Origin of the sequence: Kitasatospora sp. NPDC051853, from assembly GCF_044452665.1 — a bacterium.
Lineage (GTDB): Bacteria > Actinomycetota > Actinomycetes > Streptomycetales > Streptomycetaceae > Kitasatospora.
The window spans coordinates 49,065-104,160 of the sequence record NZ_JBITBY010000015.1; the positions used below are offsets into that span (position 1 = coordinate 49,065).

At 74.7% G+C, this 55,096-nt stretch carries 54 protein-coding genes (1 of these 54 running past the window's edge); 32 read left to right on the forward strand and 22 right to left on the reverse strand.

The genetic code is table 11. From position 1 onward, the window contains the following. Positions 1-207 precede the first annotated feature (207 nt). On the forward strand, positions 208-696 hold the full coding sequence (locus ACIA8O_RS34165) for an NUDIX domain-containing protein (protein ID WP_396297911.1): 489 nt from the start codon (positions 208-210) through the stop codon (positions 694-696). Between the two features lie 29 nt (positions 697-725). On the opposite strand, the gene ACIA8O_RS34170 is transcribed toward ACIA8O_RS34165, so the two are convergent. Next, the gene (locus tag ACIA8O_RS34170; RefSeq protein WP_396297912.1) at positions 726-1,421 is read right to left on the reverse strand and encodes a class I SAM-dependent DNA methyltransferase; all 696 of its coding nucleotides are present in this window, start codon (positions 1,419-1,421) and stop codon (positions 726-728) included. Between the two features lie 60 nt (positions 1,422-1,481). Between ACIA8O_RS34170 and ACIA8O_RS34175 the strand changes: the two genes are divergently transcribed. Continuing rightward, positions 1,482-2,045 carry a GNAT family N-acetyltransferase gene (locus tag ACIA8O_RS34175; RefSeq protein WP_396297913.1) on the forward strand — a complete coding sequence of 188 codons (564 nt, stop codon included), beginning with the start codon at positions 1,482-1,484 and terminating at the stop codon, positions 2,043-2,045. 22 nt (positions 2,046-2,067) lie between these two features. On the opposite strand, the gene ACIA8O_RS34180 is transcribed toward ACIA8O_RS34175, so the two are convergent. Then, a complete protein-coding gene (locus ACIA8O_RS34180) occupies positions 2,068-2,760 on the reverse strand; it encodes a hypothetical protein (protein ID WP_396297914.1) in 693 nt (230 codons plus the stop codon). A 279-nt stretch (positions 2,761-3,039) separates the two neighbouring features. Here ACIA8O_RS34180 and ACIA8O_RS34185 point away from each other — a divergent pair, with 279 nt between their 5' ends. The 5 genes from ACIA8O_RS34185 to ACIA8O_RS34205 all read left to right on the forward strand — a co-directional run bounded on the left by ACIA8O_RS34185 (position 3,040) and on the right by ACIA8O_RS34205 (position 9,190). After that, positions 3,040-3,846, forward strand: coding sequence for an RNA polymerase sigma factor (locus tag ACIA8O_RS34185; protein ID WP_396297915.1), 807 nt, complete (start codon positions 3,040-3,042; stop codon positions 3,844-3,846). Then, the gene (locus ACIA8O_RS34190) at positions 3,843-4,787 is read left to right on the forward strand and encodes a hypothetical protein (protein ID WP_396297916.1); all 945 of its coding nucleotides are present in this window, start codon (positions 3,843-3,845) and stop codon (positions 4,785-4,787) included. The genes ACIA8O_RS34185 and ACIA8O_RS34190 overlap by 4 nt, the downstream gene beginning before the upstream one ends. Positions 4,788-4,869: 82 nt before the next feature. Beyond that, positions 4,870-5,391 carry a hypothetical protein gene (locus ACIA8O_RS34195; protein ID WP_396297917.1) on the forward strand — a complete coding sequence of 174 codons (522 nt, stop codon included), beginning with the start codon at positions 4,870-4,872 and terminating at the stop codon, positions 5,389-5,391. Beyond that, a complete protein-coding gene (locus tag ACIA8O_RS34200; protein WP_396297918.1) occupies positions 5,388-7,565 on the forward strand; it encodes a bifunctional polysaccharide deacetylase/glycosyltransferase family 2 protein in 2,178 nt (725 codons plus the stop codon). Before ACIA8O_RS34195 ends, ACIA8O_RS34200 begins: the two co-directional genes overlap by 4 nt. Before the next feature lie 86 nt (positions 7,566-7,651). After that, positions 7,652-9,190, forward strand: a complete 1,539-nt coding sequence (locus tag ACIA8O_RS34205) for a protein kinase (protein ID WP_396297919.1) — start codon at positions 7,652-7,654, stop codon at positions 9,188-9,190. A gap of 8 nt (positions 9,191-9,198) precedes the next feature. Here the strand turns inward: ACIA8O_RS34205 and ACIA8O_RS34210 are convergent, their stop codons facing one another. From ACIA8O_RS34210 to ACIA8O_RS34225, 4 genes are all read right to left on the reverse strand, one after another. Then, the gene (locus tag ACIA8O_RS34210; protein WP_396297920.1) at positions 9,199-9,762 is read right to left on the reverse strand and encodes a potassium channel family protein; all 564 of its coding nucleotides are present in this window, start codon (positions 9,760-9,762) and stop codon (positions 9,199-9,201) included. After that, positions 9,759-11,045, reverse strand: a complete 1,287-nt coding sequence (locus ACIA8O_RS34215; protein WP_396297921.1) for a hypothetical protein — start codon at positions 11,043-11,045, stop codon at positions 9,759-9,761. Before ACIA8O_RS34215 ends, ACIA8O_RS34210 begins: the two co-directional genes overlap by 4 nt. Before the next feature lie 158 nt (positions 11,046-11,203). Continuing rightward, positions 11,204-11,497 carry a Sec-independent protein translocase subunit TatA gene (gene tatA, locus ACIA8O_RS34220; RefSeq protein ID WP_396297922.1) on the reverse strand — a complete coding sequence of 98 codons (294 nt, stop codon included), beginning with the start codon at positions 11,495-11,497 and terminating at the stop codon, positions 11,204-11,206. Between the two features lie 160 nt (positions 11,498-11,657). After that, a complete protein-coding gene (locus ACIA8O_RS34225) occupies positions 11,658-13,223 on the reverse strand; it encodes an MFS transporter (RefSeq protein ID WP_396297923.1) in 1,566 nt (521 codons plus the stop codon). Positions 13,224-13,308: 85 nt separating this feature from the next. Here ACIA8O_RS34225 and ACIA8O_RS34230 point away from each other — a divergent pair, with 85 nt between their 5' ends. Both ACIA8O_RS34230 and ACIA8O_RS34235 read left to right on the forward strand, forming a co-directional pair. Beyond that, entirely contained in the window at positions 13,309-13,875 is a 567-nt protein-coding gene (locus tag ACIA8O_RS34230; protein ID WP_396297924.1) for a TetR/AcrR family transcriptional regulator, read from the forward strand. A 326-nt stretch (positions 13,876-14,201) separates the two neighbouring features. Next, positions 14,202-14,480, forward strand: a complete 279-nt coding sequence (locus ACIA8O_RS34235) for a hypothetical protein (protein ID WP_396297925.1) — start codon at positions 14,202-14,204, stop codon at positions 14,478-14,480. A 105-nt stretch (positions 14,481-14,585) separates the two neighbouring features. On the opposite strand, the gene ACIA8O_RS34240 is transcribed toward ACIA8O_RS34235, so the two are convergent. After that, the gene (locus tag ACIA8O_RS34240) at positions 14,586-15,743 is read right to left on the reverse strand and encodes an acyl-CoA dehydrogenase family protein (RefSeq protein ID WP_396297926.1); all 1,158 of its coding nucleotides are present in this window, start codon (positions 15,741-15,743) and stop codon (positions 14,586-14,588) included. A 196-nt stretch (positions 15,744-15,939) separates the two neighbouring features. Here ACIA8O_RS34240 and ACIA8O_RS34245 point away from each other — a divergent pair, with 196 nt between their 5' ends. After that, complete coding sequence (locus ACIA8O_RS34245) at positions 15,940-17,208, forward strand: TetR/AcrR family transcriptional regulator (protein WP_396297927.1); 1,269 nt, start codon at positions 15,940-15,942, stop codon at positions 17,206-17,208. On the opposite strand, the gene ACIA8O_RS34250 is transcribed toward ACIA8O_RS34245, so the two are convergent. Beyond that, the gene (locus tag ACIA8O_RS34250) at positions 17,187-17,504 is read right to left on the reverse strand and encodes a hypothetical protein (protein WP_345290976.1); all 318 of its coding nucleotides are present in this window, start codon (positions 17,502-17,504) and stop codon (positions 17,187-17,189) included. The two genes, ACIA8O_RS34245 and ACIA8O_RS34250, sit on opposite strands and share 22 nt — an antisense overlap. A 318-nt stretch (positions 17,505-17,822) precedes the next feature. Here ACIA8O_RS34250 and ACIA8O_RS34255 point away from each other — a divergent pair, with 318 nt between their 5' ends. Together ACIA8O_RS34255 and ACIA8O_RS34260 are read left to right on the forward strand one after the other, a co-directional pair. After that, complete coding sequence (locus tag ACIA8O_RS34255) at positions 17,823-19,715, forward strand: ATP-binding protein (protein WP_396297928.1); 1,893 nt, start codon at positions 17,823-17,825, stop codon at positions 19,713-19,715. After that, a complete protein-coding gene (locus ACIA8O_RS34260; protein ID WP_396297929.1) occupies positions 19,712-22,030 on the forward strand; it encodes a hypothetical protein in 2,319 nt (772 codons plus the stop codon). Before ACIA8O_RS34255 ends, ACIA8O_RS34260 begins: the two co-directional genes overlap by 4 nt. Before the next feature lie 7 nt (positions 22,031-22,037). Here the strand turns inward: ACIA8O_RS34260 and ACIA8O_RS34265 are convergent, their stop codons facing one another. After that, complete coding sequence (locus tag ACIA8O_RS34265; protein ID WP_396297930.1) at positions 22,038-23,024, reverse strand: cation diffusion facilitator family transporter; 987 nt, start codon at positions 23,022-23,024, stop codon at positions 22,038-22,040. A gap of 122 nt (positions 23,025-23,146) precedes the next feature. Here ACIA8O_RS34265 and ACIA8O_RS34270 point away from each other — a divergent pair, with 122 nt between their 5' ends. The 4 genes from ACIA8O_RS34270 to ACIA8O_RS34285 all read left to right on the forward strand — a co-directional run bounded on the left by ACIA8O_RS34270 (position 23,147) and on the right by ACIA8O_RS34285 (position 28,709). After that, a complete protein-coding gene (locus ACIA8O_RS34270; RefSeq protein WP_396297931.1) occupies positions 23,147-23,785 on the forward strand; it encodes a DedA family protein in 639 nt (212 codons plus the stop codon). A 254-nt stretch (positions 23,786-24,039) separates the two neighbouring features. Further along, complete coding sequence (locus ACIA8O_RS34275) at positions 24,040-25,848, forward strand: threonine/serine exporter ThrE family protein (RefSeq protein ID WP_396297932.1); 1,809 nt, start codon at positions 24,040-24,042, stop codon at positions 25,846-25,848. Between the two features lie 53 nt (positions 25,849-25,901). Beyond that, positions 25,902-26,864, forward strand: coding sequence for a hypothetical protein (locus ACIA8O_RS34280; protein ID WP_396297933.1), 963 nt, complete (start codon positions 25,902-25,904; stop codon positions 26,862-26,864). A gap of 600 nt (positions 26,865-27,464) precedes the next feature. Next, complete coding sequence (locus tag ACIA8O_RS34285) at positions 27,465-28,709, forward strand: C40 family peptidase (protein ID WP_396297934.1); 1,245 nt, start codon at positions 27,465-27,467, stop codon at positions 28,707-28,709. Between the two features lie 15 nt (positions 28,710-28,724). Here the strand turns inward: ACIA8O_RS34285 and ACIA8O_RS34290 are convergent, their stop codons facing one another. Next, positions 28,725-29,552, reverse strand: a complete 828-nt coding sequence (locus ACIA8O_RS34290; RefSeq protein ID WP_396297935.1) for a thioesterase family protein — start codon at positions 29,550-29,552, stop codon at positions 28,725-28,727. A gap of 284 nt (positions 29,553-29,836) precedes the next feature. Between ACIA8O_RS34290 and ACIA8O_RS34295 the strand changes: the two genes are divergently transcribed. Next, positions 29,837-30,466 (forward strand): TetR/AcrR family transcriptional regulator, encoded by a 630-nt coding sequence (locus ACIA8O_RS34295; RefSeq protein ID WP_396297936.1) that lies wholly within the window; start codon positions 29,837-29,839, stop codon positions 30,464-30,466. A gap of 17 nt (positions 30,467-30,483) precedes the next feature. On the opposite strand, the gene ACIA8O_RS34300 is transcribed toward ACIA8O_RS34295, so the two are convergent. Together ACIA8O_RS34300 and ACIA8O_RS34305 are read right to left on the reverse strand one after the other, a co-directional pair. After that, complete coding sequence (locus ACIA8O_RS34300) at positions 30,484-31,038, reverse strand: SMI1/KNR4 family protein (RefSeq protein WP_396297937.1); 555 nt, start codon at positions 31,036-31,038, stop codon at positions 30,484-30,486. 94 nt (positions 31,039-31,132) lie between these two features. Continuing rightward, the gene (locus ACIA8O_RS34305) at positions 31,133-32,662 is read right to left on the reverse strand and encodes a helix-turn-helix domain-containing protein (protein ID WP_396297938.1); all 1,530 of its coding nucleotides are present in this window, start codon (positions 32,660-32,662) and stop codon (positions 31,133-31,135) included. A 132-nt stretch (positions 32,663-32,794) separates the two neighbouring features. Here ACIA8O_RS34305 and ACIA8O_RS34310 point away from each other — a divergent pair, with 132 nt between their 5' ends. Further along, positions 32,795-34,063, forward strand: a complete 1,269-nt coding sequence (locus ACIA8O_RS34310; RefSeq protein WP_396297939.1) for a GNAT family N-acetyltransferase — start codon at positions 32,795-32,797, stop codon at positions 34,061-34,063. 25 nt (positions 34,064-34,088) lie between these two features. Here ACIA8O_RS34310 and ACIA8O_RS34315 read toward each other — a convergent pair whose 3' ends face one another. Genes ACIA8O_RS34315 through ACIA8O_RS34325 form a run of 3 tightly spaced genes read right to left on the reverse strand, consistent with a single transcriptional unit; the run spans position 34,089 to position 35,773 of the window. Next, positions 34,089-34,859 (reverse strand): TetR family transcriptional regulator, encoded by a 771-nt coding sequence (locus ACIA8O_RS34315; RefSeq protein WP_396297940.1) that lies wholly within the window; start codon positions 34,857-34,859, stop codon positions 34,089-34,091. Positions 34,860-34,870: 11 nt separating this feature from the next. Further along, the gene (locus ACIA8O_RS34320; RefSeq protein WP_396297941.1) at positions 34,871-35,353 is read right to left on the reverse strand and encodes a thiol-disulfide oxidoreductase DCC family protein; all 483 of its coding nucleotides are present in this window, start codon (positions 35,351-35,353) and stop codon (positions 34,871-34,873) included. 15 nt (positions 35,354-35,368) lie between these two features. After that, entirely contained in the window at positions 35,369-35,773 is a 405-nt protein-coding gene (locus ACIA8O_RS34325; RefSeq protein ID WP_396297942.1) for a hypothetical protein, read from the reverse strand. A gap of 106 nt (positions 35,774-35,879) precedes the next feature. Here ACIA8O_RS34325 and ACIA8O_RS34330 point away from each other — a divergent pair, with 106 nt between their 5' ends. Further along, a complete protein-coding gene (locus tag ACIA8O_RS34330; protein ID WP_396297943.1) occupies positions 35,880-36,386 on the forward strand; it encodes a GNAT family N-acetyltransferase in 507 nt (168 codons plus the stop codon). Positions 36,387-36,580: 194 nt separating this feature from the next. Here the strand turns inward: ACIA8O_RS34330 and ACIA8O_RS34335 are convergent, their stop codons facing one another. Further along, on the reverse strand, positions 36,581-37,837 hold the full coding sequence (locus tag ACIA8O_RS34335) for an MFS transporter (RefSeq protein ID WP_396297944.1): 1,257 nt from the start codon (positions 37,835-37,837) through the stop codon (positions 36,581-36,583). Between the two features lie 125 nt (positions 37,838-37,962). Between ACIA8O_RS34335 and ACIA8O_RS34340 the strand changes: the two genes are divergently transcribed. Beyond that, on the forward strand, positions 37,963-38,964 hold the full coding sequence (locus ACIA8O_RS34340; RefSeq protein WP_396297945.1) for a LysR family transcriptional regulator: 1,002 nt from the start codon (positions 37,963-37,965) through the stop codon (positions 38,962-38,964). Here the strand turns inward: ACIA8O_RS34340 and ACIA8O_RS34345 are convergent. Beyond that, the gene (locus tag ACIA8O_RS34345; RefSeq protein ID WP_396297946.1) at positions 38,951-39,565 is read right to left on the reverse strand and encodes a YceI family protein; all 615 of its coding nucleotides are present in this window, start codon (positions 39,563-39,565) and stop codon (positions 38,951-38,953) included. The genes ACIA8O_RS34340 and ACIA8O_RS34345 overlap by 14 nt on opposite strands. Positions 39,566-39,864: 299 nt before the next feature. Between ACIA8O_RS34345 and ACIA8O_RS34350 the strand changes: the two genes are divergently transcribed. The 3 genes from ACIA8O_RS34350 to ACIA8O_RS34360 all read left to right on the forward strand — a co-directional run bounded on the left by ACIA8O_RS34350 (position 39,865) and on the right by ACIA8O_RS34360 (position 44,159). Then, a complete protein-coding gene (locus ACIA8O_RS34350) occupies positions 39,865-43,017 on the forward strand; it encodes a DEAD/DEAH box helicase (protein WP_396297947.1) in 3,153 nt (1,050 codons plus the stop codon). After that, the gene (locus ACIA8O_RS34355; protein WP_396297948.1) at positions 43,014-43,241 is read left to right on the forward strand and encodes a hypothetical protein; all 228 of its coding nucleotides are present in this window, start codon (positions 43,014-43,016) and stop codon (positions 43,239-43,241) included. Before ACIA8O_RS34350 ends, ACIA8O_RS34355 begins: the two co-directional genes overlap by 4 nt. Before the next feature lie 153 nt (positions 43,242-43,394). After that, entirely contained in the window at positions 43,395-44,159 is a 765-nt protein-coding gene (locus ACIA8O_RS34360; RefSeq protein ID WP_396297949.1) for a putative protein N(5)-glutamine methyltransferase, read from the forward strand. 221 nt (positions 44,160-44,380) lie between these two features. On the opposite strand, the gene ACIA8O_RS34365 is transcribed toward ACIA8O_RS34360, so the two are convergent. Continuing rightward, positions 44,381-45,193, reverse strand: a complete 813-nt coding sequence (locus ACIA8O_RS34365) for an alpha/beta fold hydrolase (protein WP_396297950.1) — start codon at positions 45,191-45,193, stop codon at positions 44,381-44,383. Positions 45,194-45,309: 116 nt separating this feature from the next. On the opposite strand from ACIA8O_RS34365, the gene ACIA8O_RS34370 reads away from it, so the two are divergent. Beyond that, on the forward strand, positions 45,310-45,756 hold the full coding sequence (locus ACIA8O_RS34370; RefSeq protein ID WP_396297951.1) for a MarR family winged helix-turn-helix transcriptional regulator: 447 nt from the start codon (positions 45,310-45,312) through the stop codon (positions 45,754-45,756). A 62-nt stretch (positions 45,757-45,818) separates the two neighbouring features. Further along, a complete protein-coding gene (locus ACIA8O_RS34375; protein WP_396297952.1) occupies positions 45,819-46,496 on the forward strand; it encodes a hypothetical protein in 678 nt (225 codons plus the stop codon). Positions 46,497-46,528: 32 nt separating this feature from the next. On the opposite strand, the gene ACIA8O_RS34380 is transcribed toward ACIA8O_RS34375, so the two are convergent. Continuing rightward, on the reverse strand, positions 46,529-47,116 hold the full coding sequence (locus tag ACIA8O_RS34380; protein ID WP_396297953.1) for a TetR/AcrR family transcriptional regulator: 588 nt from the start codon (positions 47,114-47,116) through the stop codon (positions 46,529-46,531). 80 nt (positions 47,117-47,196) lie between these two features. On the opposite strand from ACIA8O_RS34380, the gene ACIA8O_RS34385 reads away from it, so the two are divergent. Beyond that, entirely contained in the window at positions 47,197-47,682 is a 486-nt protein-coding gene (locus ACIA8O_RS34385; protein ID WP_396297954.1) for an FBP domain-containing protein, read from the forward strand. On the opposite strand, the gene ACIA8O_RS34390 is transcribed toward ACIA8O_RS34385, so the two are convergent. Continuing rightward, positions 47,660-48,250, reverse strand: a complete 591-nt coding sequence (locus tag ACIA8O_RS34390; RefSeq protein ID WP_396297955.1) for a hypothetical protein — start codon at positions 48,248-48,250, stop codon at positions 47,660-47,662. The two genes, ACIA8O_RS34385 and ACIA8O_RS34390, sit on opposite strands and share 23 nt — an antisense overlap. Positions 48,251-48,326: 76 nt before the next feature. On the opposite strand from ACIA8O_RS34390, the gene ACIA8O_RS34395 reads away from it, so the two are divergent. The 3 genes from ACIA8O_RS34395 (at position 48,327) to ACIA8O_RS34405 (ending at position 49,804) form a co-directional block, all read left to right on the forward strand. After that, complete coding sequence (locus ACIA8O_RS34395) at positions 48,327-48,746, forward strand: helix-turn-helix domain-containing protein (protein WP_396297956.1); 420 nt, start codon at positions 48,327-48,329, stop codon at positions 48,744-48,746. 14 nt (positions 48,747-48,760) lie between these two features. After that, a complete protein-coding gene (locus ACIA8O_RS34400; protein ID WP_396297957.1) occupies positions 48,761-49,324 on the forward strand; it encodes a hypothetical protein in 564 nt (187 codons plus the stop codon). Between the two features lie 150 nt (positions 49,325-49,474). Further along, positions 49,475-49,804: a DUF2516 family protein gene (locus ACIA8O_RS34405; RefSeq protein WP_396298095.1), complete on the forward strand. Its 330-nt coding sequence runs from the start codon at positions 49,475-49,477 to the stop codon at positions 49,802-49,804. 66 nt (positions 49,805-49,870) lie between these two features. Here the strand turns inward: ACIA8O_RS34405 and ACIA8O_RS34410 are convergent, their stop codons facing one another. Then, positions 49,871-51,337, reverse strand: coding sequence for a PP2C family protein-serine/threonine phosphatase (locus tag ACIA8O_RS34410; protein ID WP_396297958.1), 1,467 nt, complete (start codon positions 51,335-51,337; stop codon positions 49,871-49,873). 226 nt (positions 51,338-51,563) lie between these two features. On the opposite strand from ACIA8O_RS34410, the gene ACIA8O_RS34415 reads away from it, so the two are divergent. Next, entirely contained in the window at positions 51,564-52,097 is a 534-nt protein-coding gene (locus ACIA8O_RS34415; RefSeq protein WP_396297959.1) for an O-acetyl-ADP-ribose deacetylase, read from the forward strand. Positions 52,098-52,175: 78 nt separating this feature from the next. Here the strand turns inward: ACIA8O_RS34415 and ACIA8O_RS34420 are convergent, their stop codons facing one another. Further along, a complete protein-coding gene (locus tag ACIA8O_RS34420) occupies positions 52,176-53,006 on the reverse strand; it encodes a class I SAM-dependent methyltransferase (RefSeq protein WP_396297960.1) in 831 nt (276 codons plus the stop codon). Between the two features lie 273 nt (positions 53,007-53,279). On the opposite strand from ACIA8O_RS34420, the gene mshA reads away from it, so the two are divergent. Both mshA and ACIA8O_RS34430 read left to right on the forward strand, forming a co-directional pair. Next, complete coding sequence (mshA, locus tag ACIA8O_RS34425) at positions 53,280-54,650, forward strand: D-inositol-3-phosphate glycosyltransferase (protein WP_396297961.1); 1,371 nt, start codon at positions 53,280-53,282, stop codon at positions 54,648-54,650. Between the two features lie 93 nt (positions 54,651-54,743). Continuing rightward, positions 54,744-55,096, forward strand: partial view of a YbjN domain-containing protein gene (locus ACIA8O_RS34430; RefSeq protein WP_396297962.1) — the 5' portion only. The gene runs 166 nt beyond the window's last position; the window shows 353 of its 519 coding nt (coding positions 1-353); it begins with the start codon at positions 54,744-54,746; the stop codon falls past the right edge of the window.

The following is a 55,096-nucleotide window of genomic DNA, read 5'->3' on the forward strand; positions in this document are numbered from 1 at the left end:
CCCCGCCCCCGGGGCGCGTACACGCACGCGCCCCACTGGGGGGGCCCGGCTTGCGGGCCCGCCGACCGGGCCCCCCCCCCGGGCCCCCCCCCCCGCCCCGGGGGGGCGCCCCCCGCCCCCCGGGGCCCCGCCCCTCGTGCCGTCCCGCCCGCTCCTCGGCGCCCCGGGCGGTAGGGTCCGGACGGACCCAACGACTGAAGGAGCGTCATGCCGGAGGAGCTCAAGTCCCGCGAGGAGTGGCTGGCCTCGCTGCCCCGGGCCTACACGGGGGCGGGCTGCCTGCTCACCGACCCGGACGGGCGGGTGCTGATCGTGAAGGCCGGGTACCGGGAGCACTGGCAGTTCCCCGGCGGCACCATCGACCGCGGCGAGGACGGCGCCCGTTGCGCCGCGCGCGAGTTGGAGGAGGAGACCGGCATCGTCCGGGAGGCCGGCCCACTGCTGGCGGTGGCCTGGACCCATCCGTCCGAGGAACTCGACCACCCGGCCGTGCACTTCCTCTTCGACCTGGGCACCATCGGGGCCGACGTCCCGGTCGTGCTGCCCGAGGGCGAGCTGGACGACTGGAGGTGGGCACCGGTCGAGGAGGCCCTCGACCTGCTCGGCCCCAGCCGCTCGCTGCGGTTGGCCGGTGCCCTGGCGGCCCGCGGTGACGGCCGGACGCGCATCCTCACCAGCCCCAACTCCGGTTTCTGACACGGGAGTCCGCGGGACGGCCCGGCGGACTACTTGCGGAACACGTACGCCGCCGAGACCGGGACGCCGAGGTGCCTGGCCCACTTGGGCTTGAGGGCGGTCCACCGCCCGTCCACCACGGCCTCCCGCATCTCGGCCAGCTGCCAGCCCTCGCCCAGCGCGGCGGTCAGGTGGTCGCTGACCAGGTGCAGGTGGGTGTCGATGGCCAGGTCGGTGCCCTCGGCGGTGGTGAAGTGGGTGGGCATCCCGGCGCTCATGATGAACTGCGGGTGCAGGCCGACCAGGACGCAGAGCCCGCCCGGCGCGGCCAGTCGGTACGCCTCCCGGTAGAGCGGGGCCAGCTCCGGCAGGTGCTCGTCCACCAGGGAGGAGATCACCAGTCCGTACCGGCCCCCGGGCAGTCCGGTGCTCGCCAAGTCCCCCTCCAGCAGCGCCCGGTGGGCACCCCGGGCCTCCGCCCGGGCCAGCATCTCGGGCGTCAGGTCCACCCCGTCCACGGCGCCCACCCCGCGGGCCCGCAGCCAGGCGCCGGTCCGCCCCGTCCCGCAGCCGAGGTCGGCGGCCTGTTCCACTTCCGACCACCGGGGGGCGGAGAGTCCTTCCAGCACCGCGAGGTCCATCAGGTCCTCGACGGTGTCCTCGTAGCTCGTCACCCACTGGCCGTAGCCGGTCCGGACGTCCACGGTCGGGTAGTGACGGGTGTCAAAGTTCGCGAATTCCACCATACTTCGCAGTGTTCACGAACCGGCGGCCGAGCGGCCAGCCATTTTCCCGAAGGGGCCGCGGTGCCACTGCTGAGCTTCCCCGAGGCCGAGGTGCCGGCCGAACTACGCTGCCAAGTATGGCAGTTGCAGGAGGCGGCCTGGCCCAGCGGCGAGCCGGACCCGGGCAGCAGCCACGATCCGGCGCTGGCCCCGGAGAGCCTGCTGCTGGTGGACGGCGGCCGGGTGCTGGCCGCGCTGGACCTGCTCACCAAGGAGATCGGGCACGACGGCGGCCGCTACCTGGCCCGCGGGCTGAGCTGCGTGGTCACCGACCCGGCCGAGCGCGGCCGGGGTCACGGCGGGCGGCTGGTGCGGGCCGCGCTGGAGGCCGTCCGGGCGAGCGGGGCGGACCTCGGGGTCTTCAGCTGCGACCGTCCGCTGCGGGGCTTCTACCGGGCCGCCGGGTGGCGCGAGCTGCCCGGTGCGGTGCTGGTCGGCGGCACCGCGCGGGACCCGTTCCCGACCGACTGGCCGGGCTTCGACAAGGTGGTGATGGCCGACCTGTGCACCGGGCGGGCCCGTGCGGCGGAGTGGGAGCACCGCCGGATCGCGCTCCACCCGGGCACCGTGGACCGCCTCTGGTGAGACGGCGTCAGCCGGCGCGCGGTCAGAAGACCCACAGCTCCCGGCCGAGCGTGTCGGCGCAGCGGACCCGGCCGAAGCGGTCGTCCCCGGCGGCCAGGAAGCCGCCGGCCACCCCGGCCAGCACCTCGTGGGCGACCGGGTCGGAGCGGCTCCAGGCGCCGGTCAGGACCAGGGTCTTGCCGTCCAGCTCGGCGCGCTGGATGCGCGCCACGGCGGCGGTCAGCAGCGCCGCGTTGACCTCGTCCAGCTCGGCGGCGGTGAGGTACGTCTCGCCCGTCCCGGGGCCGCCCTCGGCGACGGCCAGCCGGCGGCGCAGCTCGGGCAGCCCGTAGTGGCGGACGGCGGCGATCGAGTCCTCCACCGCGACCAGCCAGCGCGGCCCGGGGCTGATCTCCCAGCAGATCTCGTCGTCGACCGGCATCAGCTCGCCGATCCGGGCGTGCCAGAGCTCGGAGCCGTCCGGAGCCCCCGGGTCCGGCGGCCCGACCGGCAGCGGGCGGTCCCGGACGGCCTCCGGCTTGGCGCTCAGGGCCAGGTGGACGGTGTAGCGCAGCGCGTGCCCGTCGGTGTCGACCACCCGGATGCCCAGGACGGCCCAGTGCAGCGGGGCCGGGAGGACGAAGACCTGCCGCTGGTCCGTCAGGCCCATCGCCCGCAGGGCCGGCGCCAGGTGGTGGCGCATCCCTTCGGCGAAGAGTTCACGGGCAGCCGTCATCGCAGGTCCTTGCAGGTGGGGGGTGTGGTTCGTGCACTGTCAAAGCTAGGTCCGGGGGCCGCCCCGGGGCTGTGGGCGAACGGCGTGGGCCGACGGGCCTTAGGTCCCGCGGGCGCGGGCCGTTCCTCCCTCCCGCCCTGACACCCCCGTCACGGCGGGCCGGAACGGCGTCACCCCACGGCCGGAGCGGCACCGCCCCACGGCCGGAGCGGCGTCGCACCGGGACCGGAGCGGCCGAACCGGTCCGGTGCGGGTCCCGGATGGCGCATGATGTGGCGGGTGCACAGCTCCCACCCCCGATCCGGCGGCCCTCCGCCCGACCTCGCCGAGGCCGTCCTGGCGGCGCAGAACGGCGACCAGGAGGCGTTCCGGCTGCTCTTCCGGACGGTCCAGCCCGGCCTGCTGCGCTACCTGCGGGTGCTGGTCGGCGGCGGTCCGGAGGACGCGGAGGACATCGCCTCCGAGACCTGGCTCCAGATAGCCCGCGACCTGGGAGGGTTCCGCGGCGACTCGGACGGCTTCCGCGGCTGGGCGGCGACCATCGCCCGGCACCGGGCCATGGACCACCTGCGCAGGGTCCGCAGACGGCCGATCGCCGACCTCCCCGAGGAGTACCTCGCCGAGCTGGCCGCGGCCGAGGACACCGCGGGCAGCGCCGTCTCGGCGGTCTCCACCGCCGACGCGCTGGCGATGATCGCCGAGCTGCCGCCGGACCAGGCGGAGGCGGTGCTGCTCCGGGTGGTGCTCGGCCTGGACGCGCCCGGGGCCGCCGCCGTGCTCGGCAAGCGGGCCGGCACCGTCCGGATGGCCGCCCACCGCGGCCTGCGCCGGCTGGCCAAGCGCCTGGAGGGCGAGGGCCCGGCCGGCGGTCCCGCCGAGGGCTTCCCGGCGCAGCGCCGCACGCCCGCCGAACCACCGCGCAAGCGCCCGGCCGCCACCGAGCAGCCCCCGCCCGGCAAGGGCCGTCCGCTGCGCCGGCTGGGCCGGGCGGGCCGCCCCGGGCCGGAGTCCGGAACCGGATCCGGGAAAACCTTTCCGCCGGGTGTGACACCCGAGCAGGCCGTGACGCTGAAGGACATGAGATGAGCACCAACCGATCCCGACGGATCGACCGCGACACCGCCGAGCAGCTGCTCGCCGGTGCCTCGGGCGCCCGCGCGACCGGTCCGGAGCGCCTCGCCCGCCGCACGGCCCCGCCGGGCCACGCGGAGCTGGCCGGGCTGCTCGCCTCCGCGGCTGCCCCCGAAGCCTGCGGTGGCGAGCAGCCCGGTGAGCAGGCGGCGCTGGCGGCCTTCCGGGCGGTGCACTCCGACCCGTCCGCCGCAGCCCGGAGAACGACCGTGAGCACCACCGTCCGCGTACGGGCCTTCAGCGCGAAGGCCCTGCTGGCCGCCTGCGCGGCCACCGCGCTCGGCGGCGTCGCGGTCGCGGCCGGCACGGGCGCGCTGCCGCACATCCCCGGTCTGCCCGGCGGTGCCGGCGACCAGGTGGCGCACGCCCCCGCGACGGCCACCGACCCCGGCTCGGCCGCGCGGGCCGGCGGCTCCCCGTCCCGGCACGAGCAGCAGGGCTTCGGCGCCTCGCACACCGCCACCGCCCCGCCGTCGCCGTCCGCCGCGGCGTCCTCGCCGTCCTCCGCGGCGTCGGCCGCCGGTCAGTCGGCCGAGCTCTGCCGCCAGCTGGCCGAGGGCCTGGCCGCGGGCGGGAAGCGCGTGCTGCTGCTCGCCGAACCCCGGTTCGCCCCGCTGCTGACGGCGGCCGGGGGCGCCGAGGCGGTGACGGAGTACTGTGCCGCACCCGGCTCCGCCCGGCCGTCCACGTCGGGCGGTGCCGAGGACCAGGGCAAGGGCGGCTCCCACACGCCCTCGGCCCCGGCCCCGTCCGCCACCGCCTCCTCCGGCGGACGCAAGGCGACCGAGAAGCCCAGCGACAAGCCGACCGACCGGCCGACCGAGAAGCCCACCGTCAAGCAGGGCGACAAGCCCGAGGAGCAGCGGACCGGGGGACAGCCGGAGGTCCGCCAGTGACCCGAAGACGCCGCGCCGGCGGTGCGCGGGTCGGTCCTCCCGGCGCCGGACCCCAGACCCCACACCAGGATCGGAACCGCAGGTGACCATCAGCCCCCAGACCCGGGCCGCCGGCCCGGTCGCCCCGCCGGCCGGCGCACGGCCCGACGAGCCGGTCTTCGTGGACGCCTCCGGCCGCCGCCAGCGGCTCGTCCGCCGCGCCGGCCGACTGCTCGTCATACCCGCGGCCGGGTACCTGGCCCTGCTGCTCAGCAGCCTGCTCGGCGGTCCGTCCGTGGACGCGCCGTTCCTGCCGCAGCAGCACGCCGAGCGCCCGCCCACCCCGACCGTCCCCGCCGCCCCGGCGGCCGGCACCACCGCTGACGGTCCGTCGGCCGAGGGCTCGGCCAGACCGGCCGGCTCCGCCGGGCAGACGGCCGCCCCCAGCCGTTCCGCCCGCCCCGCCGGCGCACCGTCCCCGTCGGCCGCCCCGGTGACGGCCCCGCCCGAGCCCACCGCCCCGGTCACCACCGGTCCGACCGCGGGCCCGGGCAACCCCACCAACTCCCCGGGGCACGGCCGCCCCAGCACCGCCCCGAGCCGGAAGCCGAGCAAGAACCCGTGACCACCACCCGGCCCGCCCCCGGCCACCGCTCCCGACGACGCGGCAACGGCAGGGCCCGCGGCCGCCGGGCCGCGGTCCGCCAGGTACCGCTGCGCACCCACTGGCTGCTGCTGACCACCCTGGTGCTCACCCTCACCGCGGCGCTGCTGCTCCAGGGCTGGACCCACCAGCTGTACGGCGGCACCCCCGACGGCGCGGCCACCGCCAAGGGCGACGGCCGCGCGGTGCCCGGCGCGGTCCGGGACGGCGGCCCGGTGATCGACGGCGGCGCGGCGCAGCCCCGCTCGGCCCGCCCGGCCGACCGGACGGTGGCCCTCACCTTCGACGACGGCCCGGACCCGGTCTGGACCCCGAAGATCCTGGACGTGCTCCGCCGCCACCAGGTGGACGCCACCTTCTTCGTGGTCGGCTCCCAGGTGGCCGCGCACCCCGAACTGGCCCGGCGGATCGTCGCGGAGGGCCACGAGCTCGGCGTGCACACCTTCACCCACGCCGATCTGGCGGCCGTCCCCGAGTGGCGGCGCTCGCTGGAGCTGAGCCAGAGTCAGCTGGCGCTGGCCGGAGCGGTCAGCCGGACCAGTTCGCTGCTGCGGCCCCCGTACTCCTCCTCGGCCGCCGCGCTCACCGACGCCGACTGGGAGGCCGTCCGCAAGGCGGGGCAGGACGGCTACCTGACCGTGCTCACCACCCTGGACAGCGGCGACTGGCGCCGACCGGGCGTGGACCGGATCGTGGCCGACGCCACCCCGCGCGGCACGGCGGGCGAGATCGTCCTGATGCACGACGCGGGCGGCGACCGCAGCCAGACGGTGGCCGCGCTGGACCGGCTGATCCCCGAACTCCAGGCCCGCGGCTACCGGTTCGCCCCGGTCGGCGACGCGCTCGGCCTGCCCCGCCCGATGGCCGCGGCCCCCGCCGGGGAGCACTGGCGCGGCCTGGCCCTGCTCGGCGCCCTGGCGGCCAGCGAGTGGGTGCTCCGGGTGCTGGGCTGGCTGCTGTTCGCGGCCGGCGCGGTCAGCGTGCTGCGCGCGGTCGCGGTGGTGGTGGCGGCCCGGCGGCACAAGCGGCTGCGCGACCGCCCGTGGGGCCCGCCGGTGACCGAGCCGGTCACCGTGATCGTCCCCGCCTACAACGAGGTGGCGGGCATCGAGGCGGCCGTCCGCTCGCTGCTGGCCTCCGACCACCCGGTGGAGGTGATCGTGGTGGACGACGGCTCCACCGACGGCACCGCCGACCTGGTCGAGTCGCTGCGGCTGCCGTACGTCCGGGTGATCCGGCAGGAGAACGCGGGGAAGCCGGCCGCCCTCAACGCCGGTATCGCCGCCGCGAGTTGCGAGCTGCTGGTGATGGTGGACGGCGACACCGTGTTCGAGCCGGACGCGGTCCGGATGCTGGTGCAGCCCTTCGCGGACCGCCGGGTCGGCGCCGTCTCCGGCAACGCCAAGGTGGTCAACCGCGGTGGCCTGCTGGGCCGTTGGCAGCACATCGAGTACGTGGTGGGCTTCAACCTGGACCGCCGGCTGTTCGACCTGGCCGAGTGCATGCCGACGGTGCCGGGTGCGGTCGGCGCCTTCCGCCGCTCGGCCCTGCTGCGCCTGGGCGGCGTCGGCGAGTCCACCCTGGCCGAGGACACCGACCTCACCATGGGCCTGTGCCGGGCCGGTTGGCGGGTGGTCTACGAGGAGCGGGCCAAGGCCTGGACGGAGGCCCCGGCTTCGCTCGGCGCGCTCTGGCGCCAGCGCTACCGCTGGTGCTACGGCACCCTGCAGGCGATGTGGAAGCACCGGGGAGCACTGGCCCAGCGCGGCCAGGCCGGCAAGCTCGGCCGCCGCGGCCTCGGCTACCTGCTGCTGTTCCAGGTGCTGCTGCCGCTGCTGGCCCCGGTGGTGGACGTGTTCGCGCTCTACGGCCTGGTCTTCCTCGACCCGGGCCGCATCATCGGCCTCTGGGCCGCCTTCCTGGCACTGCAGTTCGCGATGGGCGCCTACGCCTTCCGGCTGGACGGCGAGAAGCTCGGCCCGCTCTGGACGCTGCCGCTCCAGCAGTTCGTCTACCGGCAGCTGATGTACCTGGTGGTGATCCAGTCCGTCTGCACCGCCCTGGCCGGCTCCCGGCTGCGCTGGCAGCGGATGCAGCGGTACGGCAGCCTCCAGGTGCCCCCGGCGGGCGGCTGACCGCAACCGGACAACCGCTATGGTGCACGGGTGCGCGCGGCCACCGGGCCGACTGGGCCAGGTGCCGCGGAAGGGGAGTGGTCGGGGTGATCGGCCGGATACTGAACGGGCGTTACGAGCTGGGCGAGGTCCTCGGCGTCGGCGGCATGGCCACCGTGCACCGCGGCCACGACCACCAGCTGGGCCGCCCGGTCGCGGTGAAGCTGCTCAACGGCGGCCTGGCCGACGACCCCCGGTTCGCCGAGCGCTTCGCGCAGGAGGCCCAGCACGCCGCCCGCCTGGTGCACCCGAGGATCGTCACGGTCTTCGACTCCGGGGTGGACCAGGGCTCGCCGTACATCGTGATGGAGCTGGTCGACGGCCAGACGCTGGGCCGGCTGATCGCCGACACCACCTGGCTCCCGGTGGAGCGCGCCGTCGGCATCGCCGCGGCGGTCTGCGAGGCGCTGGAGGTCGCGCACGCGGCCGGGCTGGTGCACCGGGACATCAAGCCGGGCAACATCATGATCACCCAGGACGGCGGGGTGAAGGTGGTGGACTTCGGGATCGCCCGGGCCGGCTCCTCCGGCGCCCAGCTCACCCAGGCCGCCCAGGTGCTCGGCACCGCCTCCTACCTCTCCCCGGAGCAGGCCACCGCGAGCCCGCTGGACGGCCGCTCCGACCTCTACTCGGTGGGCTGCGTGCTCACCGAGATGCTCACCGGCGCACCCCCGTTCGGCGGCGACAACTCGGTGGCCATCGCCTACCAGCACGTCGGCGCCCAGCCCGCCCCGCCCTCCTACCGCCGCCCCGGGCTGACTCCCGCGCTGGACGCGGTGGTGCTCCGGCTGCTCGCCAAGAACCCGGCCGAGCGCCCGGCCGACGCCGCCACCGCCCGGGCCGAGCTGCTCGCCGCCGTCCCGCTGCACGGCGCGGCCGACCGGACCAGCGAACTGCTCGCGGCCACCCAGGTGATCCCCCCGGTCCCGGTGACGCACGCCCAGGCCCCGTACGCCGCCCAGCAGGCGACCTCGGTACTGCCCCCGGTCCCGCACCACGCCGCCTTCCCGGCCCAGCCCCACGGCGGAGCCCAGCCCTACGACGCCCGGCCCCACGAGGCGTACGACCCGTACGAGGAGCCGCCCGCCCGGCGGCGGAACCCGCTGCTCTACGCCGGCGCCGGTGCGGCCGCGATCGCCGCGGCGGTGGTGGTCGTGGTGCTGGTGACCGGCGGGGGGAAGGGCACCCCCGGGGCGGCCCCGAGCCCGACCGCGGCGGCCTCCGCCCCGGCGAGCCCCACCCCCTCGCCCACGCCCACCCCCTCGCCCACGCCCTCGGCCAAGGCGAGCCCGAGCGCCAAGCCCTCGCCGAGCACCAAGCCCGGCCCGGGCACCGCGCTGTCCTCGCTGCGCGCGGCCGTGGCCCAGAGCGAGTTCGAACGGGACCGGGACCGCCAGCAGGACCTGCTGGAACGCCTGGACGAGGCCTCGGACGCCCTGAACGACCATCAGTTCGACGACGCCGCACGCTCCCTGAGGGAGGCTCAGAAGATGGTCCGCGACCTGGGCAAGCGCCACGCCATCGACGGCGAGACCAGCCTGCTCTGGCAGACCAAGATCGGTGCCGTCCTCGCCCTGGTCGGCTGACGGTCCCGCTAGGACTCCTCGTTCCGGTGGTGCCGGCGGCGCCTCCGGCCGGGCTCCTCGGCCCGGGAGGTGGCGCGTTCGGCCATCCGCTCGTGCAGGCGGCGGCTGACGGTGGTGGCCCCGGCGGTCAGGAAGACCAGGGTGTAGAGGATCTGGAGCATCACCACCACCCGGGCCGCCTGCCCGGACGGGGTGACGTCCCCGAAGCCGACCGTGGCGAGGGTGACGACGGTGAAGTAGAGCGCGTCGATCCGGGTCGACAGCCCGGTGAACTCGTCGGCCAGCGCGTAGTACGTGGAGGCGAAGACCACCAGGGTCAGTGCGCTCAGCAGCAGGATCGCCATCGCCGGGCGGCCGGGGAGGGCGAGGTACTCCCGGCGGATCTCCCGGAGCAGGAAGCCGGCCAGCACGGTCAGCGCCCCGGCGAAGGTCAGCCAGCTGGGCACCGGGTGGTGCGGCCCGAAGACGCCGAGCGGCACGGTGAAGTAGCCCACCAGCAGCGCCGTCGCCCCGCCCAGGCCGTACAGCCAGCCCACCCGGTCGACCCGGGGGGCGTCGGTGCCGCCGCTCACGGCGCGGCCACCCCGTCCGGCTGCTCCTCCGGCCGCGCGTCCAGCAGCTCCAGCACCGCCAGCCCGCCCAGCAGCGCGAAGCCCGTCCAGAACACCACCATCCCGGTCGGGTAGCTCCACAGGGCCAGGACCAGCGCGGCCGCGGCCACCCCCGTCCACCCCAGCCAGGCCTTGTACCGGTGGACGAATCGCCCGACCGGCCCGAGCCGCAGCCCGGCCCGCGCGGCGGTGGTCCGGACGGCGCCGAAGCCGGCCGCCCAGAGCCGCCGCACCGTCCCGGCCCACCGCCCGGCCCCGGTCAGCCAGGCACCGAGGGCGACCAGCACGCCGAGCGCCACCACCGCCCGCACGGTGGTCCGCAGGTAGTGCACCAGGGCGTCGAAGACGGCCGCGGCGGCGTCCTGGCTCACCCCGGCGGGGAGCCGGTCCAGGTAGAACGCCCGGCCGGCGGTGAGCGCCAGGCCGAGCACCGCCGCCCCGCCCGCCACCAGCAGCGCGGCGGTGACCAGGGCCCGGCGCCGCCGCCCGGCCAGCAGCACGCCGCCCGCCGCGACCAGCACGGTGAGCACCGGCAGCCAGAAGCCGGCCAGGTCGAGCAGCCGGAAGGCGGTGCGGGCCTTGGGGATGGCCTCCGACTCCACCAGGACGTACTCGGTGTGCACCTCGGGGATCTTCGCCGCCACGCCGAGCCCCTGGGCGACCAGACGGTTCTTCACCTGGTCGATCAGCGGAGCCAGGTCCAGCGTCACGGCGTCGCCCCTGAGCTCGACGGCGCCGCCGCCCTCGCCGGTGAGCAACCGGTCCACGGCGGCGTGCGCGTCCCGGTTGACGGTCACCCAGACGGTGGCGAAGGCGTCGCTGTCCACCACCTTCTCCACCTGGCCGTGGACGAAGCCGGTCAGGCCGTTGGTCAGGGTGGAGCCGAGGGCGCCGAGGGCCTTGTCGAGCAGCGGCCGGTCGTCGGGGGCGACCTGCTCCAGCAGGGTGTCGACCGGCAGGTACTTCATCACTTCGGCGGTCACCCGGTCGGTCACGGCGGCCCGGACCGCCGGGTCCTCGGCCAGCGGCGCCATGGTGGCCACGTACCGGTCGGTGTCGCCGACCTCGGCCCTGGTCCAGGCGGCCACCACGCTCAGCGGGGTGAGCACGGCGGCCAGCAGCACCAGCAGGACGGCGAAGGCGGACCTGACGCGGTGCCGGCGGGGCGGTGCCTGCCGCCCCTCCAGCAGGGCGAGCCGCTTGCGCAGCTCCTCGACCTCGGCGGGGCCGGTCGGGTCGGTCATCCGTTCCTCCCGGTGCGTGGATGGGTGCACACCAGGAGATACCAGAACGAATCCGACGGCCAGTCAGACCCCGGCCGGGGACGGAACGGCACCGGGCCGCCGCTCCGTCCCGCGAGGGGTGGAGCGGCGGCCCGGTGCGGACCCGCCGTGACGGCTGGTCAGGCCTTGTTCTGCTGGCCGTTCGGCTCGGTGGCCTTGGTGACGACGGTCGGCTCGACCGCCTGGCGGGGCTGCTCGGTGGCGGTGCTCTGCGCCTTGCCGTCCGCCGGAGCGGCCGGGGTGCCGGCGGCCTGGCCGTCCTCCTCGCGGAGGGCCTTGGTCTCGGCCTTGAGGATGCGCATCGACTTGCCGAGGCCGCGCGCCATCTCGGGCAGCTTCTTCGAACCGAAAAGCAGGATGACGACAGCCAGCACCACGAGGAGGTGCCAGGGCTCCAGACCGTTGCGCAGCATCCCTGACCACCGGTCCCTTCGGAAAACTCGCTGTTTCATGGGCCGCGCGAACGTGCCCGGCCTCGGCCAGTATGCATGGCCCGCACGGCCGACGTATACAGCGGTCCTGAAACATCGGACGAAAACCAGGTGTTCACGTGAGGTTTCTCCACAGCGTGATCTAGACCGATTCCAGCTGGTGACGGACCTGCTCCCCGGCCTTTTCGGCGGGGGCGGGAACGGGCAGGTCACCGAGCAGGCGGTGGGCCAGGAAGGCCCCGAGCAGCATGGTGGCCAGGCCCACCGCGGCGGCCAGGTGCATGCCGTCGGCGAAGGCGTCCCGGGCGGCGGTGAGCAGCTGCCCGCCGAGCTCGCCGGGGAGCTGCGCGGCCACCGCGACCGCCCCGCCCAGGGTGTCCTGCGCCACCGTGGTGAGCTCCGCGGGCAGGCCGGCCGGCAGGCCGCCGTCCAGCCGGGCGGAGTAGACCGCGGCGCCGGCCGCGCCGAGCAGGGCGATGCCCAGCGAGGCGCCCAGCTCGGTGGCGGTCTCGGAGACCGCCGAGGCGGCCCCGGCCTGCTCGGGCGGTGCGGCCGAGACCACCAGCTCGGCGGTGAGCATCATCGCGGCCACCGTCCCGGCGGCCAGCACCCCGGCCGCGACCAGGATGAGCGCCAGCGGGGAGTCGGGCCGGACCAGCGTCATCAGGGCGAACCCGGCCGCGGCGATCACCAGACCACCCGTCAGCCGCACGCCCGGCCGGACCCTTCCGGCCAGCGCCCCGGAGGCGCCGGCCGTGACGAAGACCCCGACGCTGGGCAGCAGCGCCCACAGCGAGGCGGTCAACGGCGCCATTCCGCGCACCAGTTGGAGGTACTGCGAGGTGTAGAGGGTGAAGCCCATCATGGCCAGCATGGTGAGCGTGTTGACCACCACCGCCCCGCTGAAGGTGCGGTTGCGGAACAGCGCCGGGTCGACCAGCGGCGTGGCCGCGGTCCGCAGCCGCCACACCAGTGCCCCGCCGAGCAGCAGGCCGGCGGCCAGGGAGAGCGCGGCCGAGGTGCTCCAGCCGTCCACCGCCAGGTGCTTGAGCCCGTAGACGGCGGGCAGGACGGCGGCGACCGCGAGCAGTGCGCCGGGCAGGTCGAAGCGGCCGGCCCGCGGGCTGCGGTACTCCGGCAGCAGGAACGGGGCGGTGAGCAGCACCAGCGCCATCACCGGGACGGCGGGCAGGAAGACGGTGCTCCAGGTGAAGTGCTCCAGCAGCAGTCCGCCGATCACCGGGCCCAGGGTGGCCCCGGCCATGGTCGCGGCGCCCCAGGCACCCATCGCGGCGGTGCGCTGCCGGGGGTCGTGGAACATGTTCCGGATCAGCGCCAGGGTCGAGGGCATCAGCGTCGCCCCGGTCACCCCGAGCAGGGCACGGGCCGCGATCAGCTGCCCGGCGCCGTCCGCGGTGGCGGCCAGCACGGAGGCGGCGGCGAAGCCGAGCGCCCCGGCCATCAGCAGGCGGCGGCGGCCGATCCGGTCGCCGAGCGCGCCCATCGGGATGAGCAGCCCGGCCAGCAGGAACGAGTAGATGTCCATGATCCAGAGCTGCTCGGTGGCGTCGGGGCGCAGCTCGGTGCTGATGAAGGGGACGGCGAAGAACAGGATCCCCAGGTCCGTGGCGATCACGAGGGTCGGCAGGAGCAGGACGGCGAGGCCCGTCCATTCGCGGCGGCCGGCGAGGCCGTGGGTGGTGGTCACGAGAAGAACGGTACGGACGTTTGAGACGGATGTCTAGTACGGATGTGCAAGACATTCGTCTCGCCCCCGGCGTACGCTTCCGGGCATGGGAAATCGTGAGGACCTGCTCGACGGCGCCAAGCGCTGCCTCTCCGAGAAGGGCTACAGCCGCACCACCGCGCGGGACATCGCCACGGCGGCCGGCGTCAGCCTGGCCGCGATCGGCTACCACTTCGGCTCGAAGGAGGCGCTGCTCAACCAGGCGATGATGGAGGCCATCGGCGGCTGGGGCGACGCGGTCGAGGCCGCCGTCGCCGGGGCCCAGGGCACACCGCGGGAGCGCTTCGTCGCCGCGTGGGACGGCATCCGGGCGACGATGACCGAGTACCACGGGCTCTGGGCCGCGCAGTTCGAGGTGATCGCGCGGATGGACGACCTGCCCGAGGTCCGCGAGGAGTTCACCAAGGTCCAGCGGCTGGCCCGGCTGGAGATCGCCCGCATGATCGGCGGCGAACGGGCCCCCGAGAGCGAGGACGAGGTCGTCCTCGGCGCCTTCTACCAGGCCCTCCTGGCCGGCGTGGTCACCCAGTGGCTGGTCGACCCCGCCCAGTCCCTGACGGGCGACCAGATGCTCCGTGGTCTGGAGCTCGCTGCAGGTCGGGTCCTGGGGTAGCGGCTGTGCCTCCGGGGGAGGCGGTTGCCCCGGGGCGTGGCGAGGAGCGTACGTGGTTACCCCGGGGGCGCGGGGCTCTGCTGATCTGCGGCTCCGCCGCGCGGGCGCGAGTCGGAAGGCGGCCCGGTGCGGCTGGCGTGAGTGGCTACGCCTCTGGGGGCGCGGGGAACTGCGCGAAGCGGAAGGCGGCTCACCTGCAACTGAGGGCACGTCAGCCAGTTGCAGGTGCTGCCGTTCCCCTGCGCGCAGTTCCCCGCGCCCCCGGTGTGACCACTGATGGCTGTACCGGCGTGCGGCCCGCAGGGGGCTGGCCGATGGTGGGTGCCATGGCGACGTATCAGAAGTTCATCGGCGGGTTCGAGGTCAACCGGGGCCTGCTGGCCACCGGGGTGGTGCTGACCGGTGTGGGTGCGCTGGTCGGCCTCGCGGGTACCGCGATGGTCGGGGCGGCGCTGCTCTCGGCCGGCCGCGGCTGGGTCCGGCAGCTGGAGACCCCGCCGGGGGAGCTGGCGCACCGCACCTTCGAGCAGGCCCGGGCCGCCTCGATGGCGGGCTGGGACGCCTGGCGCGCCGAGCACCCGCAGCACCCGGGCCAGCACAACTAGCTTGCACCGAAAGAGGATTGGGCAGCGGGCCGATGGGGGCGGCCCGCTGCCGTACGTCCGGCGGCGGAGGTGGGGGAAGCCGTCGGACGTGGTCGTGGCCGGCGGCTACAGGCCGAGCGACTTGGCGACGATGGTCCGCATGACCTCGCTGGTGCCGCCGTAGATCCGGAAGACCCGGTTGTCGGTGTAGAGCCGGGCGATCGGGTACTCCAGGATGTAGCCGTAACCCCCGTGCAGCTGGAGGCACTTGTCGATCACCTGGGAGGCCGACTCGGTGCAGAACAGCTTGGTCGCGGCGGCGTCCGCCACCGTCAGCTGCCCGTTCTGGTAGAGCTCCAGCGCCCGGTCGACCATCGACTCCTGGGCCAGTACCTGGGCCTGGCAGTCCGCCAGGCTGAACTTGGTGTTCTGGAACTCGGCCACCGCCTGCCCGAACACCTTGCGGTCCTTCACGTACTGCACCGCGAAGCGGACCGCCGCCGCCGAGGAGGCGTACGCGCCGACCGCGATGGCCAGCCGCTCCTGCACCAGGTTGTGGGTCAGGTAGCCGAAGGCCTTGCCCTCCTCACCGAGCAGGTCGCCGACCGGCACCTTGACGTCGGTGAAGGAGAGTTCGGCGGTGTCCGAGGTGCGCAGGCCGATCTTCTTCAGCTTGCGGCCGACGGCGTAGCCCTCCGAGGTGGTGTCCACGCAGAGGATGGAGAGCCCGGCCCGGCGGTCGGCCGGGTCGTAGGGGCTGGTGCGGCAGATGACCAGTACCAGGTCGGCGAGCACGCCGCCGGTGATGAAGGTCTTGGCGCCGTTCAGGACGTAGTGGGTGCCGTCCTCGGAGAGCCTGGCGGTGGTGGAGATGCCCGCGAGGTCGGAGCCGGCGCCCGGCTCGGTCATCGCGATGGCGGTCATGATGTCGCCGGAGACGAAGCCCGGCAGCCAGCGCTGCTTCTGCTCCTCGGTGGCGTACTCCAGCAGGTAGGGCAGCACCAGGCCGGTGTGCACGCCGGAGGAGCCGAAGGTGACGCCGGCCCGGGCGCACTCCTCGCTGACCACGGCCTGGTACTTGAAGCCGGTCTGGCCCGCGCCGCCGTACTCCTCCGGGACCTCGATGCCGTAGACGCCGAGCGCGCCGAGCTTGCGGTAGAAGTCGCGCGGCGGGTGGCCCTCGGCCTCCCAGCTCTCGTAGACCGGCACGACCTCCTTGGCGATGAAGTCCCGGATGGTCTCCCGGAAGGCCTCGTGGTCCTCGTCGAACACGGTGCGGCGCACGGCGGCGCTCCCTTCGTGGCGGCCCGGAGGCGGCTCTGATCGCGGCTCAAGTTAATCGGCGGTAGCTTCCGGTGTCCAGCACTTCCCCGCACCGTCCGTCCCGTGTTCGGGCTTCGGACGGGCCGTCAAGTGAATGGTTGCTACCCTGGCCGGGCGGTTCCGCGGAGGGCGTGGGAGCGGTCGGCGGGGGGCGAGGGTGGCGACGAGGCGGCCGCCGGGGCGGAAGGCGCAGATCCTGGCCGTCGCGGGGGAGCGGTTCCACCGGGACGGGTACCACCGGGTCTCGATGGCGGGGCTGGCCGGGGAGCTGGGCATCACCGCCCCCGCGCTCTACCGGCACGTGCCGGGCAAGTCCGAGCTGCTCCGCCAGGTGCTGGACGCCCAGCTGTCCGCCCTCCGGGAGGCCACCCGGAGCGTGTCCTCGGCGCCGGACGGTCCGGTCGCCCTGGCCGCCGCACTGGCCCCGGCCGCGATCGACCACCGGGTGCTGGGCACGCTCTGGCAGCGGGACGCCCGGCTCCTCCCGCCGGCCCAACGGGCCAGGCTGCGGCGCGAGTTGCGAACCGAGGTGACCGCCATGGCCACCGCCGTCCGCCGTGCGCGGCCCGAACTGACGCCCCCGGACGCCGCATTGCTCTGCTGGTCGGTGCTCTCCGCGCTCGGCGGGCTGTCGAACCACACCTTCGTGCTGCCCCGGCGCCGGTTCGAGCGGCTGCTCGGCGAGCTGATCGGTGCGGTGCTGGCGGCACCGCTGCCGCCACGACCCTCGCCGTCACCGCCGCCGTCGCCGCCACGCCCCTCGCCGTCGCAGCCGCCCCCCGGGTCCCGTCGGGAGGAGCTGCTGACCGCCGCGGTCGTCCTGTTCCACCGGTACGGCTTCGACAACGTGACCACCGACCGCCTGGGCGCGGCCGTCGGCATCGCCGGGCCGAGCGTCTACAAGCACTTCGGCACCAAGGCCGAGCTGCTGGCCGCCGCCCTGGAGCGCTGCCGGGAGCGGCTGCGGCGGGAGGTGTCCGCGCCGATGGCGGCGGGCCTCACCACGGCGGGCGGGCCGGGGGCCGCGCTGGCCGTCGGGCTCCGCGCGTACGTGGACTTCGCGCACCGGCACGGTGACCACCTGGGCGTGATGGTCAGCGAGACGGAGCGGCTGGCCCCGCCGGACCGGCGGGCGGCGGTCGCGTTCCGCCGCGACTTCCTGCGCACCTGGGTGGAGCTGCTCCGCGAGGTCCGGCCGGAGTACGGGCCGGCGGAGGCCCGGATCCGGGTGCACGCGATGTTCGCCCTGGTCAACGACGGGGTGCGCGGCGGCTGGGACAGGCCCGACCTGACGCAGTGTCTGGCCGATCTCGCCGGGGCGGTGTCGGGCCTGCCCGTCCTGGACATGACGCAGGGGCGGGCCCGGCCGGGCCCGCCCCTGCGGGGTCGTCAGGACGAGGTGGGTCAGTACAGCACGAACGGGTAGTACACCGAGTGCGTGAACGCGCCGTTGCCCTGGATCACGCCGATGCCGCCGGAGTTCCCGGCCACCCCGGCGCTGTTGTTCTGGTTCGCCGCGCCGGAGCCGGTCGCGGCCTGCTGGGTCGCGTTGCCGTTGCCGTTGACGCTGCCGACGATGTTCCCCGAGCCGGTGTTGCTCACCACGCTGCTGTTGGAGCCGTACGCGGCACCGGCGCCGTTGTCCGCGTGGGCGGTGCCGGCTCCGAGGAGCAGAATGGCGCCGAGGGCGGTGACGGTGGCGGCTGCGCGAATTCGGGACACGGTGGTCTCCCTGCTAACTGGTGCGAATGTGGCGCGCACGGGGTGGCCGCCCCGTAACGTGCCGGTGCCTGACGTCGCGTGACCAGCATTCCCCAGTCGGCCGATTGACTTCAATGGCCCCCGTGCCGGTTCGCCCGAACGAGTCACGAACGAGTCTCGGGCACACCCGGGTGGCAAATGCCGAAGGGAGTCGTTCCGTTTGATTTCCCCCCTCCTGACCTGCGGGTCCTCGCGGCGCTCCGAGGCCAACTCCGGGTCAGGTAACGGTAAAGCGAAAAACCTGGTAGGTGGATTGTCCGACTGGCAGACTTGGGCCTCATGTCGGAAGACCTTGAGCCCGGTCGGCAGCCGGAACGGAATCTGCGCACGACCGAGGTGGACCTGGGGGGACTGGTAGGAGTCCTGGCCACCCATCTCTACTCCACCCCCTTGGTGGCCCTTCGGGAACTCGTCCAGAACGCCCATGATTCGCACACCCGCAGGAGTTTGGAGGCGCCGGGCAGTACCGAGGGCGCGGTGATCAGGGTGGGTGCCGATCCGGCCCGCCGGACGATCTCCGTCGAGGACTCCGGAGCGGGCCTCACCGAACCGGAGATCCACGCCTACCTCGCCACGGTGGGCAGCGGATACACAAGACTGCTAAGAGAATTGACGGGTAGTCAGGAACTCATCGGCGCATTCGGACTCGGCTTCCTGTCCGCCTTCTCGATCGCCGACGAGGTCACCGTCACCACCACCTCGCACCGCGAGCCCGGCGTCGGCCACCGCTACGAGAGCCGCGGCGGCGAGCAGTACACCGTCGAGGCGGTGGCGCCGCGCCCCGCCCCGGGCACCGTGGTGGAGCTGCTGCTCAAGCCCGAACACGCCCGGCTGGCCGACGAGTACACCCTGCGCGAGGTGCTCACCCGGTACTGCGTGCTGCTGCCCGTCCCGGTCCTGGTCGGCGACGACCCGCGGCCGGTGAACGACGTCCCGGTGCCGTGGCGCCGGGAGGAGGAGCTCCCCGGCGAGGGGACGGAGGCCGCCCGGCTGCACTTCGCGGCCGGCTTCGGCCGCCGCTTCCCGCCGCTGGCCACCATGCCGGTCACCCCGGTGGACGGTGCGGCCGACGCCGTCGGCCTGCTCTGGGTGCAGGACGGCGGCAGCTACGGCTCCACCGACAACCGCGAACTCGCGGTCTACCTGCGCGGCATGCTGCTCTCCGAGGACGCCCGGGACCTGCTGCCCACCTGGGCCGGCTTCATCGGCGGCGTGATCGAGTCCGACCTGCTCACCCCGACCGCCAGCCGGGAGGACTTGCAGCGGGACGGGCACTACCGCGCGCTCCAGCAGGTGCTCGCCGACGCCATCGTGGACGGCCTCTACGAGACGGCCAGGCTCCACCCCGCCACCTGGCGGCGGATCCTGGCCCGGCACGGCCAGGAGCTGCTCGGTGCCGCGCTCTGCGACGAGCGCCTCTTCGCGCTGCTCGCCGACGACGTCCCGGTGCCCACCTCGCAGGGCGAGCTGACCGCCGGGGCGATACGGGCCGCCGGCGACGGCGCGGTGCACGTGGCGCTCGGCTCCGAGGGCGGCTTCGAGGAGATGCTCTACCGGGCCATGCAGGTGCCGATCGCCCGGGGCGACCGGTACGCGGTGCTGCCCTTCCTGCGCCGTTACGCCGGCCGGCGCGGCTGCCGACTGGTCGAGCTGGGCGGTGAGAGCGGCAACCGCGAGCTCTTCCGGGACCCCGAACAGCCGTTGGCCGCCGAGGAGTTCGGCTGGCTGACGGCGGCCCTGGCGGACCCCGGCGAGCAGCTGGTGCCGGCCCGCTTCGACCCGCCGGGGCTGCCCCTGGTGCTGGTGCCGGACCGCGAGGCCGAGCTGAAGGCGCGGCTGGAGGGCGAGCAGGCCGAGAGCCGCATCCCCTCCGCCGCGCTCCGGCTGGCCCGGGCCTTCACCGGCCGCACCGACGGCGATGTCCGGGCCCGGCTCTACCTCAACCTGTCCGCCCCGGCCGTCCGGCAGCTGCTGGCCGCCTACCGGGCCGGGCACACCGGCAGCGCCACGGCGGCCGGGCTGCTCCGCTCGCTCAAGGTCATCATGGCGGCGGCCTCCGGCTCCACCGCCGGCGACCTCACCGCCGCACTCGGCGGCATCGGCACCGCGGTGGCGGCGCTCACGGCCGACGTACCAGCCGCCGTACCGGCGGCCGAGGGGGAGGACGCATGACCACCGACATCTGGGCCTGGGTGCACGACAGCCACGCCCGCCTGGTGGAGGCCGGCCACCACCGGCTGGCCACCGCGCTGGCGGAGATCGCCGGCCACGCCGTCGAGGGCCGCAACGAGCAGCTGGACGCGGTCTTCCCGGAGGCGCTGGCCTCCGCCCGGGCGCTCGGCCTGCCCTGGGTGGAGGTCTTCCTGCGGCACTGGCGGCTGCAGAACCTGCTGAACAAGCGTCACCAGGGCGAGGCCGCCCTGGCCGAGGCGGTCTCCCTGCTGGAGTACGCCCACCGTCCGGAGACCGAGGGCTGCCCGCAGGCGGTCTGCGCCGTCCAGGACTTCACCATCTGCCACGCCAACATCGACGGTCCCGGCTACGTCGCCGAGCGGCTGGCGGTGCTGGACGAGGCGCTGGCCCGGGTGGAGCCGGCCCGGGCCTGCTTCGACTGCCTCTCCCGGGAGTACGCCGACACCCTGGAGGACGGCGGCCGCCCCGAGGAGGCGCTCGCCCACCTGGACCGCGCCCAGGCCCGCATCCTGGCGGCGGGCGAGCAGGCCTCGCTGGCCTTCGGCCACGGCCGGGCCTCCGCGCTGCACCGCCTCGGCCGCCACCAGGAGGCCCTGGAGGCCTACCGGGTGGCCGAGTTGGCGCAGGTGGCGGCCCGCCGCAGGCTGGACGAGGACGACCGCCGCAAGCTCGCGGTGGGCCGGGCCCTGGAGTACGCGGCGCTCGGCCGCCGGGAGGAGGCGCTGGCCCAGCTCCCGGACCTGGAGGAGGCGGAGGCCTACGCCGACATCCGGCTGCGCTGGGCGACGGCGGTCGAGCTGCTGGCCGGTGCCGGGGCCTACCCGAACGACACCGAGCTGGGGGTCCGGCTGGCCCACTGGGTCGGCTACCTGGACGCGGCCGGCTCCCACCGCCCCTGCCTGGACCTGCTGCTGACCGCCGGCCGGCTGGCCGTGGCGCGCGGCGCCCGGGAGGTGGCCCGCACCCTGGCCGCCACCGGTGAGCGCAAGCTCGCCCAACTGCGCAGCCCGGCCGGGGTGTCCCGGCAGGTGGCCGCCCTGCGGGCCGCCGCCGAGGCCCTCCCCGGGGCCGGACTCCCGGTGCCGATCGGGGAGTTGAAGCGGTGGATGGCCGACCACCCGGGCCAGGTGCCCGCCGAGCGGGCCGCCGACCTGCTGGCGGCCGCCCACGCCGCCGACCCGAAGGGCGGCCACCTGCCCGCCCTGGCCGGTGCGCTCGGTGCGCTCGGCCACGCCCGGGCGGCCGCCGCCCTGCTCTGGGAGCAGCTCGAACTCTCCCCGCAGGACGTCCTGTCGGCCCGTCAGCTGGCGGCCACCCTGATCGAGGCCGGGGACGGCGAGGGCATCCGGCGGTTGGCCGACCGGCTGGCCGCGGACAGTCCGGCCGAGGCGCAGTGGGTCCGGGCCCGCTGGGCCGCCGCCGAGGGACGCTGGGCCGAGGTGGCCGAACGCTGCGCCGCCGTGCTGGCCGAGGACCCGTCCCGCCCGGCCCCGCGCCGCCTCGGCGCGGCCGCCGCCACCCGGCTGGGCGACTACCCCACCGCGCAGCGGCTCTACCAGGAGCTGCTGGTCCTGCCGGACGGTGCGGACGACCCGCACCCGGAGGTTTGGCCCGCCGACCTCTGGCACCTGGTCACCGTCGCCACCGTCAACCGGGACTGGGCGGTGGTGCGGGCCGCCGGGGCGCAGCTGGGCCTGGAGTTCGAACGGGACGAGGGCCCGGTGGACGAGGACTGGCAGCTGGTCACCGTCCGGGCGCAGCGCAGCGACGGCACCCTGGCCGAGCTCCCCGCCGTGCGCACCGGCCCGGCCACCGCGCGCATCCTGCCGGTGCTCGGCGAGGACCTGACGCTCAACCACAACGACGTGGTGGTCTTCGGCCCGGCCGTGCGCAACCCGGGCCCGGACGCGGGCGGCACCTCCTGGCGGCCCGCCTTCGACCTGCTCGCCCTGCTCGACCCGGCCGGCTACACCACCTGGTGGCTGGACGGCGCCTGGCCCGGCGCGGCCGCCTGGACGGCGCTGCGGGACGCACTGGAGGCGGCCGGCTACGGGATCTGGGCGCACAACGGGGAGGGCTACCTGATCACCGATCCGGACGCCCCGGGCGGCACCCTGCCCGGGGTCTACGCGGCCCTCGGCGTCCCGCCGCTGGCCACTGCCGCCGAGGCGGACGCGGTGCTCACCACCCTCACCGCCCACTGGCCGCACCCGCTCAGCTGGCCCGAGCTGGCCACCGCCGCCGGGGCCGACCCGGGGCCGCACCTGGACACCGTCCGCCGCTACGGCCTCTGAGCCGTCGTCACTCCGGGGCCCGCTCCCGCCGCGCGGCGGGCCCCGGCGTGGGGTCGAGGAACACCCGCGTCACGGCCGGGAGCCCGGCCCGGACGGCGCGCTCGGCCGCGTCGCAGGCCAGCTCGACCTGGGTGGCGGTGGCCAGGTCGGAGAAGTCCACCTTGGCCGCCACCAGCACCTCGTCCGGGCCGTGCACGATGGTGACCAGCTCCAGCACGGCCTCCACGTGCGGCTGCCGGCGCAGCGTCTCCTCGATCCGGTCCTCCAGCGGCTGCGGCAGCGCCCGCCCGATCAGCAGCGAGGAGTTGTCCCGGGCCAGCACGTACGCGACCCAGGCCAGCAGCAGCCCGATCAGCAGCGAGGCGGTGCCGTCCCAGACCGGCGAGCCGGTCAGCTGGGCGCCGAGCAGCCCGCCGAAGGCGAGCAGCAGCCCGGCCAGCGCGGCCGAGTCCTCCAGGAAGACCGCCTTCACCGCGGTGTCCGGGGTGTGCCGCAGGTAGGTGGCGAGCCCGGCCCCGAACTTCCGCCCCTCGCCGCGCACCTGACGGTACGCCCGGCGCAGCGAGATCCCCTCCAGCACGAAGGCCACCGCGAGCACCACGTAGGAGAGCGTCGGGCTGCCCAGTTCCTCGCCGTACCGCAGGGTGTGGACGCCGTCGTGGACGGAGAAGACCGCGCCGCCGACGAAGGTGGCGAAGGAGGCGAGCAGCGCCCAGAGGTAGCGCTCGCGCCCGTAGCCGAAGGGGTGGGTGTCGTCGGCCGGGCGGGAGCCGCGCTTGATCGAGGCGAACAGCAGCAGTTCGGTGACGGTGTCGGCGAAGGAGTGCGCGGCCTCGGAGAGCATCGCGCTCGACCCGCTCAGCACCCCGGCCACCGCCTTGGCGGTGGCGATCCCGAGGTTGCACAGCCCGGCCACGACCACCGTGCCCAGGCTCTCCTGCTCCTCCGGCCCCTCCTGCCCCTGCTGCTGCTCCTCCTGCGGTGCGGTGCTCATGGGCGGTCATTTTGCCCGGTATGCCGGTTGTAGGCGGCTGTTCAAGACCTCTACTTGGCGAATGCTTTACCATTTCATTGCCAAGGTCCTACCTCCCGAACCTGCCCGAGGAGCCCCTGACCGTGACCAGCCTCGCCCTGGGCCCCTCCTGGCTCGATCCCGACCACCTGATATCGACCTTCGGCCTGCTCGGCATCCTGGTGATCGTCTTCGCCGAGTCGGGCCTGCTGATCGGCTTCTTCCTGCCGGGGGACTCACTGCTCTTCACCGCCGGCCTCCTGGTGGCCGACGGCACCTACCTCCAGCAGCCGCTCTGGCTGGTCTGCACCCTGATCGTGCTCGCGGCGGTGGCCGGCGACCAGGTCGGCTACCTCTTCGGCCGCAAGGTCGGGCCCAGCCTGTTCCGGCGGCCGGACTCCCGGCTGTTCAAGCAGGAGAACGTGGAGAAGGCCGCCGCCTTCTTCGACCGGCACGGCCCCAAGGCGATCGTGCTGGCCCGCTTCGTGCCGATCGTCCGGACCTTCACCCCGATCGTGGCCGGGGTGAGCCGGATGAACTACCGCACCTTCGTGGTCTACAACGTGGTCGGCGGCGTCCTCTGGGGCGCGGGCGTCACCGTCCTCGGCTACTTCCTCGGCCAGATCCCGTTCGTCCGGGAGAACATCGAGGCGATGCTGATCGGCATCGTCCTGCTCTCCGTCCTCCCCATCGGGGTCGAACTCCTCCGCGCCCGCCGCAAGCCGCGGCAGCCCGTGGCCTGACCGCCCGTCACCCCACAGCCCGGGTACGACGCACGGTGCTCACCCGTCGTACCCGCACGGCCCCCGGCCTTCTCCTGCCGGGGGCCGTTCTGCGTCGACCGCCGGCCCCCGGTACGCCCGGACCCCTCCCCTCCGGCGCTCCGATCAGGCACGATGTCCCCCCGGCCGACCGGGGGCGTTGTGCATCCGGACGTCCCATCAGGCAAGGTGGGAGCCACGATCAGCGTGCCGCACGGGGCGGCGGAGGAGGGGCAGTGCCGAAGCGGGGCCGGGGACGACCGGGCGGGGCCAAGAAGGTCAGGGGCGGCCGCCCCCAGCGGCCGGTGCCCAGGCGACCGGCCGCACCGAGGGACGCCCCGCCCACCGAGGGCCTGCTCGGCCCGGCCGCCCCGCCGGTCGAGCAGCCGCACGTCATCCCGCTGGCGCCCAGGCCGCAGCAGACCGAGGGCCTGCTCTCCCCGGCCGAGTCCACCGGCGAGCACGCCCTGCCCGGGGGCGGCTCCGACGACACCCTCACCCCCGAGGTCTGGCGCGCCGCCGCGATGGAACAGACCGTCGAGATCAACGTCCAGACGCTCCGTCAGGGCGCCCCCGGCCAGGCCCCCTGGCCGGACCGGATGCGCACCCTGCTCAAGACCCCGATGGCCGAGCGCCCCAAGTACGAGCGCACCCAGCCCGAGCAGAAGCCCGAGCCCGCGGCCGTCCGCAAGAACGTCCCCCGCGTCCTCGACCTCACCCTGCGCATCGGCGAGCTGCTGCTCGCCAGCGGCGAGGCCGCCGAGGACGTCGAGGCGGCGATGCTCGGCATCGCGCACGCCTTCGGGCTGGACCACTGCGAGCCGCAGGTCACCTTCACCCTGATCGGCATCTCCTACCAGCCCTCGCTGGTCGAGGCGCCGGTGACCGCCGACCGGGTGGTGCGCCGCCGCACCTCCGACTACACCCGGCTGGCCGCGGTCTACCGCCTGGTCTCGGACATCACCGCCGAGCACCTCACCGTCAACGACGCCTACCGCCGCCTCGCCGAGATCCGCCGCAACCGGCACCCGTACCCGGCCTGGCTGCTCGCACTGGCCACCGGACTGCTGGCCGGCGCGGCCACCTTCCTGGTCGGCGGCAAGCTGGACGCCAAGGGCTGGCTGGTCTTCGCCAACGCCTTCGTGGCCGCCGTGCTCGGCGACAAACTGGCCTCGGCGATCGCCCGGCGCGGACTGCCGGAGTTCTACCAGTTCGTCATCGCGGCGATGCCGGCCGCGGTCTCCGGGATCGTCCTGTCGCTCAACCACCTGGGCCTGCGCGGTTCGGTGGTGATCACCGGCGGCCTGTTCGCGCTGCTGCCCGGCCGGGCCCTGGTGGCCGCCGTGCAGGACGGCCTGACCGGCTTCTACATCACCGCCGCGGCCCGGCTGCTGGAGGTGCTCTACCTGGTCGCGGGCATCGTGATCGGCGTGATGCTGGTGCTCTACACCGGCTCCAAGTTCGACCCCAACCTCAACCCCAGCGAGAGCCTGATCGGGATCAGCGACCCGCCGATCCAGCTGGGCGCCGCGATGGTGCTCACGCTGGCCTTCGCGATGCTGCTCCAGACCAGGCGCAGAAACCTTCTTCCGGTGGTGCTCAACAGCGGCATCGGCTGGTCCACCTACGGCGTGCTGGCCTACAACGCCGGCGCCTCCCCGATCGTCGCCACCGGCGTGGCGGCCGGGGTGGTCGGCCTGTTCGGCCAGCTGATGGCCCGTTACAACGCGACCTCCTCGCTGCCCTACGTCACCGCCGCGATCGGCCCGCTGATGCCCGGTTCGGCGATCTACCTCGGCATGCTCGCCTTCACCCAGAACAACCCGGTCGGCGGTGTGGTCCAGGTCGGCCGGGCCGCCACCCTGGCCCTGGCCCTCGCGGTCGGGGTGAACCTCGGTGGCGAGGTCGCGCGTCTGACCATGAAGATGCCCAGCACCCTGGGCGGAGCGGGCGGCGTGCTGCGCGGCCCCGGCACGGCGGGCGAGCGGCTGGCCCCGTACCTGCTGGTGCCCCGCCGGGCCGCCAAACGCACCCGGGGCTTCTGACCTACCGTCAGGGGGCCGGGTGCGGCGAAGCAGAGGACGAAGAGGTACGGCACGTGATCGAAGACCTGTTGGACGGTTACCGGACCCACATCGTGGCCGCCCACAAACAGCCGCTGTTCCTGCTGCTGGTGGGCTTCATCTCCTCCTTCGTCTTCATCCGCTTCAGCGTCCGGATGATCCGGGCCAAGGTGCGCTGGTGGCCGGGCAACATCACGCCCGGCGGCCTGCACATCCACCACATGGTCTTCGGCCTGGGCTTCCTGCTGCTGGGCGGCATCGGGGTCTTCGCCACCAGCGGCGGGCACCCGTGGATCGACTGGTTCGGCCTCTGCTTCGGGATCGGCTGCGGGCTGGTGCTGGACGAGTTCGCGCTGATCCTGCACCTGGACGACGTCTACTGGAGCGAGCAGGGGCGCAAGTCCGTGGACGCGGTGATCATCGGCATCCTGGTCACCGGGCTGCTGCTGATCGGCTACGTCCCGCTGGGGGTCGTCCCGGGGGAGGACACCAGGTGGGGCCTGGTCGCCGTCATCTCCTTCAACGCGCTGGCCTCGATCGTCGCCCTCTTCAAGGGGAAGCTGTGGACCGGCCTGCTCGGCATCATGGTGCCCGGCATCTCCTGGGTGGGCGCCGTCCGGCTGGCCCGCCCCAGCAGCCCCTGGGCACGCTGGCGGTACGAGCGCCGCCCGCGCCGCAAGGCGCGCGCCCTCCGGCGCGAACGACGGCTGCACGCCCGGGCGGACCGCGCACGCACCTGGCTGTTCGACCTGATCGCGGGCGCCCCCGACAAGGTCCCCGCCAACCACCCCGCCGCCCACCGCGTCGCCGAACGCATGGCCGCCTCCGCCACCGCCCACCTCGACGCCCACGCCGCCCGCTCCCTGGCCCGCCGCCACGCCCGCCTCGCCGACCGCAGCCCCACCCCCCGCGCGACCACCCCCGACCGCCGCACCCCCGCCGCCCGCCGCCGCCGCACCGTCCACGCCGGCCGCCCCCGCCCCTACGCCCGCCGCTGATCGTCACCCTTCCGCCGCAAAGACCTGACCCCCCGTCAAGCGCCCCGCAGCCCGCCGGCGCCGCACCGTCCGCACCTCAGACGGACCCGCCCCGTCATCGCTCCCGGGGCGATGCCGCTTCGGCGTTCCGCTCCCGCAGTCCGGCCGTACGGACGCACTCCGTCGTCCCTCCCGGAGCCCGCCGCGGACGAGGCCGCCCCGGTGCCCCGTTCCCGCCGTCCGGCCGTGCCCGCCGCAGGCGGCTCCACCTTCGCCTTCCCCCGGAGCCCGCCGCAGGCGATGCTGCTTCGGTGTTCCGCTCCCGCTGTTTGGCCGTGCGGACGTACTCCGTCGTCCCTCCCGGAGCCCGCCGCGGACGATGCCGTCCCGGTGTTCCGTTCCCGCCGTCCGACCCGGCTCGCCGCAGGCGGCCCCGCCTCCGCCGTCCCCCGGAGCCCGCCGCAGGCGACCCCGCGGGCGACAATCCGACATCTCACCCGGACGGCGGCGTGGGGTATGGCCCTGAGTCTCCGTCAAGTCTGAGACTATGACCGACAGTGACTGATTTGTCACCTGATGGGATAGTTGGCTGATCGTCAGACGGCGTAGGAGGGCACCCCCGTGACCCGAAGAATCCTCCCCACCCTCCTCCTGACCCTGGCCGGCCTGCTCGGGCTCCTCCCCGCCGCAGTGGCCGCCCCCGACCCCTACCCGTCCACCGAGGACATCGCCGCCGCCCAGGCCGACGAGGCCGCCGTCCAGGCGGACACCACCGCCATCGAGGCCAGCCTCACCGCCGCCCAGCACGACCTCGACCGGGCCGGCCGCGAGGCCGAACAGGCCGTCGAGGCATACAACGGCGCCCAGGCCCACCTCAAGCGGGCCCGTACCGAGGCCGCCACCCGCGCCACCCAGGCGGCCGCCGCCGAGGCGGCCCGCGCGGAGGCCGCCGAGACCGCCGCCGCCCTCGCCGCCGAGACCTACCGCCAGGGCGGCGCGGGCCCCCAACTCTCCGCCATCGACGCCCTGCTGGGCGCCCACGGCCCGGCCGCCGCGGGCCGTCAGGCGGCTGCCGTCGGCGTGATCGGCTCCACCACCAAGGCCATCCTGGACGCGGCCACCTCCACCGCCGCCGAGGCGTCCCGCACCGCCGAGGCGGCCCGCGCCGCCGAGGAGGACGCGGTCCGCGCCGCCGAGGCCGTCCGCCTCGCCAAGGAGGCGGCCCAGGTCCGCCTGGCCACCCAGCAGACCCAGGTCACCGAGATCACCGCCCGCCGCGAACAGCTCCTCGCCGCCCTGGCCGCCGCCCGCAACACCACCCTCGAACTCGAACGCCAACGCCGCGAGGCCCTGGAGGCCATCGCTGCCCAGCAGGCCGCCGAGGCCGCCCGCCTCGCCGAGGAGGCCGCCGCCCGCGAAGCCGCCGCAGCCGCCACGGCCGCCTCGTCCGCCCCCTCGACCTCCTCCGACGGCTACGCGTCGGCCGACACCCCGTGGTCCGCCGGCGGCGCGGCCGCCGCCATCGCCTTCGCCCGTTCCAAGATCGGCCTCCCCTACATCTGGGGCGGCGAGGGCCCGGCCGGCTACGACTGCTCGGGGCTGACCATGATGGCCTGGCGCCGCGGCGGCAAGTCGCTCACCCACTTCGCCGCCGACCAGTACGCCGAGTCCACCCCCGTCTCCTACGCCCAACTCCGCCCGGGCGACCTGGTCTTCTGGACCGACACCGGCCGCGCCCGCGACATCCACCACGTCGCCATCTACATCGGCGACGACCAGATGATCGAGGCCCCCCGCCCCGGCACCGTCATCAAGCAGGCCAGCCTCTGGATCATGGGCCGCCCCGACTTCTACGGCCGCCCCTGACCGCCCGTCAGCCCGTCAGCGGTGCGCGGGCACCCGGGGGCGGATGGTGACCATCTGCTCGACCCGGCCGACCGGGCCGGTGCTGTCGTGGAGGGCCGAGCTGGTGATCCCGAGGCCGTCCGGGCCGAACACCACGCTGGTCTCGAAGCCGAGCCACTCGTCGACGGGCTGCCGGTGGAGGTGGATGGTGAGGTCCACGTTGGGGTAGTGCCACTCGGCGGGCGAGGCGCGGATCGCCAGTCCGTTCGCGGTGTCGACCATCGCCAGCCAGGACGCCAGGGTGCTCGCCCGCTCGCCCTCGACCAGGCCGATCCTGCTCCGGGTCCACGACCGCGAGCTCCCGGGCACGGCGTCCGCCGCGCGCCGGATGTCCAGGGAGGCGACGAACCCGCCGCCGAACAGTTCGGTGAGGTCCCACGCGGGCACGGTGGCCGGTGCGGGCAGGGGCGCCGGCCCGCCGCCCGCGACCGCGACGGTGTCGGTCACCGCGAGCCGCCAGGCCCGCGCGATGACCGCGGTGCGGCCGTGCTGGGCGACCCGCGCCTCGACCAGGCTGATCGTCCGTCCGGGCCGCAGGACCTCGACGGTGACCTCGAACGGATCGAGCGTCAGCACCCCGAGGATGTCCAGGGCGATCCTCGCCACCTGCAGGCCGTCCGGGGCGACCGTGCGCTCGATCTCGTGGACCAGCAGCCCGGTCATGGGGGATATGTGCTGCTCGGCGGCCGACCACCCGCCCGTGGTGTGCTCGGTCGGGACGAAGTGGGTGGGCACGTCGAGGCGGCGGTAGTACGCGCCGCGGGCCGGTGCGGTGGGAGCCGGTGCGGTGCGGTCGGCGCTCATCCGACGGCTCCCGGGTGCTGGTGGGCCTGCATGGCTGGACGTCCCCCTCGCTCGCGACCGGCCGCGGGCGGCCCGCGACCCTACCTGCCCGACGGTAGGTTCGGCGTGGAGCGAAAGTCATCCGAGCGGTCGAGTTTTCGGCCGCCTGGTCAGCTGCCCGTACGGGCGGGCGGAAAACCGGGGCCCCGGGGCGCTGGCGGTAGGGTGTGCGGACGCGCCACCGGCCCCGCCGGTCCGGCCGAGCGCCGGCCGCGGCGCGGCTCGGGAGCCAGGAGGGGAACGGGGTGAGCGGCACCACGGACACGTCGGACGGACGGGGCTCCGGCCGGGTCGAGCGCAGGCGCGACCGCCGCAAGGCGGAGATCGTCCGGACGGCGACCGGGATCCTCGCCGAGGCCGGTTACCAGGGCATGAGCCTCGAAGGCGTGGCGGAGAAGACCGACATCGCGAAGGCCACGCTCTACCACTACTTCTCCTCCAAGGACGAGCTGGTCGCCGCCGCGCTGGAGTCGCTCACCCAGGAGGTGCTCCACCGCCTGGCCGAGCGCGAGGCGAAGGCGGGCCGGGCCGGTGCCGGAGAGCTGCTGGCGGCCCTGGTCGACGAGCAGGTGCTCATCCTCACCGAGACCGCCCCCGAGGTCGCGGCCGCCTTCTCCTGGCCCCGGGTCTGGCCGGAGGCCTTCGAGGAGCTCATGAAGGACATGCGCCGCCGGCACGACGCCGTCTTCCGACGCGTCGTCGAACGGGGGCTGGCCGAGGGCGAGTTCACCTGCGAGAACGTCAACGTCGCCCTGCAGTGCCTGCACGGGGTCCTCAACCAGTCCGCGGTCTGGATCCGCCCCGGCGGCCGTCCGGGCGAGCGCGAGGAGGCACGCGCGGCGGTCGTCGCCTGCGCGCTGCGGCTGTTCGTCTGACCTGCGGGACGCGCCGGTCAGCCCAGGGCCCCGTCCTCCTCGGTCCAGCCCGTCCCGAAGACCAGGTCCTCGAAGTCCGGGAACTCCCGCCCGGCCTGCTCGATCACGATCGCCCCCGGCCGCCGCGGCCCGGGGGCGAACCGCTGTGCGACGGCGGTCAGTTCGGCGTGCGGCCGCCCCGGCCGCGGGTGGCCCTCCGCGTGCTCGGCCGCCTCCCGCGGCCCGAAGCCGTCCGCCAGCAGCCACAGGAAGTCCCCCGAGTCCCGCGCCACCACGACGGCCTCCCCCTCCGACCCGAGGAACACCACCGGCTGGTCCTCCACCGGCCGCCCGGGCCTGGTCACCCACACCGCCCCGTACCCGCCCGACCCGTCCGCCCCGAAGACCAGGAACTCGGCCCCGTCCCGCTCCGCGTGCCCGCTCCACCGCCGGAACCACCCGGTGGTCTCCTCCACCGGCAGGAACGACGCGAACGCCTCGAAGTCGACCCCGTCCCCGCCGTCGTACACGAACGGCACGCCCAGGGCGGCGGCCAGCCCCGCCGGAAAGCCCCGGCCCTCAGAGATCGTCATGCCCCGGAGGCTAGCCACCGCCTAGGACAGGCCGTCAATCCCCACCGGAGGACCGGGGCGCTCCACCGGCGTCACCGTGCCGCCCGTTCCGCCGTCAGATGTCGCGGAAGGTCTCGATGTTGGCGCCGATCGAGTTGAGGCGGGCGGCCAGGTCCTCGTAGCCGCGGTTGATGACGTAGACGTTGCGCAGCACCGAGGTGCCCTCCGCCGCGAGCATGGCGAGGAGCAGGACCACGGCCGGCCGCAGGGCGGGCGGGCAGACGGTCTCGGTGGCGCGCCAGCGGGTCGGGCCCTGGACCAGCACCCGGTGCGGGTCGAGCAGGGTGACGTCGGCGTTGAGGCGGGTGAGGTCGGTCAGGTAGATGGCCCGGTTGTCGTAGACCCAGTCGTTGATGTGGGTGGTGCCGTGGGCGGCGGCGGCGATCACCGCGAAGAAGGGGACGTTGTCGATGTTGATGCCGGGGAAGGGCATCGGGTGGATCTTGTCGACGGGGGCGGTGAGCTTGGACGGACGGACCGTCAGGTCGACCAGGCGGGTGCGGCCGTTGGCGGCGGGGTACTCGGGGGTGCGGTCGTAGTCGAGGCCCATCTGCTCCAGGACGGCGAGCTCGATCTCCAGGAACTCGATCGGCACCCGGCGGATGGTCAGCTCGGAGGAGGTGACCACGGCCGCGGCCAGCAGGCTCATCGCCTCGACCGGGTCCTCGGCCGGGGCGTAGTCGACGTCACAGGTGATGTCGGGCTGCCCGTGCACGGTGAGGGTGGTGGTGCCGATGCCCTCGATCTTCACGCCCAGCTGCTCCAGGAAGAAGCAGAGGTCCTGGACCATGTAGTTGGGGCTGGCGTTGCGGATCACGGTCACGCCGTCGTGCCGGGCGGCGGCCATCAGGGCGTTCTCGGTGACGGTGTCCCCGCGCTCGGTCAGCACGATCGCCCGCCCGGGCGAGACGCCGGGCTCGACGTGGGCGTGGTAGCTGCCGTCGGTCGCGGCGACCTCCAGGCCGAACTGCCGCAGTGCGCCGAGGTGCGGCTGCACGGTACGGGTGCCCAGGTCGCAGCCGCCGGCGTAGGGGATGCGGAAGCGCTCGGCGCGGTGCATCAGCGGGCCGAGCAGCATCAGCACGCTGCGGGTGCGCACCGCCGCGGCCTCGTCCATGGCGTCGAGGGCGAGTTCGGTGGGCGGGGTGAGCTCCAGGTCACGGCCGTCGTTGACCCAGCGGGCCTTGACGCCGATGGAGGAGAGCACCTCGAGGATGCGGTAGACCTCCTCGATCCGGGCGACCTGGCGGAGCGTGGTGCGGCCGGTGGTGAGCAGCGAGGCGCAGAGCAGGGCGACGCTGGCGTTCTTGCTGCTGCGGACCTCGATGGCGCCGCTCAACTGCCGTCCGCCGTCGACCCGCAGGTGCATCGGGCCGGCGTAGCCGAGCGAGACGATCTCGCTGTCCAGGGCCTCGCCGATCCGGGCGACCATCTCCAGCGTCAGGTTCTGCTGGCCCTTCTCCATCCGGTTGACCGCGCTCTGGCTGGTGCCGAGCGCCTCCGCGAGCTGGCCCTGGGTCTTGCCCTTGTGCTCGCGGGCGGTGCGGATGAGACCGCCGATGCGCTTGAGGTAGTCGTCGCTCATTCGCCAGACGATATCTCATATATGAGATGAGGGAAGCCATGGAGTCCCCTTCGTCCTTCCTGGGAGCGGCCTGGGAGCCGCCTGGGGGAAATACGGATGCCGAGGCCTGACGGTGCGTCGTACGGTGACGGAATGGGCAACGACGGACCTGGCGACCAGGTCGAGATCCGCTACATCACCGAGGACGAACTCCCGGCCTGGGAGCGCGCGCTGGCCCGGGGCTTCCTGCGGCCCCACCTGGGGGAGGGCGGAGAGTTCCGCCGCCTCCAGTTCGAGCCGAACCGCCTCCAGGGCGCGTTCGACCCCTTCGACCCGGACCGCTGCGTGGCCACCTTCCGCAGCTTCGACACCGAGCTGACCGTCCCGGGCGGCGCCACCGTGCGGGCCGACGCGGTCTCCGCCGTGACGGTCACCTCCACCCACACCAGGCGCGGCCTGCTCAGCCGGATGATGGCCGCCGACCTGGCCGACGCCAGGGCCCGGGGCTGCGCGGTCGCCATCCTGCTGGCGGCCGAGTACGCCATCTACGGCCGCTTCGGCTTCGGCCCGGCCTCCCGGATCGAGGGCCTGAGGATCGACACCTCCGGCAGCGGGGGCCTGCGGGACGACCTGCCGGTGACCGCCGGCCGGGTGGACTTCGCCTCGATGGAGGAACTCCGCAAGATCGGGCCGGAGTTCTACGATCGCTGGCGGCTCACCCAGCCCGGGGCGATCGAGCGCAAGCCGTACCGGTGGAAGATGTACACCGGCGAGCTCCCCGCGCCCGGCTTCGACTGGAAGGAGCCGTTCGCCGCCGTCCACCGGGACGGGAACGGCGCCGTCACGGGCATCGCCACCTACCGGGTGGACGACAACTGGGACGGCGGGCTGCCCAAGTGCACCCTCACCGTCGACGACTTCATCGCCCTGGACACCACCGCCGCCCTCGCGCTCTGGCGCCTGGTCTTCTCGGTGGACTGGGTGCGCACCGTCGTGGTCGAGAACCTCGGGGCCGACGACCCGCTGCCGCTCTGGCTCAAGGACCCGCGGCACGCCCTGCCCGGCGAGGAGTACGGGGACGCCACCTGGCTCCGGGTGCTGGACGTCCCGGCCGCCTTCGGCGCCCGCACCTACGCCGCCCCCGGCCGGCTGGTGCTGGAGGTCACCGACCGGCAGGGGTACGCCGAGGGCCGCTGGGCGCTGACCGTCGCCGAGGACGGCACCGGCCGGGTCGAGCTGACCGACGAGCCGGCCGAACTCGCGCTGGACGTGGCCGAGTTGGGCGCCCTCTACCTGGGCTCCGAGTCCGCCTCCCGGCGGGCCCTGGCCGGCCTGGTCACCGAGCTGCGCCCCGGCGCCGCGGCCAAGGCCGACCTGCTGCTCCGCACCCCGCTCCGGGCCTGGAACCCGGAGCCGTTCTGACGGACCGTCATCCGGTGGGCGTGGTTCAGGACTTCTGGGTCCGGCCGATGGTCGGCAGGATGAAGTCCTGGATCAGCCCCTTGGCGTCCCGGACGATCGGGCGGAACACCCGGTACCGGGAGAGCGTCAGCAGCTTGGCCGCGAACGGGGTCGAGCGGCGGACGAACTCCCGGGTCCGCTCGGTGTCCTCGGTGCGGTCGAAGACCCAGTACAGCACCACGACCATCAGGTGCAGCCAGAGCAGGTCCGGCAGCAGCTCGGCCAGCTCGGCGTCCAGCTTGCTGTTCAGCTCCGACCCGTCGAGCACGTCCCGGAACAGCTGCACCGCGGTGGCCCGGGCCGGGTGCGACTCGTTGGAGAACGGGCTCAGCGAGCTGTTCGGGTCGGCGGCGGTCCGGAAGAACTGCGAGGCGAACTCGTGGTACGGCGCCGCGGTGTCCAGCCAGGACTCCAGGGCGATCTGGAGCCGGTCCGCGAACTCCTTGTGCCCCTCCATCCGGGCCTTGGCGTCGGCCGCGTGGTCGTAGGTCATCAGGTCGTAGAAGCCCTGGATCAGGAACTCCTTCGACTCGAAGTAGTAGTACGCGTTCCCGACCGAGACCCCGGCCTCCGAGGCGATCGCCCGCATGGTGGTCTTGTCGTAGCCGCGCTCCTTGAACAGCCGCATCGCGGTGTCCAGGATCAGCGCCCGGGTCTGTTCGCTCTTCCCGGTCTTGGGGAGGGCGCGACCGCCAGGAAGCTCGGTGGCCTGCTCGGCGGTGCGGTTGTCGCTCTCGTGCTGGTTCGGCTGCTCCACGCTGGTTGAGCCTACCCGGACGGCGTGGCCGGCATCGGACATGAGCCGTCGTCACAGACCGGACCGCCCGGTGGCCACGCCCCGGCCCCCTCCTCCGGCCCGGCCGGGACCCCGGCGCCGGTCGCCCGGCGGTACGCGCTGACGGCGAACACGGCGGCCCGTGCCAGCGGCAGCCCGGCGGGCGAGCTCAGCGAGACGGCCAGCGGCCGGTGCTCGGTCAGCGCCCAGAGCGCGGTGACGAAGGCCGGGGCGCCGCGCCAGACCTCCCCGGTGTCGGCGACCACCGTCAGCTCCCCGAGCGAGGCGTCGTGGTCCAGGGTCGGGAACTTCTGCCGGGCGGTGTGCGAGCCGACCGGCACCAGCTCCAGCGGCACCAGCTTCGGCTGGCCGCGCAGCCAGGCCGCGAGATGACGGCAGAGCGAGCAGTCCGGATCGTGCAGCACGGTGAGCCAGCGGATGGACGCTCCGGCGTGCGTGTCGGTCGTGGTGGTCACGTCCTCCTCCGCCCGTCAGGCCGGGTGCGGGGCGACGAAGCCCTGCGGGGCGACCGGCGGGCGCTGCTGCTTCTCCAGCGAACCCCGGCGGCGGATCCGGTTGAGCACGTACACGTTGCCCAGGTGCATCACGCCCAACAGCAGGAGCACGGTGCCGAGCTTGTAGGAGAGCGCCTCGAAGACGCCGGCGGCGCTCACCACCTGGCTGTCGCTGCGCATCCAGAGGGCGACGAAGCCGAGGTTGATCAGGTAGAAGCCGACCACCAGGAGGTGGTTGACGGCGTCCGCCAGCCGGTCGTCGCCGGCGAAGACGTCGGAGAGGAAGAGGCGGCCGTTGCGGCTGAGGGTACGGGCGACCCAGAAGGTCACGCCGCTGGCGACGGGCAGGTAGACGGCGTAGCTGATGACCGTGAGGTCCATGGGACCGCTCCTTTTCGAACGTGTTCAAAACCTTCTGGCATGACTGTAGAGCCATTCCTGAACATGTTCAAGATGAGGGTGGGGCGTGCTGTGGCAGGCTCTCGGCATGGACCAGACGCTCATCCGCCCCGGCACCCCCGCCGACGCCCACGCGGTCGCCGCCCTGCACAGCGCCAGCTGGCGCACCGCCTACGCCGGCATCGTCCCGGCCGAGGCCCTCGGCGACGGCCTGGCGGAGGAACGGCGGGAGATCTGGGACCTACGGCTCACCGCCGACTACGGCTCCCCGGCCGACACCCCGCACCTGCTGGTCGCGGAACGCGGGGGAGAAGTCGTCGGCTTCGCCTACCTGGTGCCGCAGCCCGACGGCCGCGTCCTGCTCGACAACCTCCACGTCCGCCCCGGACTCACGGGCGGCGGGATCGGCGCCCGCCTGCTCGACGCCTGCCGCGCCCACTGCCGCGACGTCCCCCTCTACCTGGAGGTCCTCCGGGGCAACACCCGCGCCGTCGCCTTCTACGAACGCGAGGGCGCCACCCGCACCGACACCCGCACCGGCTGGTTCCCGGGCGGCCACCGCCTCCCCGAGTACGAGTACACCTTCCAGCCGTGAGGGCGGACGTGGTCACCCCGGGGGCGCGGGGAACTGCGCGAGTCCGGAAGGCGGCCCAGCGCTAGATCGGGGCAGGCGAGCCAGTTGCAGGTGTTGCCGTTCCCCCGCGCGCAGTTCCCCGCGCCCCCAGAGGCGTAGCCAAATCCCCGGTAGGAGCCAGATGGTCACCCCAGGGGTGCGAATCGGAAGGCGGCTCAGTATGAGGTCGGGGCAGGTGAGCCAGGTGCACGCGTTGCCGTTCCCCCGCAAGCCGCTCCCCGCGCCAGCCGCCGATACCCGGCGGCCGTGACCGCGAGGGCCAGGAACGCCGCCCCCGCCGTGATCAGGTAGCCGGTCCCCGGTGCGGCGTGCTGCGCGACCGCCCCGCCGCCCGCCGCCCCGGCCGAGATGCCGACCAGGATGCCGGCCACCGCGATGCCCATGCCCTCGTTCAGCTGGCCCGGCGGCAGGACTTCCTGGACCAGCGTCATGCCCGTCACCATCGTCGGTGCCACCGCCACCCCGACCGCGAAGAGCGCCGGCCCGAGCAGCGCGAGCCCGCCCCCGCTCCGCCCGACCGCCAGCGGCAGGAGTGCCAGCACGGCCAGTACCCCCACCCCCGCCACCAGCCGAGTGGCCACCCCGATCCGTCCCCGCACCAGCCCGAACGCCAGCCCCGAGAGCCCGGACCCGGCCGCCACCAGCCCCAGCAGCCACCCCGCCGAGCCCTGCTGCCCGAGTGCGTCCGCGTACGCGACCGTGGTGACCTCCATCGACCCGAACAGCACCCCGCTCGCGGCGAACACCGCCACCAGCAGCCACAGCCGCCCCACCCGCAACGCCCCGGCCTGACCCTCCGTCGCCTCCCGCTCCCGCCGCACGGGAGGCTCCGTCCGCCGCTGCGCCGCGAACAGCAGCACGCCGAAGCCGCCCAGCACCGACCCCACCAGCAGTCCGGCTTCCGGGAAGAGCGAGGTGCACAGTGCCGTCCCGAGCACCGGCCCGGCCATGAAGCAGACCTCGTCGAGCGCCTGCTCCAGCGCGTTCGCGGTGTGCCGAGCCTCGGGGTCGTCCGCGTAGAGGTGGGCCCAGCGAGCCCGGGCCATGCCGCCGAGGTTGGGCAGCACCGAGGCCAGGGGGTGGCAGGCGAAGAGCGTCCAGGCGGGGGCGCCGTAGTGGGCGCAGAGCAGCAGTCCGGCCATCGGCCCGGCGCCGGCCAGCACGCAGCGCACCGACACCCGCGCCTGTCCGTACCGGTCGACCATCCGCCCGAGCAGCGGCATCCCGACCGCCACCGCCACCACCCCGGCGGCCGAGACCGCCCCGGCCAGCGCGTACGAGCCCTGCCGGGCGGCCACCATCAGCACCACCGAGACCCCGGTCATCGCGAAGGAGAGCCGCGCCAGCAGGGCGCTCAGCGTGAAGGCGAGCGCGCCGGGCGCGGCGAACAGGCGGCGGTACGAGGCGAACACGGAACTCCTGGGCAGGCGTCGGCGGAGGGGGAGTGACACCCACCCTGACGACCTGTCACGGCCCGGTCCAACACCTGTTCGGCGCGATTGACGCATCCACGTTGTCAATCGGCTAGGGTGCCCGGATGCCCCGTGATCTCCACCCCAGGCTGCTGCGCGGCTTCGTGGCCACCGCCGAGACCCTGCACTTCGGCCGGGCCGCCGAGCGGCTGCACCTGGCGCAGCAGGCGCTCAGCCGGGACGTCCGCGCGCTGGAGGAGGCGCTCGGGCGGCGGCTCTTCGACCGGACCACCCGGAGTGTGCGGCTCACCCCGGAGGGGGAGCGGATGCTGCCGAAGGTGCGTGAACTCCTGGCGCTGCAAGACGAGTTGCTGGACGGTCCGGACGTCCGGCGGCCGTTGCTGGTGGACCTGGGCAACGACGTCGACGGGGACGACCTGACCGCCGTCCGGGTCCTGGCGGCGGCCCGGGAGGCCTGCCCGGGGCAGGAGCTGCTGGCCCGCTTCCACGGCGGACTGGCCGCCGCCGCGGGGGAGTTGCTGGCGTACCGGCTGGACGCCTCGTTCGGGCGGTACGCCGGTCTGCCGTCCGGCGTCCGGGCCGGGTTGGCCCAACTGCCCGTGAGGTTGGAGGAGATGGCGGTGGTGCTGCCGCTCTCGCACCCGTTGGCCGGGCTGGAGCGGGTGCCGCTGGCGGCGCTGGCCGGGCATCCGGTGGACGTCTGCGCGGGCAATCCCACCACCACCGAGTGGACCGATCTCGGCCGCCGGCTGCTGGACGCCTTCGGCCTGGTGGCCGCCGCTCCGCGCACGCCGCCGGTCGGGGTGGACGAGGTGGGCCACTACCTGGCGCGGCACGGCGAGGCCATGCTCACCACGACGGGCGGCCCCGGGATACCCGGGGCCGTGACCCTGCCGTTGGTCGATCCGGTACCGCTCTCCCTGGTCAGCCTGGTGCACCGGCCGGGGGAGCGTCATCCGGCACTGCGGGCCCTGCGCGAGGCGGCCGGACGGCTCGGTGCGCGCGAGGGCTGGCTGCGCCGTCCGGCGGGCGGTTGGCTGCCCGCCGAGGACGCCGCGCTGCTCGGAGGGGACTCCGGGATCAGCCCTGCCTTCAGCCCTGCTTGACGGCGGAGATGTCGAAGCTGAGCTTGACCTTCTCGCCGATCAGCACGCCACCGGTCTCCAGGGCGGCGTTGTAGCTCAGGCCCCAGTCGGTGCGGTCCACCGTGGTCGAGCCCTCGAAGCCGACCCGCTGGGCGCCGTACACGTCGGTGGCGCTGCCGGTGTACTCCAGGTCGAGCACGACCGGGCGGGTGGTGTCCTTGATGGTCAGCTCGCCGGTCATCCGGTACGAGTCGCCGTCCAGCCGCTCGGCGGAGGTGGAGCGGAAGGTGATCGCCGGGAAGGTCTCGGCGGCGAAGAAGTCGCCGGTGCGCAGGTGCTCGTCGCGCTGGCCGTTGCCGGTGTCGATGCTGGCGACCTTGATGGTCAGCTCGGCGACGGAGTTCTCCGGGGTGGTGCCGTCGAGCTTGAGCAGGCCCTCGTGCTCGGTGAACTGGCCGCGGACGTTGGTCACCATGGCGTGGCGCACGGCGAACCCGATCCGGCTGTGCGAGGCGTCGATCGCGTAGTCGCCGGTGAGGTGGGCGAGGTCCGGGCCGGCCGGGCGCTCGGCGACGGCGGTGGTGGTGGTCGCGGCGGTCTTGTTGCGGTTGAAGATGCCCATGGCTGCTGCTCCTCGGGTGCGAAGCCAGTTGTTGAGGCTTCAACTTGTTGATGGCTCCACCGTAGACCCATTTCGTTCAAAGTTCAACCACAAGCCGGACGGTCTACTTCGAACGCCGCAGGAGAGGCCCCCAGGCCGTGCCCCGCCCTCGTCCCGCCTGCGTCTCATCAGGCCTGGCCCCGTACGGCTCTGCCCCGCCCCACCTCGCCCGCCCCTGTCCGCCTGCTTCTCGCACTGTCCGACGGCCCCTCTAGGGTGGGAGGCCGAGGGTTTCCCGTGGCCAGGAGGTGTGTGCGCCGGTGTACGCGCTGCACGCGTTCTGGCGGGCCGACGGGCAGCTGGCGCTCTGGGCCGAGGACGCCCGGGCCTTCGCCGCCGCCCGCTCGCCGGTCGTCCGCCGGGGCCCGTCCGCGGCCGCGCACCCCTACGCCTGCCCCGCCGCCGAGGTGGCCCGGCTGCTGGCCGCGCTGGGCCCCGGCGCGGGCTGGCTGGCCGGGCAGGCGCCCGAGCGGTGGGGTACGCTCCGGCTGCCCGGGCTCGGCGGGGCGCCCACGCCCTCGCCGCAGCTCCCCGTCGGCGTCATCGGCCAGGGCGTCTCGCTCGCCGACTGGCGGGTGCCCGTCCTGCTCTTCCCGCCGTCCGCCGCCGCCCAGCTGCTCGGTGAGCTCTTCGACCCGCACGGGGCCGCCGCCACCCTCCAACTCCCGGGCGCGGACGGCCCGGTGGAGCTCGCCTACGGCGCTTCGCTCCGCTGGCTCACCGCCGTCCACGACCTCGCCTGGCGGATGGCCGGCCGGGGGCGCGTCCTCCCCGTCCTGCGCGACCGGGACGGCCGTCCGCACGCCCACTGGCAGCCCGCGCCCGACCGGGCCGCCCGGGCGGAGGCCGTGGCGCTGGCCCGGGGCTGCCCGCCGATCGCCCTCGCGGAGGTCCCGTCCGGCGTGCCGGAGGCCCAGCCCTTCGCCGAGGGGGCGGCGGACGCGCTGGTCGCCGAGCTGCTCGACGTGCTGACCGACCGTGAGGTGCGGGTGGCCCTGGAGGGCGCGCCCGTCCCCGCGGGGGAGGGTGCGGCAGCCGTCTGGCTGGCCGCCCTCCACGCCCCCGACGGCGGCCTCGCCGGGTCCGACCGGCTCCCGGTGTCCGAACTGGACGACCTGCGGGAGAAGGTGGCGCGCTGGTACGCGGGTGGGCCGTCCCCGGACCGTACGCTCCGGCTCTGCTTCCGCCTCTCCGAACCGCTCGGCCCTGGCGACGGCGACCCCGAGGGGCGGCCCGACGAGGACGACTGGCGGCTCGACTTCCTGCTCCAGGCCGTGGACCGGCCCTCCCTCCTGCTCCCCGCCGCCGAGCTCTGGTCGGACGGCCCGGCCGCCGCCGCACTGGTCCGCCAAGTGGCCGACGCGGCGGAGCAGTTCGCCGTCGAGCTGCACCGTGCCGCACTCCGCCGCCCGGAGCTGCGCCCCGCCCTGTCCGGCTCCCGCCCGACCGCCCTGCGGCTCGGCCGGGAGGAGGCCCTCGGGTTCCTCCGGGACGCGGCGCCCGCCCTGGCCGAGGCCGGGTTCGGTGTCCTGCTGCCCACCTGGTGGCAGCGCCGTCCGCGCCTCGGACTCGCCCTCACGGCCGCCCGCGTCACCCCGCCGGGCACGGTGAAGCGCGAGGCCCAGGTGGACCGGGACTCCGTGGTGGACTTCCGCTGGCAGGTGGCACTCGGTGAAGTCGCCCTCACGGAGCAGGAGTTGGCCGACCTCGGGGCGGCCCAGCAGGGGCTGGTCCGGCTGCGCGGCCGCTGGGTGGAGGTGGACGCCGGGCAGATCGCCACCGCGCTGCGCTTCCTGGAGCGGCACGGCACCGGCACCATCGGCACCCCCGAGCTGCTCCGCCTGGCCCTCGACCCCTCCGCCACCGCCGGCGGCCTGCCGGTCACCGCCGTCACGGCCACCGGGCCGCTCGGCGAACTGCTCGCGGGCCGCGCCGTGGACACCGCCGCCCCGCCGCTGCCGCCCGACTTCGGCGCGACCCTCCGGCCGTACCAGACAAGGGGGTTGGCCTGGCTGCACACCCTGGCCCGGCTCGGCCTGGGCGGGGTGCTGGCCGACGACATGGGCCTCGGCAAGACCGTGCAGACACTGGCCCTGCTCGCCGCCGAGCACCACGCCGGGGTCACCGGTCCCACCCTGCTGGTCTGCCCGATGTCCCTGGTGGGCAACTGGCAGCGGGAGGCGGCCCGGTTCGCCCCGATGCTCCGGGTGCACGTCCACCACGGCACCGAGCGCGCCGCCGACAGTGCCGCCGCGCTGCCCGCGGCCGACCTGGTGATCACCACCTACGGCGTGCTCCAGCGTGACGCCGGCCTGCTCCGCGGCGTCCGCTGGCGCCGGGTGGTCGCCGACGAGGCGCAGCACGTCAAGAACGCCGCCACCGCCCAGTCCAGGGCGCTCCGTTCGGTCCCCGCCGCCGTGCACCGGATCGCCCTCACCGGCACGCCGGTGGAGAACCGGCTGGCCGAGCTGCACACCGTGCTGGACTTCGCCAACCCCGGCCTCTTCGGCAGCGCCGAGACCTTCCGCGAACGCTTCGGCCTGCCGGTCGAGCAGCACGGCAGCGCGGCGGCGGGGGAGCGGCTCCGGCGGCTGACCGGGCCGTTCGTGCTGCGCCGCCGCAAGTCCGACCCGGCGGTGGCCGTCGAACTGCCCGCCAAGCAGGAGATCGCCGTCCGCTGCCACCTGACGGCCGAACAGGCCGGGCTCTACCAGGCCGTGGTGGCCGAACTGCTGCACCGCCTTCAGGGCATCCGGGGCGTGGAGCGGAAGGGCGCCGTGCTGGCCGCGATCGGACGGCTCAAGCAGGTCTGCAACCACCCGGCCCAACTCCTGCACGACCGTTCGCCGTTGGGCGACCGCTCGGGCAAGGTGGCCCGGCTGGAGGAGCTGCTCACCGAGGCGCTGGCGGAGGGCGACCGGGCGCTGGTCTTCACCCAGTACGCCGAGTTCGGGCGGCGGCTCCAGCCCCACCTGGCCCAGCGGCTCGGCACCGAGGTGCTCTACCTGCACGGCGGCGTGCCCCGCCACCGCCGGGAGGAGATGGTGGCCCGCTTCCAGGCGCAGGAGCCGGACGGCCCCCGGGTCTTCCTGCTCTCGCTCCGCGCGGGCGGCACCGGCCTCAACCTCACCGCCGCCAACCAGGTGATCCACCTGGACCGTTGGTGGAACCCCGCGGTCGAGGATCAGGCCACCGACCGGGTCCACCGGATCGGCCAGCACCGGGCCGTCCAGGTCCGCCGGCTGGTCTGCGCCGGCACCGTCGAGGAGCGGATCGGCGAACTCATCGAAGCCAAGCGCTCGTTGGCCGAGCAGGCGGTCGCCGCCGAGGAGCGCTGGCTCACCGAACTCGACCCGGCCGCCCTGCGCGACCTGGTCACCCTCGCCACCGAGGCCCTGGAGGAGCGGACGTGACGGACGCTCAGCCGGTCCCCGACCACTTCTGGGACGGCTCCTTCACCCTCGGGGCGGCACCCGACCCCGCCCCGGCCCCCGACGCGGAGGAGGACGGGACGGAGCCCGGGACGGCGCTCGACGCCCTCGGCCCGTCCGGCATCCGGCTCGGCGGGCGCGACCTCGCGGCGGTGCTGACCACCGCCTACCGCAGGATGACCGGCGCGGAGCCAGGCGTCCGATAGAGTGCAACCTCCCCCGTGGTCATGGTCCACGGGCCTGCCGAGGAGGTGAGACCCATTACCGCTGTGAAGGTCCGGGTGCTCTCCTCCGTCTCCCGTCCGGTCTGACCGACCGGACCCGAGAGCGCCCTTCGAAGCTTCGAAAGGCATCTCACCGTGTCGTACACCACCACCGTCACCACCCTCCGCGCCGCCGGCTGCGTCTTCGCCGAGGACGAGGCCGAACTGCTGCTCGCCACCGCCGAAGGCCCGGGGCAGCTCGCCGAGATGACGGCCCGTCGGGTCGCCGGCCACCCCCTGGAGCACGTGCTCGGCTGGGCCGCGTTCTGCGGCCTGCGCATCGCGGTCGGCCCCGGCGTCTTCGTCCCGCGCCGCCGCACCGAGTACCTGGCCGAACAGGCCGCCGCCCTCCTCACCCCCGAAGCCGTCGTGCTTGACCTCTGCTGCGGCGCGGGCGCCGTGGCCGCCGTCCTGGCCCGCGGCCCGCACGCCGAACTCCACGCCACCGACCTCGACCCGGCCGCCGTCGCCTGCGCCCGCCGCAACCTGCCCGCCTCCGCGCACCTCCACCAGGGCGACCTGTACGCCCCGCTGCCCGCCGCCCTGCGCGGCCGGATCACCGTCCTGGTCGCCAACGCCCCCTACGTCCCCACCGACGAGATCCGCTTCCTCCCGCCCGAGGCCCGCGACCACGAACCCCTCGCCACCCTCGACGGCGGCCCCGACGGCCTCGCCGTCCAACGCCGCGTCATCGCCGACGCCCCCCACTGGCTCGCCCCCGGCGGCCACCTCCTCATCGAGACCAGCGCCCGCCAAGCCCCGTCCACCGCCGCCGCCATGACCGCCGCCGGCCTCCACCCCCGCACCACCACCTCCGACCCCCACGACGCCACGGTGGTCATCGGCACCATGCCCACCTGATGCTGAGTCACCCTCTGGGGACGCGAGGAACGTACGTGGTCACCCCGGGGTCAGGAACGTACCTGGTCACCCCGGGGGCGCGAGGAACTGCGCGAGTGCGGAAGGCGGCCCACCGCTAGATCGGGGCAGGCGAGCCAGTTGCACGTGCTGCCGTTCCCCCGCGCGCCCTGCGGCGGAGCCGCACATCAGCAGAGCCCCGCGCCCCCACATGCGTAGCCACGTCACGCCAGAATCTCGATGACCCGCGCCGCGTACGCCCGGGGGTGACTGGTGTTCCCGTTGTGGCCACCGGGGAACTCGGCCACCTCCGCCCCCACCAGGACGGCCAGTGCGTCGGCGCAGCGCCGGTCGAAGACCTCCGCCGGAGTCGTGGCCCCGGCGGCGGGGACGATCCGGACGGGCGAGGCGGCCAGGGCGTCCAGCCCCAGGTCGTCGCGGAGCAGCGCCGTGAAGTCGTGCCGCAGGAAGACGTCGAAGTTGGCCCGCCGCCGCGCGTCCATCGGCTGCGGCGTCAGGTTTGCCTCGGCGTCCCGCCCCGTGGTGTCGATGCGCAGCACCCGCGCGATCTCGGGCAGCACCGCCGCCAACCCCTCCCGCACGTACAGCTCCTGAAGCTCCGCCAACTCCGCCTCGTGGTGGGCCCGTTCGGCCGCCCCGAGCAACCACGGCGCCACCGGCTCGTGCGCGATCAGGGTGGAGAGCTGCCCGGGGTGGCGGGCGGCGAGGTGCAGTCCGATGACGGCGCCGAGGCTGCAGCCGAGCATCGGGACGGGCCGGTCCGTCAGCGCGGCCAGCAGCCGGTGCACGTCGTCGACGTGCTCCGCCACGGTGACCGCTTCGCGCCCCTCGGCCGTCCGGCTGCGGGAGAGGCCGCGCCGGTCGTAGGTGAGGACGGTGAAGGCGCCGGCCAGGGCGTCCACCAGGTCGGTGCTGCGGTCGGCGTCGCCCTCGCCGCTCTGCGAGACGAGCAACAGCGGTCCGGTGCCCCGGAGTCGGTAGTGCAGGACGGCGCCGTCCACGGCGAGTTCGGGCACGGTGGTTCCCCCTCGGACCGGCCCGGCGGTCGTTCCGCCCGGCGTTGCCCTCACTGTATCGCATCCAATTAGATGTATCTAGATGGATGAATCCATCTCGATGTACCGTCTCCCCCATGAACGGAGTAGAGCTCTTCCTCCTGGGCCGCGCCCTGATGAAGATCGGCGAGGAGTCCCTCCCCGAACCCCCCGGCGGCGCCGACCGCCAAGCAGGCGGCGCGCGACTGACCCTGATCGTCGCGGGGGACGTGGCCGCCCACCCCGGCACCACCGTCAGCGAGATCGTCGGCCGCACCGGCCTGCCGCAGAGCCAGGTCTCCACCGCCGTCGCCCGCCTCCGCGAGGCCGGCTCCGTCGAGGCGGCCCCGGATCCGGCCGACCGCCGTCGCACCCTCCTCCATCCGGCCGCCGAGCCCAGCCCCCGGGTCGCCGAGGTCCGCGCCACCTCGATCGGCCCCGCCCTCGCCGCCGCCCTCCCCGCTGTCACCCCGGCCGAACTCCGCCAACTCACCGCCGCCCTGGACCTCCTGGCCCACCATCTCCGGCCCACCACCCGCGCCTGAGCCGACTGGTAACGTGCGGATCTTCACCGGCCCCGCCGGTCGGAGTCCCGGACGGGCCGTCCATGACCGACCCCTGGCAGGAGCTCCACGCAGCCCTCGACGCCTTCCCCGCCACCAGCGACCGCTTCCACCTCGAAGCTTGTGGCCACTGCTGCACCGCCGCCGACCTGGCCGCCCTCGCCGGGCCGCCCGCGGCGGTGCCCGACCGCCTGCTCGCCACGGTGGTCATCAGAAGCCCCGGCCACTGGAGCGACCACCCCGCCTTGATCCGCCGCCTGACGCCCCGCCTGATGCGCGCGGTCCTCACCGACTCGCTGGGGGTGGACGAGGGCTCGGTGGGCACCCGCTTCCGCCAGGCGGGCTGGGAGCGCTGGCCGGAGCCCGAGCGCTCCGCCCTCCTCGGTCTCTGGCGGGCCTGGTTCGACCTGGCCCTCCGTCACCACCCCGCGCCGATCGCGGTGAGCAGCGTCCTGAACCTGCTCGCCGCCGCCACCGGCACCCTCGTCCCCTGGCTGGACCGCTGGCCCGCCCCGGGTCTCCCGGCCGCCGACCGTCAGCTCTCCGACCTGCTCGACGACTGGCTGGTCCACGACCGCGCGGACACCCTCCGGCTCGGTCACGGCGGTGAACTCCTCGTGGGCCCGGAACTGTTCACCTGGCTGAACGGTCTCGCCCCCACCCGCCTCACCCCCGCCCAGCGCTACGTCCTCTCCCTCCTGAACGCCGACCGCCGCGCCTGACCCCCACCGCCCTCGGTCCCGCTTCTCGGTTCTCAGCCCCGCCCCTCGGTCCCACCCTCCGGCCAGTTCCGCAGCAGCGCGTCCAGCGCGTCCAGCACCCGCTCCCAGGTCTCCTGCGTGTCCGGCGCGCTGTGGCTGAAACCGCCGCCCAGCTCCAGCGTCACGTACCCGTGGAACAGACTGCCCATCAGCCGCACCGCGTGCGTCTGGTCCGGCCCCTCCAGCCGGTAGCCGCGCAGCACCGCCCGGGTCAGCTCGGCGTGCCGGGCACCCGCGCTCGCCGCCGCGGCCTCCGGGGTCAGCCGCAGCTGGGCGGCGGCGTAACGCCCCGGGTGCTCGCGGGCGTAGTCCCGGTAGACGTTGGCCAGCGCGGTCAGCGCGTCCTTGCCGGCCCGGCCGGCCAGGGCCTCCGAGGCGCGGTCGGCCAGTTCGGCGAGGGCGAGCAGGGCGATCCGCTCGCGCAGGTCCTGGGAGTTGCGCACGTGTGAGTAGAGGCTGGCCACCTTCACGTCGAACCGCCGGGCCAGGGCCGAGACGGTCACCTGGTCGAAGCCCACCTCGTCGGCCAGTTCGGCCCCGGCCAGGGTGAGGCGTTCGGCGGACAGTCCTGCGCGTGCCATCGGCTTCCTCTCGGTCTTCTCCTGCACCTGAGCCCATTATGCGTTTGCCTAAAACCTTTAGGCAAAATAGCCTCACCCTTATGAAGCCGCTGACCGAACCCCAGATCCGTGCCTCCTTCGTGAACTGCACCAAGGGCGAGGCCTCCCGCCTGGCCGTCCCCCGCGACCTCGCGGACCGCCCCTGGCCCGAGCTCGACTACCTCGGCTGGCGCGACCCCCAGGCCCCCGACCGCGCCTACCTGGTCGCCGAACTCGACGGCACCCCCACCGGCCTGGTCCTCCGCAGCCCCTCCGCCGCCTCCTGGCAGGCCCGCCGCAGCATGTGCTCCGTCTGCGTCACCACCCACGTCGGCGGCGTCTCCCTGATGGTCGCCCCCAAGGCGGGCAAAGCTGGCCGCGAGGGCAACTCCGTCGGCGTCTACCTCTGCACCGACCTCGCCTGCTCCCACCACCTCCGCACCCCGCACCAGTCCGGCACCCGCCTCCAGGAGACCCTCACCCTCGAAGAACGCATCGCCCGCACCACCACCAACCTCGCCGCCTTCATCGCCAAGGTGACCGCCTGACCCGTCGTCGGTCACCCGCGTGCTGGGGGTTGCGAGCGCGCCACAGGCGCCTGAGGGCCTCGAGTTCGGTGCGGGGGAAGGCCTCGCCCCACGCATCCAGGTAGCCGTCCTCGCCGTTGGCGCGGGCCGCCTCGTCGAAGCAGCGGATCACCGCCCGCGCGAGCCGCTCGACCCCGGCCCGCCCCGACCAGATCTCGGTCTCGCGACCGTCGCCGCCCCGCTCCCTCCCGTCGCGCAGTTCGAGCACCCGGATCCGGGCCTCCTCGCCCTCCCGTCGGACGACCCACTGGTGAACGGTCGGCTCGGCCTCGAACCGGACCCGCTCCTCGGCTGCCCCGGCGGTGATCCGCGCCACCGCGGTGAGGAGCTCCTCGGGGGTGCGGCCGATGCGTGACGCGACGAGCTCGATCCCCGCCCGGTGGTCCTCCAGGGTGCAGACGGCCCACCCGGCGCCCGCCAACGTCCAGGAGATCCGCAGGCCGGAGTGCGCCACGGCGTGGGGACGTCCGAGGTCCGCGCCGTCGTGTCCGCCGTGCCCGTCGTTGACCTCGCCGCCCTGGGGTGTCATGCCCGGAACGCTATCCGTGCGTGCTCGCGCTAGCACTCTGCTTGCAATTGCAAGCACGGGTGTGCAGACTGCTGGCATGGCTTCACTGAACGTGGGCTCGCTCGGGGAGTACATCCGCGAGCAGCGGCGGAACGCGCAGTACTCGCTGCGCCAACTCGCCGACGCCGCAGGGGTGTCCAACCCGTACCTGAGTCAGATCGAGCGCGGGCTGCGGAAGCCGAGCGCGGAGATCCTGCAGCAGATCGCCAAGGCGCTGCGGATCTCGGCGGAGACCCTGTACGTGCAGGCCGGCATCCTCGAGGAGCGGCCGCAGGCCGAGCCGGGGGAGGGGCCCGGGCTGCGGGCCGCGGTGCTGGCGGACCAGCAGCTCAGCGAGCGGCAGAAGCAGGCCCTGCTGGCGGTGTACGAGGCGTTCCTGAAGGAGAACCAGGAGCAGCCCGCCGCGGCAGCGGAAGCAGCAGAGGGACAGGCCGGCCGCCGGACTGTCGACGGATGAGAGGACGACGGGCCATGCCGATCGGCGACGAGATCAAGAAGACCCTGAGCGACCCGACCCCGCTGTACGCCCTCGCGGGCGCGGGCGACCTGGCGTACGAGAAGCTGCGCGAGGTGCCGGGCAAGGTCGAGGCGCTGGCCGCCGACCGCCGGGGTGCGCAGGAGAAGGCCACCGCCGCGCTCCAGGAGGCCGGGGCCAAGCTGGTCGGGGCGCAGGCGAAGGTGACCGAGACCGTCACCGGGCTGCCGTCCAACCTGAAGGGCATTCAGGAGAAGGTGCAGGGCCTGGCGCTCCAGCAGGTGGGCCTGGCACTGGAGTTGGCGGTCAAGGCCAAGGAGGCCTACGACGAGCTGGCCGTCCGCGGCCGCACCGTGGTGGAGAAGAACCAGCCGGGCACCGCCGCCGAGCGGACCGCGGAGCCGCAGGAGACCGTCGAGGCCGAGCTGGTGGAGACCGAGCCCGTGGTGCTCGACCTGGAGCCGGAGCCGGAGCCGGAGGCGGACGCACCCGTCGCCGAGGCCCCCAAGCGCGCGCCCCGCGCTCGCAAGCCGAAGGCCGCACCGGCCGACGCCGAGTGAGGTCGTGCACCGAGAGGTGCGAAGCGGGTCCGAACCGGGCACATCCGGGCTGTGTGGCTCGTTGTTCCCGGTACGGCCGCCCGGTCGTGCCACCATGGGCGGCGGTAGTGCCCGGATCACACTGAGGAGGAGGCGGCAGCGGTGGCGTACATCCTGAGCTTGCAGTTCCTGAGCCCGGAGTGGTGGCTGTCGGTCGCGATGATCGGGTTCAAGCTGTTCGCCTTCGTGGACGCGGTGACCAGACGCGAGGACGCCTACCGGGCGGCGGACAAGAAGACCAAGCCGTTCTGGCTGGCCCTGACCGGTGCGGCGCTCGCGCTCGACCTGCTGCTGGGCGCCTCGGTGTTCAGCCCGCTGACGCTGATCGGCCTGGTCGCCTCGATCGTCTACGTGGTGGACGTCCGCCCCGCGATCAAGCAGCTGACGGACGGCCGCGGCAACAGCAACAAGAGCAACAACGGCCCGTACGGGCCCTGGTGACGACGGGTCACCGAAGCAGCGGAGGGCGGGCCGGAAGGCCCGCCCTCCCGCACGTCCGGAGCGGGCTCAGCCCATGATGAGCGGCACCGGCTGACGCTCCAGCAGCAGCACCGCGACGTCGTCCGCGAGCGCCCCGCCGTTCAGCTCCTCCACCTCGGCGATGGCGCTGTCCACCAGCCGCCCGCGGGTCAGCCCGCCCGCCTGGTGGTCCGCGATCAGGCCGATCAGCCCGTCCTGGCCGAGCCGCCGCGAACCGGCACCGATCCGGCCCTCGATCAGCCCGTCGGTGTACAGCAGCAGGCTCCAGCCCGGACGGAGCGTCAGCTCCTGGGTGGGCCAGCTGGCGCCGGGGTCGTCGCAGTGCAGCAGCCCGAGGGCCGGCCCGGCCTGGTCGGCGGGGAGCAGGCGGGGTTCGCCGTCCCGGCTCAGCAGCAGCGGGGCGGGGTGTCCGGCGAGGTACATCCGGGCCTGTTCGTCGCCGGCCGTCGGGCCCTCGGCGGAGGGCGGGGAGAGCACCAGCAGGCAGAGCGTCGCGAAGATCTCGTCGCTGCGGCGCTCGTGCTCCAGCACGTGCTGGAGGGTGGTGAGCAGGGCCTGCCCGGTCAGCCCGGCGAAGACCAGCGAACGCCAGGCGATCCGCAGCGCGACACCGAGCGCGGCCTCGTCCGGGCCGTGCCCGCAGACGTCGCCGATCACCACGTGCACGGTGCCGTCGTCGGTTCGGACGGCGTCGTAGAAGTCGCCGCCGAGCAGCGCCCGGCTGCGGCCGGGGCGGTAGCGGCGGGTGAAGGAGAGCCCGGCGCCGTCCAGCAGCGGGGTGGGCAGCAGGTGGCGCTGGAGGCGGGCGTTCTCCTGGCCGCGCAGCTCGGCCTCGACCAGGCGGCGCTGCGACTCGTCGGCCCGGCGGCGCTCGACCGCGTACCGCAGGGCCCGGGCCAGCAGCGGCCCGTCGGTCTGGTGGCGGATCAGGAAGTCCTGCGCCCCGGCGGCCACCGCCGCCGCGCCGAGCTCGGCCCCGGCGGCGTCGGTGAGCACCACCACCGCCGTCTGCGGGGCCCGGCGGAGCAGTTCGTGCAGGCCGTCCAGGCCCTGGAGCGGGCCGGTCTGGTCGGCCGGGTCGGCGAGGTCCAGCAGCACGCAGCTGAACTCCACCTCGCGGGAGCGCCCCGCCAGCCGCCGCCCCTGGCCCGCCGCGCGGCCCAGCCGGTCGGCGGCGGAGGGCACGCCCTGCGCCCAGTGCAGCTCGATCGCGGCGCCGGAGTCGGCGACCAGCTGTTCCAGGAAGGCCGCGTCGGTGTAGTCGTTCTCGATCACCAGCAGCCGGAACGGCTGCTCGGTGCCGTTGGCCCGGGGGTGCGGTATCGGCAGCGCGGCGGCGGCAGAGGAGGGCACGGCGGTGGCAGCGGGCACGGCCGAGGCCCGGCCGGCCGTCCGCTTCTCCGCGCGCCCGCCCTGCGGCGGCGACTGCGGCTCGGCGACGGCGCCCGGCCGGTACGGGGCGGCTGGCCCCCGCCCGTCTCCCGTTGCGGGCATTGGTCGGTCCTCCCTTTCCCCGACAGCGCAACGGCTGGGCCAGCCGTGCGGTGCCCGGATGGCACCGGGTGTCGGAGAGCTCCCGCGACCATAACGCGGCCGGAGCCCTTTCCTCCGGCTGACGGGCGGCTCTGTGGCTATCACCACGCCACCGGGAGAATGCGCTGGCCTCGGGCGGAACGATTCTGGTATGGACCGGTGAGGTACTCACGGGAGGACGGGAACGGTGACGCGCATCACGTCGGTGGAGGGTGACATCACGGCGCAGGAAGTGGACGTGGTGGTCAACGCCGCCAACAGTTCGCTCCTCGGCGGGGGCGGCGTGGACGGGGCGGTGCACCGCCGCGGCGGGCCGGAGATCCTGGCCGAGTGCCGCGCCCTGCGCGCCTCGAAGTACGGTCGCGGCCTGCCCACCGGGCAGGCCGTGGCCACCACCGCCGGCCGCCTCCCGGCCCGCTGGGTGGTGCACACCGTCGGGCCCGTCCACCTGCCCGAGGACCACGCGGCGCGGGCCGAACTGCTCGCCTCCTGCCACCGCGAGTCGCTCCGCGTGGCGGCCGGCCTCGGCGCCCGGACGGTGGCCTTCCCGGCCATCTCCACCGGCGTCTACCGCTGGCCGCTCGCGGACGCCGCGCGGATCGCCGTCCGGGCGGTGCGGGAGGCGGTCGCGGAGCACCCGGAGATGACCGAGGTGCGCTTCGTGCTCTTCGGCCCGGAGGCCCACGAGGCCTACCGGAACGCCCTGGACGAGACCGGCTGAGACTCCGTCAGGTACCGGCCCCGCACCGCCGGCCCCGCACCGCCGGCCCCGCGCCGCCGCCGCGCCGCCGCCGCGCCGTCACGGGGCCAGCGCGGACCACTCCACCGTGAGCTCGCCCTGCCGCCACCGGCCCCGTGCGTCCACCACCGGCCAACTGCCGGACACCGAGCGGCAGGTGGCGATCCACCGCTGTCGGGCGCCGAACGCGCCGTACGGGGCGGCGGCCGACCAGGCCCGGTCGAGGTCGGTCAGGAAGGCGTGCACCGGGCGGCCCGGCACGTTGTGGTGGATCAGCGCCTTCGGCAGCCGCTCGGCCAGCTCGGAGGGCCGGTCCAGCCCGGTCAGCCGGGCCGCGAAGGTCACCGTCCGGGGCCCCTCCGGCCCGAGCGCCACCCAGACGTGCCGTCGGCCGATCTCGTCGCAGGTCCCCTCCACCAGCAGCCCGCCCGGTGCCAGCCGCCCGCACAGCCGCTCCCAGACCGGGCCGACGGCGGCCTCCTCGTACTGCCGCAGCACGTTGGCCACCCGGATCAGCAGCGCGCCCTCCCCGCCGTCCAGCGGCACCTCGAACCCGCCCCGCCGGAAGGTCAGCAGCGGCGGCTCGGCGTACGGCAGCGCCGCCGCCACCCGCTCCGGCTCGATCTCGACGCCCACCGTCCGGACGTCCGGCCGCACCGCGCGCAGCCGGGCCGACAGCTCCACCGCGGTCCACGGCGCCGCCCCGTACCCGAGGTCCACGGCGGTCGGCGGCCGCTCGGCCGAGCGCAGCGCCGGGCCCAGCGCGTGGGCGATCCACCGGTCCATCCGCCGCAGCCGGTTGGTCCCCGTCGTCCCCCGCGTCACCGTCCCCTCGGGCCGGTCCCCCCGGCCACGGGCGGGAGAACTGTGCGGAACGGACGGCGCGACCATGCAGGCAGCTTATCGGCGCCCGCCAGGCAGTGGCCCGGGGGCGCGGGACGTCCGTGGTCACCCCGGAGCGCGGGGAACTGCGCGAGTGCCGGAAGGCGGCCCGGCGTGGGATCGGGGCACGTCAGCCGGTTGCCCGTCCTGCCGTCCCCCCGCGTGACCACTTTCGTTCCGGCGAACGGGAATGCGACGTGACATAGACGTGGTTGTCCCCTTGGACGAATGCCCACGGGCCGGAGCGCGGTGCCCAGGGGAGCGACGAGGAGGCTCAGCCAGGTGACCAAGCACCCCGCCCGCACGGTTGCGCGACGTTCCCCCCTGCTCCCGCCCACCCGCGGGCGCCTGCAGGGCCTGGTCGGCCGTCGCCGCCCGCACCGGATCGCCATGCTCAGCGTCCACACCTCCCCCCTGCACCAGCCGGGCACCGGCGACGCCGGCGGGATGAACGTCTACATCGTCGAGCTGGCCAAGCGCCTCGCCGCCCTCGACATCGAGGTCGAGGTCTTCACCCGGGCGATCAGCTCGGACGACGCCCCCACCGTGGAGCTGGCTCCCGGCGTGCTGGTCCGGCACGTCACGGCGGGCCCGTACGAGGGGCTGGTCAAGGAGGACCTGCCGGCCCAGCTCTGCGCCTTCACCCACGCGGTGCTGCGCACCGAGGCGGGCCACCGCCCCGGCCACTACGACCTGGTCCACTCGCACTACTGGCTCTCCGGCCAGGTCGGCTGGCTGGCCGCCCAGCGCTGGGGCGTGCCGCTGGTGCACACCATGCACACCATGGCCAAGGTCAAGAACGCGGCGCTGGCCGAGGGGGACACCCCCGAGCCGGCCGCCCGGGAGATCGGCGAGAGCCAGGTGGTCGAGGCCGCCGACCGGCTGATCGCCAACACGGCGGAGGAGGCCGAGGAGCTGGCCTTCCACTACGCGGCCCGCCCGGACCAGCTCGCCGTGGTCCACCCGGGCGTCAACCTCGACGTCTTCCGCCCCGGCCCGGCGCCGGACGCCCGCGCCGCCGCCCGGGCCCGCCTCGGGCTGCCGCAGGACGCGGCGGTGCTGCTGTTCGCCGGCCGGATACAGCCGCTCAAGGCGCCGGACGTGCTGCTGCGGGCGGTCGCGGTGCTGCTGGAGCGCGAGCCGGAGCTGCGCCGGCGGCTGGTCGTGCCGGTGGTCGGCGGGCCGTCCGGCACCGGGCTGGCCAAGCCGGAGAGCCTGCAGAAGCTCGCCGCCCAGCTGGGCATATCGGACGTGGTCCGCTTCCACCCGCCGGTCGGCCAGCAGCAGCTCGCCGAGTGGTACCGGGCCGCCACCGCCCTGGTGATGCCCTCCTACAGCGAGTCCTTCGGCCTGGTCGCCCTGGAGGCCCAGGCCTGCGGCACTCCGGTGGTCGCCGCCGCGGTCGGCGGCCTCCCGGTCGCGGTCGAGGGCGGCCGGACGGGCACCCTGGTCCCCGGCCACGAGCCGGAGGACTGGGCCCGCGCGCTCCGCCCGTACGTGACGGACCGTGAGCTGGTGCACCGTCAGGGCCTGGCTGCCGCCTCCCACGCCGCCGCCTTCGGCTGGGACCGCGCGGCCGCCCGTACCGCGGAGGTGTACGCCGCCGCCATGCAGCACTCCACCGCCCTGCTCGCGGGCCTCCGCCTGGCCTGACCGGCCGCCCCGCCGGTCCCCGCCCACCCCGCGTCACGCCGTGACGGGGAGTCAGGCGGCGCCCGTGGCATACCCCCGAGTAACGTCTGCCCCATGGCAACCCCCACCAAGGACGACGCCCTGGCCCTGCTCCGCACCGCCCTGGACGAGGCGGGCGTGGCCTGGGAGCCCGCCGCGACCGACCCGTTCACGCTGGTCGCGACGCTGCCCGGCACGCGCAAGCTGGCCACCCCGTGCGCCCTGCGGGTCGGCGACCACACCCTCTCGGTGAACGCCTTCGTGATCCGCCGCCCGGACGAGAACCACGAGGCGGTCTACCGCTGGCTGCTGGAGCGGAACACCCGGCTGTTCGGCGTCGCGTACGCGATCGACGCGCTCGGCGACGTCTACCTGGCGGGCCGCCTGCCGCTGGAGGCGCTCACCCCGGACGTGGTGGACCGGCTGCT

Coding starts and splice junctions, on each gene's coding strand:
- ACIA8O_RS34410 (WP_396297958.1), bottom strand. CDS start 51,337: ATGCCCGCAACGGGAGACGGGCGGGGGCCAGCCGCCCCGTACCGGCCG.
- ACIA8O_RS34380 (WP_396297953.1), bottom strand. CDS start 47,116: ATGGCACGCGCAGGACTGTCCGCCGAACGCCTCACCCTGGCCGGGGCC.
- ACIA8O_RS34235 (WP_396297925.1), top strand. CDS start 14,202: ATGGCGACGTATCAGAAGTTCATCGGCGGGTTCGAGGTCAACCGGGGC.
- ACIA8O_RS34340 (WP_396297945.1), top strand. CDS start 37,963: ATGCCCCGTGATCTCCACCCCAGGCTGCTGCGCGGCTTCGTGGCCACC.
- ACIA8O_RS34265 (WP_396297930.1), bottom strand. CDS start 23,024: ATGAGCACCGCACCGCAGGAGGAGCAGCAGCAGGGGCAGGAGGGGCCG.
- ACIA8O_RS34305 (WP_396297938.1), bottom strand. CDS start 32,662: ATGAGCGACGACTACCTCAAGCGCATCGGCGGTCTCATCCGCACCGCC.
- ACIA8O_RS34390 (WP_396297955.1), bottom strand. CDS start 48,250: ATGACACCCCAGGGCGGCGAGGTCAACGACGGGCACGGCGGACACGAC.
- ACIA8O_RS34180 (WP_396297914.1), bottom strand. CDS start 2,760: ATGACGGCTGCCCGTGAACTCTTCGCCGAAGGGATGCGCCACCACCTG.
- ACIA8O_RS34310 (WP_396297939.1), top strand. CDS start 32,795: ATGGGCAACGACGGACCTGGCGACCAGGTCGAGATCCGCTACATCACC.
- ACIA8O_RS34255 (WP_396297928.1), top strand. CDS start 17,823: ATGTCGGAAGACCTTGAGCCCGGTCGGCAGCCGGAACGGAATCTGCGC.
- ACIA8O_RS34420 (WP_396297960.1), bottom strand. CDS start 53,006: ATGGTCGCGCCGTCCGTTCCGCACAGTTCTCCCGCCCGTGGCCGGGGG.
- ACIA8O_RS34395 (WP_396297956.1), top strand. CDS start 48,327: ATGGCTTCACTGAACGTGGGCTCGCTCGGGGAGTACATCCGCGAGCAG.
- ACIA8O_RS34345 (WP_396297946.1), bottom strand. CDS start 39,565: ATGGGCATCTTCAACCGCAACAAGACCGCCGCGACCACCACCACCGCC.
- ACIA8O_RS34400 (WP_396297957.1), top strand. CDS start 48,761: ATGCCGATCGGCGACGAGATCAAGAAGACCCTGAGCGACCCGACCCCG.
- ACIA8O_RS34330 (WP_396297943.1), top strand. CDS start 35,880: ATGGACCAGACGCTCATCCGCCCCGGCACCCCCGCCGACGCCCACGCG.
- ACIA8O_RS34290 (WP_396297935.1), bottom strand. CDS start 29,552: ATGAGCGCCGACCGCACCGCACCGGCTCCCACCGCACCGGCCCGCGGC.
- ACIA8O_RS34325 (WP_396297942.1), bottom strand. CDS start 35,773: ATGGACCTCACGGTCATCAGCTACGCCGTCTACCTGCCCGTCGCCAGC.
- ACIA8O_RS34385 (WP_396297954.1), top strand. CDS start 47,197: ATGAAGCCGCTGACCGAACCCCAGATCCGTGCCTCCTTCGTGAACTGC.
- ACIA8O_RS34300 (WP_396297937.1), bottom strand. CDS start 31,038: ATGACGATCTCTGAGGGCCGGGGCTTTCCGGCGGGGCTGGCCGCCGCC.
- ACIA8O_RS34260 (WP_396297929.1), top strand. CDS start 19,712: ATGACCACCGACATCTGGGCCTGGGTGCACGACAGCCACGCCCGCCTG.
- ACIA8O_RS34165 (WP_396297911.1), top strand. CDS start 208: ATGCCGGAGGAGCTCAAGTCCCGCGAGGAGTGGCTGGCCTCGCTGCCC.
- ACIA8O_RS34370 (WP_396297951.1), top strand. CDS start 45,310: ATGAACGGAGTAGAGCTCTTCCTCCTGGGCCGCGCCCTGATGAAGATC.
- tatA (WP_396297922.1), bottom strand. CDS start 11,497: ATGCTGCGCAACGGTCTGGAGCCCTGGCACCTCCTCGTGGTGCTGGCT.
- ACIA8O_RS34215 (WP_396297921.1), bottom strand. CDS start 11,045: ATGACCGACCCGACCGGCCCCGCCGAGGTCGAGGAGCTGCGCAAGCGG.
- ACIA8O_RS34170 (WP_396297912.1), bottom strand. CDS start 1,421: ATGGTGGAATTCGCGAACTTTGACACCCGTCACTACCCGACCGTGGAC.
- ACIA8O_RS34230 (WP_396297924.1), top strand. CDS start 13,309: ATGGGAAATCGTGAGGACCTGCTCGACGGCGCCAAGCGCTGCCTCTCC.
- ACIA8O_RS34190 (WP_396297916.1), top strand. CDS start 3,843: ATGAGCACCAACCGATCCCGACGGATCGACCGCGACACCGCCGAGCAG.
- ACIA8O_RS34375 (WP_396297952.1), top strand. CDS start 45,819: ATGACCGACCCCTGGCAGGAGCTCCACGCAGCCCTCGACGCCTTCCCC.